The 57,671-nt window shown below is 73.2% G+C and carries 52 protein-coding genes (1 of these 52 running past the window's edge); 50 read left to right on the forward strand and 2 right to left on the reverse strand.

Going from position 1 to position 57,671, the window contains the following annotated elements; genetic code table 11:
• Window positions 1-340: 340 nt before the first annotated feature.
• From AB0D32_RS25280 to AB0D32_RS25375, 20 genes are all read left to right on the forward strand, one after another.
• A complete protein-coding gene (locus tag AB0D32_RS25280) occupies window positions 341-964 on the forward strand; it encodes a hypothetical protein (protein ID WP_357095283.1) in 624 nt (207 codons plus the stop codon).
• Window positions 965-1,115: 151 nt separating this feature from the next.
• Complete coding sequence (locus tag AB0D32_RS25285) at window positions 1,116-1,577, forward strand: DUF948 domain-containing protein (RefSeq protein WP_089000990.1); 462 nt, start codon at window positions 1,116-1,118, stop codon at window positions 1,575-1,577.
• Between the two features lie 26 nt (window positions 1,578-1,603).
• Window positions 1,604-1,909 (forward strand): hypothetical protein, encoded by a 306-nt coding sequence (locus AB0D32_RS25290; protein WP_357095059.1) that lies wholly within the window; start codon window positions 1,604-1,606, stop codon window positions 1,907-1,909.
• Window positions 1,906-4,584: an alanine--tRNA ligase gene (alaS, locus tag AB0D32_RS25295; protein WP_357095062.1), complete on the forward strand. Its 2,679-nt coding sequence runs from the start codon at window positions 1,906-1,908 to the stop codon at window positions 4,582-4,584. The genes AB0D32_RS25290 and alaS overlap by 4 nt, the downstream gene beginning before the upstream one ends.
• 73 nt (window positions 4,585-4,657) lie before the next feature.
• Window positions 4,658-5,119 (forward strand): Holliday junction resolvase RuvX, encoded by a 462-nt coding sequence (gene ruvX, locus AB0D32_RS25300; protein ID WP_357095065.1) that lies wholly within the window; start codon window positions 4,658-4,660, stop codon window positions 5,117-5,119.
• Window positions 5,116-6,318: an endolytic transglycosylase MltG gene (gene mltG / locus AB0D32_RS25305; RefSeq protein ID WP_357095068.1), complete on the forward strand. Its 1,203-nt coding sequence runs from the start codon at window positions 5,116-5,118 to the stop codon at window positions 6,316-6,318. The genes ruvX and mltG overlap by 4 nt, the downstream gene beginning before the upstream one ends.
• The gene (locus tag AB0D32_RS25310; protein WP_357095071.1) at window positions 6,318-7,142 is read left to right on the forward strand and encodes a shikimate dehydrogenase; all 825 of its coding nucleotides are present in this window, start codon (window positions 6,318-6,320) and stop codon (window positions 7,140-7,142) included. Before mltG ends, AB0D32_RS25310 begins: the two co-directional genes overlap by 1 nt.
• A gap of 152 nt (window positions 7,143-7,294) precedes the next feature.
• Window positions 7,295-8,989 (forward strand): glycosyl hydrolase, encoded by a 1,695-nt coding sequence (locus AB0D32_RS25315; protein ID WP_357095074.1) that lies wholly within the window; start codon window positions 7,295-7,297, stop codon window positions 8,987-8,989.
• A gap of 220 nt (window positions 8,990-9,209) precedes the next feature.
• Window positions 9,210-11,141 (forward strand): hypothetical protein, encoded by a 1,932-nt coding sequence (locus tag AB0D32_RS25320; protein ID WP_357095285.1) that lies wholly within the window; start codon window positions 9,210-9,212, stop codon window positions 11,139-11,141.
• Between the two features lie 153 nt (window positions 11,142-11,294).
• Window positions 11,295-12,911: a lipopolysaccharide biosynthesis protein gene (locus AB0D32_RS25325; protein ID WP_357095077.1), complete on the forward strand. Its 1,617-nt coding sequence runs from the start codon at window positions 11,295-11,297 to the stop codon at window positions 12,909-12,911.
• Complete coding sequence (locus tag AB0D32_RS25330) at window positions 12,908-14,278, forward strand: O-antigen ligase family protein (RefSeq protein WP_357095080.1); 1,371 nt, start codon at window positions 12,908-12,910, stop codon at window positions 14,276-14,278. The genes AB0D32_RS25325 and AB0D32_RS25330 overlap by 4 nt, the downstream gene beginning before the upstream one ends.
• Before the next feature lie 89 nt (window positions 14,279-14,367).
• Window positions 14,368-15,903: a lipopolysaccharide biosynthesis protein gene (locus AB0D32_RS25335; RefSeq protein WP_357095288.1), complete on the forward strand. Its 1,536-nt coding sequence runs from the start codon at window positions 14,368-14,370 to the stop codon at window positions 15,901-15,903.
• A gap of 8 nt (window positions 15,904-15,911) precedes the next feature.
• Window positions 15,912-16,814 (forward strand): sulfotransferase domain-containing protein, encoded by a 903-nt coding sequence (locus AB0D32_RS25340; RefSeq protein WP_357095291.1) that lies wholly within the window; start codon window positions 15,912-15,914, stop codon window positions 16,812-16,814.
• The gene (locus tag AB0D32_RS25345; protein ID WP_357095083.1) at window positions 16,811-18,073 is read left to right on the forward strand and encodes a hypothetical protein; all 1,263 of its coding nucleotides are present in this window, start codon (window positions 16,811-16,813) and stop codon (window positions 18,071-18,073) included. Before AB0D32_RS25340 ends, AB0D32_RS25345 begins: the two co-directional genes overlap by 4 nt.
• A gap of 224 nt (window positions 18,074-18,297) precedes the next feature.
• Complete coding sequence (locus AB0D32_RS25350; RefSeq protein ID WP_357095086.1) at window positions 18,298-18,780, forward strand: UDP-N-acetylglucosamine--LPS N-acetylglucosamine transferase; 483 nt, start codon at window positions 18,298-18,300, stop codon at window positions 18,778-18,780.
• A 116-nt stretch (window positions 18,781-18,896) separates the two neighbouring features.
• Window positions 18,897-19,469: a glycosyltransferase gene (locus AB0D32_RS25355; RefSeq protein ID WP_357095294.1), complete on the forward strand. Its 573-nt coding sequence runs from the start codon at window positions 18,897-18,899 to the stop codon at window positions 19,467-19,469.
• On the forward strand, window positions 19,466-20,386 hold the full coding sequence (locus AB0D32_RS25360; protein ID WP_357095089.1) for a glycosyltransferase family 2 protein: 921 nt from the start codon (window positions 19,466-19,468) through the stop codon (window positions 20,384-20,386). The genes AB0D32_RS25355 and AB0D32_RS25360 overlap by 4 nt, the downstream gene beginning before the upstream one ends.
• A 63-nt stretch (window positions 20,387-20,449) precedes the next feature.
• Complete coding sequence (locus AB0D32_RS25365) at window positions 20,450-21,106, forward strand: class I SAM-dependent methyltransferase (RefSeq protein WP_357095091.1); 657 nt, start codon at window positions 20,450-20,452, stop codon at window positions 21,104-21,106.
• 130 nt (window positions 21,107-21,236) lie between these two features.
• On the forward strand, window positions 21,237-22,415 hold the full coding sequence (gene aroC / locus AB0D32_RS25370; RefSeq protein WP_357095094.1) for a chorismate synthase: 1,179 nt from the start codon (window positions 21,237-21,239) through the stop codon (window positions 22,413-22,415).
• A gap of 34 nt (window positions 22,416-22,449) precedes the next feature.
• Window positions 22,450-22,953, forward strand: coding sequence for a shikimate kinase (locus AB0D32_RS25375; protein ID WP_357095097.1), 504 nt, complete (start codon window positions 22,450-22,452; stop codon window positions 22,951-22,953).
• 84 nt (window positions 22,954-23,037) lie between these two features.
• Here the strand turns inward: AB0D32_RS25375 and AB0D32_RS25380 are convergent, their stop codons facing one another.
• Window positions 23,038-23,766 (reverse strand): alpha/beta hydrolase, encoded by a 729-nt coding sequence (locus AB0D32_RS25380; protein WP_357095102.1) that lies wholly within the window; start codon window positions 23,764-23,766, stop codon window positions 23,038-23,040.
• Between the two features lie 80 nt (window positions 23,767-23,846).
• Here AB0D32_RS25380 and AB0D32_RS25385 point away from each other — a divergent pair, with 80 nt between their 5' ends.
• The 5 genes from AB0D32_RS25385 to nusB all read left to right on the forward strand — a co-directional run bounded on the left by AB0D32_RS25385 (window position 23,847) and on the right by nusB (window position 28,105).
• Window positions 23,847-24,812: a YafY family protein gene (locus AB0D32_RS25385; RefSeq protein WP_357095105.1), complete on the forward strand. Its 966-nt coding sequence runs from the start codon at window positions 23,847-23,849 to the stop codon at window positions 24,810-24,812.
• A gap of 128 nt (window positions 24,813-24,940) precedes the next feature.
• Window positions 24,941-26,017, forward strand: coding sequence for a 3-dehydroquinate synthase (gene aroB / locus AB0D32_RS25390; RefSeq protein ID WP_357095109.1), 1,077 nt, complete (start codon window positions 24,941-24,943; stop codon window positions 26,015-26,017).
• Window positions 26,014-26,445, forward strand: coding sequence for a type II 3-dehydroquinate dehydratase (aroQ, locus tag AB0D32_RS25395; RefSeq protein WP_357095112.1), 432 nt, complete (start codon window positions 26,014-26,016; stop codon window positions 26,443-26,445). Before aroB ends, aroQ begins: the two co-directional genes overlap by 4 nt.
• A 668-nt stretch (window positions 26,446-27,113) precedes the next feature.
• Window positions 27,114-27,671, forward strand: a complete 558-nt coding sequence (gene efp / locus AB0D32_RS25400; RefSeq protein ID WP_357095114.1) for an elongation factor P — start codon at window positions 27,114-27,116, stop codon at window positions 27,669-27,671.
• Between the two features lie 23 nt (window positions 27,672-27,694).
• Window positions 27,695-28,105 carry a transcription antitermination factor NusB gene (gene nusB / locus AB0D32_RS25405; protein WP_357095297.1) on the forward strand — a complete coding sequence of 137 codons (411 nt, stop codon included), beginning with the start codon at window positions 27,695-27,697 and terminating at the stop codon, window positions 28,103-28,105.
• A 121-nt stretch (window positions 28,106-28,226) separates the two neighbouring features.
• Here nusB and AB0D32_RS25410 read toward each other — a convergent pair whose 3' ends face one another.
• Complete coding sequence (locus AB0D32_RS25410) at window positions 28,227-28,715, reverse strand: transcriptional regulator (protein ID WP_091436620.1); 489 nt, start codon at window positions 28,713-28,715, stop codon at window positions 28,227-28,229.
• A 284-nt stretch (window positions 28,716-28,999) separates the two neighbouring features.
• On the opposite strand from AB0D32_RS25410, the gene pyrR reads away from it, so the two are divergent.
• The 25 genes from pyrR to AB0D32_RS25535 all read left to right on the forward strand — a co-directional run.
• Window positions 29,000-29,584: a bifunctional pyr operon transcriptional regulator/uracil phosphoribosyltransferase PyrR gene (gene pyrR / locus AB0D32_RS25415; protein ID WP_357095118.1), complete on the forward strand. Its 585-nt coding sequence runs from the start codon at window positions 29,000-29,002 to the stop codon at window positions 29,582-29,584.
• Complete coding sequence (locus AB0D32_RS25420) at window positions 29,581-30,507, forward strand: aspartate carbamoyltransferase catalytic subunit (RefSeq protein WP_121395245.1); 927 nt, start codon at window positions 29,581-29,583, stop codon at window positions 30,505-30,507. Before pyrR ends, AB0D32_RS25420 begins: the two co-directional genes overlap by 4 nt.
• On the forward strand, window positions 30,504-31,889 hold the full coding sequence (locus AB0D32_RS25425) for a dihydroorotase (RefSeq protein WP_357095122.1): 1,386 nt from the start codon (window positions 30,504-30,506) through the stop codon (window positions 31,887-31,889). Before AB0D32_RS25420 ends, AB0D32_RS25425 begins: the two co-directional genes overlap by 4 nt.
• Complete coding sequence (gene carA / locus AB0D32_RS25430) at window positions 31,886-33,052, forward strand: glutamine-hydrolyzing carbamoyl-phosphate synthase small subunit (RefSeq protein WP_357095125.1); 1,167 nt, start codon at window positions 31,886-31,888, stop codon at window positions 33,050-33,052. The genes AB0D32_RS25425 and carA overlap by 4 nt, the downstream gene beginning before the upstream one ends.
• Window positions 33,045-36,446: a carbamoyl-phosphate synthase large subunit gene (gene carB, locus AB0D32_RS25435; protein WP_357095128.1), complete on the forward strand. Its 3,402-nt coding sequence runs from the start codon at window positions 33,045-33,047 to the stop codon at window positions 36,444-36,446. Before carA ends, carB begins: the two co-directional genes overlap by 8 nt.
• Window positions 36,447-36,540: 94 nt before the next feature.
• Window positions 36,541-37,560: a quinone-dependent dihydroorotate dehydrogenase gene (locus tag AB0D32_RS25440; RefSeq protein ID WP_357095131.1), complete on the forward strand. Its 1,020-nt coding sequence runs from the start codon at window positions 36,541-36,543 to the stop codon at window positions 37,558-37,560.
• Window positions 37,561-37,699: 139 nt separating this feature from the next.
• Window positions 37,700-38,974, forward strand: coding sequence for an adenosylmethionine--8-amino-7-oxononanoate transaminase (locus tag AB0D32_RS25445; RefSeq protein ID WP_357095134.1), 1,275 nt, complete (start codon window positions 37,700-37,702; stop codon window positions 38,972-38,974).
• 130 nt (window positions 38,975-39,104) lie between these two features.
• Window positions 39,105-39,941, forward strand: coding sequence for an orotidine-5'-phosphate decarboxylase (gene pyrF / locus AB0D32_RS25450; protein ID WP_357095138.1), 837 nt, complete (start codon window positions 39,105-39,107; stop codon window positions 39,939-39,941).
• 178 nt (window positions 39,942-40,119) lie between these two features.
• Window positions 40,120-40,437 carry an integration host factor, actinobacterial type gene (gene mihF, locus AB0D32_RS25455; protein ID WP_350924709.1) on the forward strand — a complete coding sequence of 106 codons (318 nt, stop codon included), beginning with the start codon at window positions 40,120-40,122 and terminating at the stop codon, window positions 40,435-40,437.
• A gap of 25 nt (window positions 40,438-40,462) precedes the next feature.
• Window positions 40,463-40,996 carry a guanylate kinase gene (locus AB0D32_RS25460; protein ID WP_357095141.1) on the forward strand — a complete coding sequence of 178 codons (534 nt, stop codon included), beginning with the start codon at window positions 40,463-40,465 and terminating at the stop codon, window positions 40,994-40,996.
• A 46-nt stretch (window positions 40,997-41,042) separates the two neighbouring features.
• Window positions 41,043-41,306: a DNA-directed RNA polymerase subunit omega gene (gene rpoZ, locus AB0D32_RS25465; protein WP_101366725.1), complete on the forward strand. Its 264-nt coding sequence runs from the start codon at window positions 41,043-41,045 to the stop codon at window positions 41,304-41,306.
• A 14-nt stretch (window positions 41,307-41,320) separates the two neighbouring features.
• Window positions 41,321-42,529 carry a bifunctional phosphopantothenoylcysteine decarboxylase/phosphopantothenate--cysteine ligase CoaBC gene (gene coaBC, locus AB0D32_RS25470; protein WP_357095146.1) on the forward strand — a complete coding sequence of 403 codons (1,209 nt, stop codon included), beginning with the start codon at window positions 41,321-41,323 and terminating at the stop codon, window positions 42,527-42,529.
• An 88-nt stretch (window positions 42,530-42,617) separates the two neighbouring features.
• On the forward strand, window positions 42,618-43,811 hold the full coding sequence (gene metK / locus AB0D32_RS25475; protein ID WP_357095149.1) for a methionine adenosyltransferase: 1,194 nt from the start codon (window positions 42,618-42,620) through the stop codon (window positions 43,809-43,811).
• 65 nt (window positions 43,812-43,876) lie between these two features.
• Entirely contained in the window at window positions 43,877-45,901 is a 2,025-nt protein-coding gene (locus tag AB0D32_RS25480) for a primosomal protein N' (RefSeq protein WP_357095151.1), read from the forward strand.
• Between the two features lie 252 nt (window positions 45,902-46,153).
• Window positions 46,154-47,137 (forward strand): AAA family ATPase, encoded by a 984-nt coding sequence (locus AB0D32_RS25485; RefSeq protein ID WP_357095154.1) that lies wholly within the window; start codon window positions 46,154-46,156, stop codon window positions 47,135-47,137.
• A gap of 213 nt (window positions 47,138-47,350) precedes the next feature.
• On the forward strand, window positions 47,351-47,911 hold the full coding sequence (def, locus tag AB0D32_RS25490; protein ID WP_357095156.1) for a peptide deformylase: 561 nt from the start codon (window positions 47,351-47,353) through the stop codon (window positions 47,909-47,911).
• Window positions 47,912-47,915: 4 nt separating this feature from the next.
• Window positions 47,916-48,842, forward strand: a complete 927-nt coding sequence (gene fmt / locus AB0D32_RS25495; RefSeq protein ID WP_357095158.1) for a methionyl-tRNA formyltransferase — start codon at window positions 47,916-47,918, stop codon at window positions 48,840-48,842.
• Complete coding sequence (locus AB0D32_RS25500; RefSeq protein WP_357095161.1) at window positions 48,839-50,422, forward strand: transcription antitermination factor NusB; 1,584 nt, start codon at window positions 48,839-48,841, stop codon at window positions 50,420-50,422. The genes fmt and AB0D32_RS25500 overlap by 4 nt, the downstream gene beginning before the upstream one ends.
• A gap of 335 nt (window positions 50,423-50,757) precedes the next feature.
• On the forward strand, window positions 50,758-52,503 hold the full coding sequence (locus AB0D32_RS25505) for a M28 family peptidase (RefSeq protein WP_357095164.1): 1,746 nt from the start codon (window positions 50,758-50,760) through the stop codon (window positions 52,501-52,503).
• A gap of 253 nt (window positions 52,504-52,756) precedes the next feature.
• Window positions 52,757-53,437: a ribulose-phosphate 3-epimerase gene (rpe, locus tag AB0D32_RS25510; RefSeq protein ID WP_357095168.1), complete on the forward strand. Its 681-nt coding sequence runs from the start codon at window positions 52,757-52,759 to the stop codon at window positions 53,435-53,437.
• Window positions 53,388-54,395 (forward strand): response regulator, encoded by a 1,008-nt coding sequence (locus AB0D32_RS25515; protein ID WP_357095300.1) that lies wholly within the window; start codon window positions 53,388-53,390, stop codon window positions 54,393-54,395. Before rpe ends, AB0D32_RS25515 begins: the two co-directional genes overlap by 50 nt.
• A gap of 415 nt (window positions 54,396-54,810) precedes the next feature.
• Window positions 54,811-55,872, forward strand: coding sequence for a bifunctional diaminohydroxyphosphoribosylaminopyrimidine deaminase/5-amino-6-(5-phosphoribosylamino)uracil reductase RibD (gene ribD / locus AB0D32_RS25520; RefSeq protein WP_357095170.1), 1,062 nt, complete (start codon window positions 54,811-54,813; stop codon window positions 55,870-55,872).
• Window position 55,873: 1 nt separating this feature from the next.
• On the forward strand, window positions 55,874-56,557 hold the full coding sequence (locus tag AB0D32_RS25525; RefSeq protein WP_357095173.1) for a riboflavin synthase: 684 nt from the start codon (window positions 55,874-55,876) through the stop codon (window positions 56,555-56,557).
• A complete protein-coding gene (gene pnuC, locus AB0D32_RS25530; protein ID WP_357095175.1) occupies window positions 56,557-57,255 on the forward strand; it encodes a nicotinamide riboside transporter PnuC in 699 nt (232 codons plus the stop codon). The genes AB0D32_RS25525 and pnuC overlap by 1 nt, the downstream gene beginning before the upstream one ends.
• Window positions 57,256-57,372: 117 nt before the next feature.
• A protein-coding gene (locus tag AB0D32_RS25535) for a bifunctional 3,4-dihydroxy-2-butanone-4-phosphate synthase/GTP cyclohydrolase II (RefSeq protein WP_357095178.1) crosses the window boundary here: on the forward strand, window positions 57,373-57,671 show its start. It continues 967 nt past the right edge of the window; only the first 299 of its 1,266 coding nucleotides appear in the window; the start codon lies at window positions 57,373-57,375; its stop codon lies beyond the right edge, outside the window.

The following is a 57,671-nucleotide window of genomic DNA, read 5'->3' on the forward strand; positions in this document are numbered from 1 at the left end:
GACGTCCGGCGCGGGACCGCGACCCGGCCCCGTCGGGCAGCCCGGGGTGGCCCGGGTTGCCGCCCCGGCGCCCCGCCCCGGGCCCGAGGACCGCGCGGCCGGGCGGGCCTTCCCGCCGCACCGCGAGCCTGGGCGGCCGGAGCCGTCGGGTGTCCCGCCGGTGCCGCCGCCGGGAGTCGCGGGCGAGCCGGTGGTGGCGCGGGCCGCCGCAGCGGTCGTACCGGTCGACGGACCGTCCGACGGGCCGGCGCTGCGCCGGCCCGTGGAGCCGGCGGCACCGGACGACGACGCGTCCGGCCCGGGCGGGCTGCGCGGCGCGCGATCCGAGCTGCGCCGCAGGATGCGCGAGCAGCGCCGGCTGCGGATGGGCATCCTCGCCCTGGTCAGCGTGGTGCTGCTCGGCGCGATCCCGCTCTACTTCGGCATTCGTACGCTCAGCCGGGATCCGGTCTTCGACACCCTGGACGAGTTGGACGTGCCGGGCTGGGCGGCGGTGGGGACCGTCGACGACGTCAGCGGCAGCCGGTGGTGCCTGCTCGACTGCCGGCTGCGCGAACGCACGGCCACGTCCGAGCGGTCGCCGGAGGAGACGGCACAGGTCTACGAGCGGGCGCTGACCGGCGACGGCTGGCAGCCGTGGAAGGTGACCCGCTGCCCCGAGCAACCGACGACGGGGAGCTACACGTGCTGGCGCCGGGACGAGCTGACCCTCGACCTCTGGGTGCGCCCGCCCGCCTGCGTGCCGCCACCCGTGGACGGGGAGCCGGCCGTCGTGCCGTCGCCGGACCCGGCGACCGCTGCGGAGCAGTGCTCCGGATCGTTGGTGTCGGTGAAGGTCCGCAACTCGATCGACGACGAGCGGACCCGACCCCAGCCCACCACCGATCCGTCACTCACCGGCGAGGATCCCTTCCCGACGCTCAGCGAGGATCCGCTCGCGACCCCGACACCCTCACCGTCCTGAGCCGGTTTCCATCACGGACGGTAGGGTCTGGGGCTGGCGGATCCGCCAGTTCCCGCCGGCCCGTCGTGGGTCGCCGAGCGGCGGTGTGGGTAGGACGGTTGCGCGTTTCGGGGACGTCGGGTTCCCGGAACTCGGCATGAGGAGGACAGGCGTGGGCTTTTTCGAGGTCGCGGCGCTGATCGCGGCGATCGCGTTCGCGATGCTGGTGTTGATCCTGACGCTGCCCATCCTGCGGCTGCGGCACACCGTGGACGCCACCACTCGGATGATCAACGACCTCAACGACCGGACCGCGCCGCTGCTCGGCGACGTGAACACCACGGTGAAGAACGTCAACACCGCCCTGGAGCAGGTGCAGACCTCCCTGGACGGGGTCAACCTCCAGCTCGCCAAGGTCGACACCATGACCAGCCACGCGCAGAACGTCACCGCCAACGTCGCGAACCTGGCGACCGTCGTCTCCGCCGCCGCCGCCAACCCGTTGGTCAAGGTGGCGGCCTTCGGCTACGGCGTACGCAAGGCTGCCTCCGCCCGCCGGCACGCCGAGACGGAGCGCGAGGTGCGCGACACCATCAAGCAGCAGCGTCGGGCCGCCAAGCGCGGCAACCGCTGACCCGGTACGACCAGGAGGAACTCGGAATGAGGCGGTTGTTCTGGCTCGGCATCGGGCTGGCCGTCGGCGTGGTGGTGGTCCGCAAGGCCACCCGCACCGCGCAGGCGTACACCCCGGCCGGCGTCGCCAGTTCGTTGACCGAATCCGCTGGCGGACTGGCGGAGTCGCTGCGTAGCTTCGTGGAGGACGTCCGGGTCGCGATGGCCGAGCGCGAGCAGGAGATCCACGAGGCGTTCGCCCAGGGCGAGGCGTTCGACGACCAGTTCGCCGAGCTGCGGGAGGATCCGCGCATCGGCGACCGAGAGATCTTTCCGGAGGAACACCAGCGGTGAGGACGGCGGAGATCAAGCGGCGGTACCTCGCCCATTTCGAGGCGACCGGGCACGCCGTGGTGCCCTCCGCTCCGCTGCCCGCCATCAGTGACCCGAACCTGCTGTTCGTCAACGCCGGCATGGTGCAGTTCGTCCCCTACTTCTCGGGGCAGCAGACCCCGCCGTACCGGCGGGCGGTCAGCGTGCAGAAGTGCCTCCGCACGCCTGACATCGACGAGGTCGGCAAGACCAGCAGGCACGGCACGTTCTTCCAGATGAACGGCAACTTCTCCTTCGGTGACTACTTCAAGGACGGGGCGATCCCGCTCGCCTGGGACCTGGTCACCAAGTCGGTCGCCGAGGGCGGCTACGGGCTGGACCCGGAGCGAATCTGGCCGACGGTCTACCTCGACGACGACGAGGCGTTCGAGATCTGGCGTTCGGTGGGCGTGCCGACCGAACGGATCGTGCGCCGGGGCAAGGCGGACAACTTCTGGTCGATGGGCATCCCGGGCCCGTGCGGCCCGAGCTCCGAGCTGTTCTACGACCGGGGTCCGTCCTACGGCCGCGAGGGCGGCCCGGTGGTCGACGAGGACCGCTACATGGAGTTCTGGAACCTCGTCTTCATGCAGTTCGAGCGCGGTCCGGGCACCGGCAAGGAGGATTACCCGATCCTCGGTGAACTGCCGGCCAGGAACATCGACACCGGCATGGGCCTGGAGCGGATGGCGTCCATCCTCCAAGGGGTCGACAACCTCTACGAGATCGACGAGGTCCGGCCGATCCTCGACAAGGCCGCCGAGCTGACCGGCAAGCGCTACGGCGCCCACTCGGGCCAGGTCGCCAGCGAGTCGCACCCGGACGACGTGCGGCTGCGGGTGGTCGCCGACCACGTGCGTACCGCGTTGATGCTGATCGGCGACGGGGTCACCCCGGGCAACGAGGGGCGCGGCTACGTGCTGCGCCGGATCATGCGGCGGGCGATCCGGTCGGTGCGGCTGCTCGGCTGGCAGGAGCGGGCGCTGCCCGAGTTGCTGCCGGTGGCGCGGGACTGCATGTCCCCGTCGTACCCGGAGCTGGCCGCCGACTTCGACCGGATCGCCGACTACGCGTACGCGGAGGAGGACGCGTTCCTGTCGACGCTGCGGGCGGGGACCACGATCCTGGACACGGCGATCGCCGAGACCCGGACCGCCGGCAACAGGGCGCTCTCCGGTGAGAAGGCGTTCCAGCTGCACGACACGTACGGCTTCCCGATCGACCTGACCCTGGAGATCGCAGCCGAGCAGGGCCTGACGGTCGACGCGGAGGGCTTCCGCCGGCTGATGGCCGACCAGCGGGCCCGCGCCAAGGCCGACGCCCAGGCGCGCAAGACCGGGCACACCGACCTGTCGGCGTACCGGGCGGTGCTCGACTCGGGCGGCCCGGTGACGTTCACCGGCTACGGCGAGGTGTCCCGGGAGTCGACGGTGCGGGCGGTGCTCGGCGTCGACGGCCCCCGCCAGGCGGCGGTCGAGGGTGACACCGTCGAGCTGGTGCTCGACGCCACCCCCTTCTACGCCGAGGGCGGCGGGCAGCAGCCCGACCTCGGCATGATCACGGTGGGCGGCGGCCAGGTCGAGGTGCTCGACGTGCAGCAGCCGGTGCCCGGCCTGATCGTGCACCGCGCCCGGGTGCTCCGGGGCGAGGTGCGGGCGGGGGAGACCGGCTACGCCGAGATCGACACCACCCGCCGGCGGGCCATCTCCCGGTCGCACACAGCGACGCACCTGGTGCACCAGACGATGCGGAACTTCCTCGGCGAGTCCGCCACCCAGGCCGGTTCGCTGAACGCCCCGGGTCGGCTGCGGTTCGACTTCAACACCCCGACCGGGGTGGCGCCGAGCGTGCTGCGTGACGTCGAGCAGCAGGTCAACGAGGTGCTCCTCGCCGATCTGGAGGTGCACGCCTTCATCACCTCGCTGGAGGAGGCGCGGCGGATCGGCGCGATGGCGCTGTTCGGCGAGAAGTACGGCGAGGAGGTGCGGGTCGTCGAGGTCGGCGACTACGCCCGGGAGTTGTGCGGCGGCACGCACGTCGCCCGCTCCGGCCAGCTCGGCCTGGTGAAGATCCTCAACGAGTCGTCGATCGGCTCCGGGGTGCGCCGGGTCGAGGCCCTGGTCGGCATGGACGCCTTCAACTTCCTGGCCCGCGAGCACCTGCTGGTGTCCCGCCTCGCCGAGCTGTACCGGGTGCCCAACGATCAGGTCGCCGACCGGGTCGAGCAGACCGTGACGCAGCTGCGCGACGCCGAGAAGGAGTTGGAGAAGCTGCGGGCCCAGCTGGTGCTCGGCGGTGCGGCGGCGCTCGCCGCACGGGCGAAGGACGTGCACGGGGTCGCGTACGTGGGCACCGAGGCGCCGGAGGGCGCAGCCGGCAACGACGTGCGGACCCTCGCCCAGGAGATCCGTGGCAAGATCGACCCGGCGCGCCCGGCGGTCGTCGCGGTGGCGGCCCGGGCCAACGGCAAGGCGTCGCTGGTCGTCGCGGTGAACCCGGCCGCCCGCAGCCGGGGCCTGGCCGCGTCGGACCTGGTCAAGGCCGCCTTCTCCGGGCGCGGAGGGGGCAGTCCCGACCTGGCTCAGGGCGGCGGCCTGCCGGCGGCGGAGGCACCGAAGCTGCTCCTCACAGTCGAGAAGGCGATCGCCGAGGCGTGATGCGTGACCGCAGCGACCAGGGCGGACCCGCACGGTCCGCCCTGGTTCGCCGTTCCAGGGGGAGTTGTCAAGCGTGAGTGAGTTGTCCCGGGGCGTCCGGCTCGGGGTGGACGTCGGGCAGGTGCGGGTGGGAGTCTCCCGCTCGGACCCGCACGGTGTGCTGGCCACCCCGCTGGTGACCCTCGCCCGCGACCTCGGCGCGGCGCCGGACGCGGTGCCGGCCGACATCGCCGCGCTCAAGGCGCTGGTGGCCGAGCATGAGGCCGTGGAGGTCGTCGTCGGCCTTCCGGTCGATCTCGCCGGCAGGCACGGGCCCGCGGCCGTACACGTGAAGGCGTACGCTGGCCGACTGGCCGATGTAATAGCGCCCGTTCCGGTAGCGCTCACCGACGAGAGGATGTCCACGGTCGTGGCGTCTCGTAGGCTTGCCGAGCGTGGTGTCCGGGGGAGACGGCAACGGGCGGTGGTCGACCAGGCCGCCGCGGTGGAGATTCTGCAGAGCTGGCTGGAAGCGCAGCGGAGGCGGACGCGATGATCGACGATCTGGACCTCGGGTTCGACGAACAGGACCGGGGGGAGAAGGGCAAGCACCGGCGCGGCGCCGTGCGTAAGCGCAAGGGCGGCTCGGGCGGTGGTGGGCGGGGCAAGACGGTTCTCGCCCTGCTGCTCGCCCTGGTCCTGCTGGGCGGGATCGGTGGCGGCGCCTTCTACGGCTTCGACCGGATCCAGGGCTACTTCGTCACCCCCGACTACGACGGCGCGGGCAGCGGCGAGGTGACAGTCGAGATCAAGCAGGGTGCGCTGATCGTCGACATGGCCAACGCGCTGGTCGCCGTCGACGTGGTGAAGAGCGCCAAGGCGTTCGTCGAGGCCGCCGAGGCGAACGCCCGCAGCAAGAACATCCAGCCGGGCACCTACAAGCTGCGCAAGCAGATGAGCGGGGAGAGCGCGGTCACCGCGATGCTCGACCTGAAGAACCGGATCGTCAACGGGGTCACCATCCCGGAGGGCCGGACGGCGAAGAACGTCTACAAGCTGCTCTCCGACGAGACCAAGATCCCGGTGAAGGACTTCGAGGAGGCGGCGAAGGACCCGCTGGCGCGGGGCGTACCGGACTGGTGGTTCAAGCGCACCGACGGCAAGAAGGTCAAGCCGTCGATCGAGGGCTTCCTCTACCCGGACACCTACGAGATCCCGCCGAAGGCGACCGCCGAGACGATCATCGACCTGATGGTCGAGAACTTCCTCAGCGTGACGCAGGAGATGCAGTTCGCCGACCGGGTGCAGAAGGAGCGCGGCGGCATCAGCCCGTACGAGGCGCTGATCGTCGCGTCGCTGGCCCAGGCCGAGGCGGGTAACAAGGACGACCTGGGCAAGGTCGCCCGGGTCGCCTACAACCGGGTGTTCGGCGAGTTCCCGTGCAACTGCCTGGAGATGGACGTCACGGTCAACTACTACCTGGAGCTGACCGGGCAGAAGACCAAGACGTCCGGGCAGATGACCGAGGAGGAGTTGCTCGACACCAAGAACCCGTACAGCCGCAAGCTGCGCGGCCTGGTGCCCACGCCGATCAACAACCCGGGCAAGGAGGCCATGGAGGGCGCGATGGACCCGCCGCCCGGCAAGTGGCTCTTCTTCGTGGCGATCGACAAGGAGGGGCACTCCGCCTTCGCCGAGACGATCCAGCAGCACGAGCGGAACAAGGTCAAGGCACGGGAGGCCGGGGTCATCTGATGGCAGCCCTACGGCGGGCGGGAGTGCTCGGCAAGCCGATCGCGCACTCCCTCTCCCCGATGATCCACCACGCCGGCTACGCGGCGGCGGGGCTGACGGGGTGGTCGTACACCCGCATCGAGTGCGCGGCGGCGGAGCTGCCGGACGTGGTCGCCGGCCTCGGCCCGGAGTGGGCCGGGCTGTCGGTCACGATGCCCGGCAAGGAGGCGGCGCTCGCGGTGGCCGCCGAGGTCTCGCCGGTCGCCGCCGCCGTCGGCGCCGCCAACACGCTGGTACGCCGTCCGGACGGCTCCTGGTACGCCGACAACACCGACGTCGTCGGCATGGTCGAGGTGCTCACCGACGCCGGGGTGCGCCCCGGCGCGACGGTGACCGTGCTGGGCGCGGGCGGCACCGCCCGGGCGGCGGTGGCCGCCGCCGGCCAGCTCGGCGCCCGTGCGGTGACCGTGGTGGCCCGCCGAGCGGCGGCAGCCGAGGAGCTGCGCCCGGTGGCCCGCGCGGTCGACGTGCCGATGGGCGCGGCGGTGTGGGACGACGCGGCGACCCACCTCGCCGCCGACGTGGTGATCTCGACCGTGCCGAAGGGGGGCGCCGACCCGCTCGCCGCGACGGCCGCCTGGCGGCCCGGCTCGGTGCTCTTCGACGCGCTCTACGATCCGTGGCCGACGCCGCTCGCCGCGTCGGCCCAGGCCGCCGGCTGCCGGATCGTCTCCGGGCTCGACCTGCTCCTGGCCCAGGCGGTGGGCCAGTTCGAGCACTTCACCGGCGTCGCCGCGCCCCGGGCCGCGATGGCCGCCGCGCTGGCCGCCTCGCGCACCGCCTGAAACAGGCCGGGGACGGGAGCATCCCCTGTGGTCGTCCAGGGCATCCTTAGGCGACGGTTAAGACGCGCTTAGGTCCGGCTGTCGTCCCCACGTCACGCCGTGGCCGTGGTTACGCTGCTGACCGTCACCGCCCGACACACAGGGAGTGTTCCTTGAGTAGGCACGGACTGCATCGCCTCACCCGGAACCCCGGTCCACGCCGCAAGGCCGTCGTTCTCGGCGTGGCCGGCGCCACGGTGGTGGCCGGCATCGTGGCCACCACGATGCCGCTGCTGGCCGCCGACGACCTGTCGATCCGGGCGATCGCGGACACCACGGCGACCATGGTGGCGCAGGACGGGGACAACGGCGCGAAGACGACGCTGGCGACCTGCTCCGTCCGCTGCGACGGCAATCCCCGGGGCAACCGGGAGGCGGTCATCCGGTTCGCCGTGACCACCCTGCCGGCGACGGCGGTCAACGTGCGGGCCCGGCTGCGGGTGCACGCGTGGCAGAAGTTTCCGGCGACGGTGACCGCGCACGCCTCCCCGGTGGACGCCGACGCGGCACGGCCGACGCCGGCGCTGCCGGGGGCGGCCCTGGACAGCGTCTCCTCGGTGGCGCAGGGCTTCAACGAGTGGGACGTCTCGGCCCTGGTGAAGGGCAACGGCACCTGGACGGTCTCGCTGGCACAGACGGGCCTGGAGACCAGGGTCTACTGGGCGTCGACGGAGAACCGCAACCCCGACCTGCGTCCGCGCCTGGAGCTCAGCTACGACGTCGGCACCCGGCCGACGCCGGTGGTGACCAGCGCCGCGCCGTCGCCGAGCCGGACGCTCGCGCCGAGCCCCACGCCGAGACCGACGCCCAGCCCCACCCGTACCTCCCCGAGTCCGACGCCGAGCCCCTCCGACGGGAAGGGGCGGTGCGGCGAGGTGTCGGGCCGGCTCGTGCCCTCCTGCGGTGCCTGGTGGGGGATGTACACCCCGACCGGCCCCGGCGACGGGTGGGACCACGGCGCCGCGGTCGCCGAGGTGGAGGCGCAGGTCGGGCGGAAGTTCGACGTCGTGCACCGCTATCACGACTTCTCCAACGCCGGCAGCAACGGCGCCTTCCCGGACGCCTACCAGCGGCAGCAGATGAGCGAGGGGCGACTGATGTTCTTCGCCTGGGAGTCGCGGATCTTCTCCTCCGGCACGGTGCTGACCTGGCAGGACGTCTACAGTGGCCGGTACGACGCCACCATCGACGCGGTCGCCGGCCGGATCCGTGACACGGGTGTGCCGGTGTTCATGGGCTTCGACCACGAGCCGGAGGACGAGCCCGCCAAGGGCAGTGACGCCGACTTCGTCCGCGCCTGGCGGCACGTGCACGACCGGTTCGCCGCGGCGGGCGCCCACAACGCGGTCTGGGTCTGGACGATGATGGGCTGGTCCGGCCACTACGACCGGTACGCCGGCCTCTATCCCGGCGACCGGTACGTCGACTGGGTGGGCTACGACCCGTACAACTTCCACGTCTGCACCGGCAGCAAGGTCTGGAAGAGCCCGGCCGCCACGATCGGCGGTTTCTACCGGTGGCTGGACGAGCACCGCGTCGGGGCCGGCAAGCCGCGGATGCTCGCGGAGTTCGGCACCAACTTCGACGCGGCCGACCCGAACGCGAAGCGGCGCTGGTTCGAGGAGTTCCCGGCGGCGCTGAAGGCGCACCCGAAGATCAAGGCCGCCATCTACTTCAACTCGCCGGGAGTGACCCGTCGGTCCAGCACCTGTGACATGACCATGAACCATGACGCCGCGTCGGTGGCCGGGTTCGCCAAGGCTGGGCGCGACAGCTACCTGCGGCAACCCACCGGGGGCGCCCGCTGACACCCGGCGTTCACACTTGTACGCACCGTGACGGGTCGAGTCGGACATCCGACTCGCTGTGCGCACTGTCATGTTGCTGATGCAGTGACCGACCAATCGGTGGATATCGCCGAGCACGATCGACCGGGCACGCTACCCGGGTTCTCTCCCGACATGGAGGCGTAGCGTGCCCGACATCCCGCTCTCTCGGCGATCCGCCGGACTCCGCACCCGGGCGGGGGTGGTCGCACTCGTGACCGCCGCCGCCGTGCTGGTCGTTCCCACCAGGACTTCCGCCGCCGTGGTGCCGGCTCCCGAACCGGCGACCCTGGTCTCGGCCAACCCGGCCGACACCACCCCGCACGCCAGGGACGGTGAGACCCGCGCCTTCGCGCAGGTCGGCTCGATGGTGTTCGTCGGTGGCAGCTTCACCCAGATCCGGCAGACCGCCAGCGCGGCGTGGACCACCCAGCGCTACCTCTTCGCGTACGACCGCACCACCGGCACGATCTCGACCAGCTTCCTGCCGGTGCTGGACGGCGCGGTCAACTCGCTGGTCGCCGGGCCGGGCGGCACGCTGATCGTGGGCGGCACCTTCAAGAACGTCAACGGTGTCTCGCGCAAGAACCTGGTGGCGCTCGACCCCGCCACGGGCGCGATCGTCGACAGCTGGGTCGGCCGCTCCGACGGCGGCATGATCCGCGACATGGTGCTGCACGGCAACTGGCTCTACCTGGCCGGCGCGTTCAACTGGGTCAACGGCACCGCGCACTCCGGCCTCGCGCGGCTCAACGCGAGCACGGGCGCGATCGACCCGACCTTCAACGTCAACGCCACCGTCGGGCGGCACGACACCAGCTCGTACGCGTGGACCATCGACGTCGCCCCGGACGGGAACACCCTCGTCGCCGGTGGCAACTTCACCCAGGTCAACGGCCTGTCCCGCAACCAGATGGCGCTTGTCGACCTCACCGGCACCCCGAGCGTGATCGACTGGAGCAGCGAGAAGTTCGTCGCGCCGTGCGCGGCGCCGGCGACGTTCGTCCACTACGTGCAGGACGTCAAGTTCGGCGGCGACGGCAGCTGGTTCGTCGTCGGCACCAACGGCGGCGCCGGCTGGCCGGCCGCGTACTGCGACGCGCTCGTGCGGTTCGAGACGGCGGCCCGGGGCACCGGGCAGCTCGGGACCTGGGTCGACTACACCGGCAACGACACCATCACCTCCATCGAGGTCGCCGACAACGTCATCTACCTCGGCGGGCACTTCCGCTGGCTGAACAACCCCAACGCCAGCGACGCGGCCGGCCCCGGCGCGGTCGACCGGCTCGGCATCGCCGCCGTCACCCCGGCCACCGGTATGCCGGTGGCCTGGAACCCGGGTCGGCGGGGCAGCGCGTCCATGCCGCCCGGCACCAGCACGTGGGGCTCGCAGGTGCCGGTGCTGTGGCGGGGCAGCGACGGGCTCTACTTCGGGCACAACTCCGACGGGATGGGCAACGAGTACCACGGCCGTCTGGGCATGTTCCCGCTGGCCGGCGGGCGTACCTTCACTCCGAAGAACCCGCCGACGCAGACCACCGGCAACCTCTACCTCGGCACGGGGGAGGGCCAGTTGGCGAAGGTGCCGTTCGACGGCACGGGCGTCGGTGCTCCGACCACGGTCAGCCAGCCGAACTACACCGACGCCGGCGCGACCTGGCGGGTGAGCGACCGGATCTACTGGGCGCACACCGTCGCCGGCACCCCCACCGGCAGCCGGCTCGACATCTCGATGTTCAACGGCGGCGCCGTCGGCGTGCCCTGGGAGTCGTCCGGCTACAACGACTGGTTCAACGCCGCCGCCATGACCGGCGCGTTCTTCCTCGACGGCCGGCTCTACTACACCCGCAGCGGCGCCAACGCCCTCTACTACCGGTACTTCGAGATCGACGGCAACTACCTCGGCGCCACCGAGTTCACCCTGCCCACCACCGGCGTCACGTGGTCGACGGTGCGGGGCATGGCCTGGGTCGGCGGCAAGGTAGTGTACGGCGGCACCGACGGCACCCTGCGCAGCGTGCCCTTCGACCCGACGGCCGCCCCGGCGGTCGACGGTGCGGGGAGCACGGTGATCGCGCCCGCCAGTGCCGAGCTGGCCTGGTCGACGCCGCGCACGTTCTTCTCGGTGCAGTGACGGTTTACCGTTCGTAAGGGCAGTCGGTAGATTGTCCACGTCGGGCCGGTGGCGATTCTCGTCGCCGGCCCGCGACGTCGAAGAGGGGGCCGTCCGCGGTGTCCGGCGCCCGCGACACCCCGTAGCGATTGACCCGACAGACGGTGAATCTCCATGACTGATGCATCTCCCGGCTCCTGGCCCGCCGACGCGTCCGGTGGCGGGGGTGTGCCGGCCCGCACCGTCACCCTGACGGACCTGATGCGGGTGCCGTTGCACCGGATCCGGCTGGTGGCGGCGGTCGCCGCGGCCGGCATGGTTGCCGCGCTCGGGTACGTCCTCCTCGTCCCCGGCACGGTCACCGCGAGCGCCGTGGTGGCGGTCCGCCCGGTGGTCACCGACGCCTTCACGCCCAGCGGCGCCGCCGCTGACCGTGCCGTGAACATGAACGTGGAGAGCGGCATCGCCTCCGGCACCGACGTCGTGCAGCGGCTCGCCGAGGCCAACGGACAGGACCAACGCGACATCCGGGACGCCCTCGACGTGGAGGTGCCCGCAGGCGGGCAGATCCTTCGCTTCTCCTACACGGCGCGCTCCGCCGAGGAGGCGGTGAAGAGCGTCAACGCCGCTGCCCAGGCCTACCTCGACGTGCGCCGGGCGATGTACGAGAAGCAGCGCGAGGAGATGCTGCGCTCGTACGACGAGAGCATCACGAAGGTCGCCGAGCAGCGGACGGGGCTGCAGAAGCGGGTGGCCAACGCCCGGGAGGGCGCGCTCGACGCCGCGTTGGCCGAACTCGCCGGGGTCAACAACCAGCTGACGCAGCTGAACTCGGCGCGTACGGAGATCGCGGCGGTGGACGTCAACCCGGGCTGGGTCACCCAGACCGCGGAACGGGCGCTGGTCACCTCCGGCGGGCAGGGGCTGCTCTACGTGCTCGCCGGTCTGCTCGGCGGCGTCCTGCTCGGCGTGGTGCTGGCGTACGCGTGGGAGTCGATGGACCGGCGGGTCCGCTCGGTGAACGACGGCCGGGACGCCACCGGTCTTCCCCTGCTCGGCACGGTGCGGGGCCGGCGCTTCCGTGGCCGGGGCCAGGCCGTGGACGCCGACATCCGGTACGTGGCGATGGCGATCGCCGAGCGGGTGCGGGAGCCTGCCCGGGTGGCGCTGCTCACCACGCGGGAGGACCAGACCGCGATCACCGCCGGTCTGGCGGTGGCCCTCGCCGCGACGGGTCGGGACGTCTACGTCGCGGACGACAGCGGCCGCCTGGACCGGTTGCAGGCGGCGGTGCTGGCCGACCGGGGGCGGCTGCCGGCGGCGGCGAACCCGGCCCGCCCGGTCGTCCCGATGCCCAGGCCGGGTGGCGCCGCGCCCTCCGTCGACGACATCACCCAGCAGATCAACGTCCGCCGCCCCTCCCCGTACCCCGCCACGCCCCGCCCGCAGGCCGACGCGGACGCCACCCTGACCCTGCCGCGGTTGGGAGCGGACGCTCTCGCCAGCGGGAAGAGCACGGTCAAGGACACCAGCGACGAGGTCGTGGTGGGTGCCGGCGGGGTCCGCTTCGGCACCTGGCGGCAGCGGGCGGCGAAGGGACTCGTGCTGTTCAACGCCCCGCCGGCCGAGGCGGACGAGCGCGGTGTCGCGGCGGCCCGCCAGGGCACCGCCGTCGTCGTGGTCGAACAGGACCGCACCGGACAGGACGACCTGCGCCGCCTCGCGGAGCGCCTGCGCGCCGCAGGGGTGACCACGCTGGGCTTCGTCCTGACCCGCAGTGGGCGGGGGTGACGGTGCCCCTCACCCGGGCCCCGTCCGTCAACGACCCGGCCGACGAAGTCCCCGCGGCGGTCGGGCCACCGCCGCCCCCGTCCCCGCCACCTCCCCTGCTGCCGGTCTGGCCGCTGGCCGTGATGTTCGGGCTGGTGCCGCTCTGGTGGGCGGCTGGCGCGTTCTACCTGGGCTGGTCGCTGCTGGGGGCGGTGCTGCTGGCGCTGCTGCTCGTGCGGGGCCGGGTTCCGTTGCCGCCGGGCGCCGGCGTGTGGCTGCTCTTCCTGGCCCTGGTCATGCTCAGCGCCACCCAGTTGCCCGATGCGGGCGCGCTGGTCATGTTCGGCCTGCGGCTGGGCTTCTACGTGACCGCCCTGGTGGTCGGGGTCTACGTGTACGTCGTCACGCGGGAACGCGGCGATCTGGCCACCGTGCTGGTGCCGCTCTGCCTGTTCTGGTTCGGGCTGGTCGCGTTGGGCTGGCTGGGTGTGCTGGCGCCGAAGTTCGCGCTGACGACCCCGGTGGAGATACTGCTCCCCGGCGGGATCGCGGGCAACTCCTACATCCAGGACCTGGTGCACGTCACCGCTGCCGAGTTCAGCGCCCGGTCGCTCAACCCGATCTACCGACCGGCGGCGCCCTTCCCGTACACCAACAACTACGGCAGCGCCTACGCGATGACCCTGCCGTGTGTGGTCGCGTTCACCATGTTGCGCCGCAGCGGGGTGCTGCGCTGGGCGCTGCTGGTGTCGCTGCCGCTGTCGCTGGCACCGGCGTTCCTCACCCTGAACCGGGTGATGTTCGCGAGCCTCGGGGCCGGCCTGGTGGTGCTGGGGCTGCGGGCCGCCCGGCGGGGCAACGTCCGGGTGGGCGCCTCGGTCGTCGGAGTGCTGCTCATCGGTGGCATCGCCACCTTCTTCATCCCGATCGCCGAACTCATCGGCAACCGTGTCGAGGCCAGTGACACGAACAGCGACCGGCTCTCGCTCTACGCGGAGGTCATCCGGCGGATCAGCGAGTCGCCGTGGCTCGGCTACGGTGCTCCGGTCAGCGCGGACACCCTCACGGCGCAGGCGCCCGTCGGCACCCAGGGGCAGCTGTGGATGGTCCTGTTCAGCCACGGCGTGCCCGCCCTGGTGTTCTTCCTCGCCTGGTTCGGGATCGCGGCCGTGGTGTGCGCGCGGGCACGGTCGGCGGCGGGGCAGTGGCTCGCGGTGGTGCCGGTGGTGTGCTTCGTGCAGATTCCGTTCTACGGCATGGCCAGCCCGAACCTCGCCGTCGCGTTCTTCGCGGTCGCCTTCACGATGGCGCTCGTGGAGCGGGAGACCGCCCCGCCACCGCCCACCGGCCCCCGCCGGACCGCGGACCCCGAGGCGGTGGCCGGGTGAGCGCCACCACCCGCCACCCGACGGGTGCGCCGGGGAGCCCGCCGTCCCCTGCCGGGGCGAGCCCCGGCACCGAGGCCACCACCGCGGCGGTGGAATCCCGCCGCGGCGTCCGTAGCGGGATCGCGGGGCTGCTCGGTGCGGCTGTCAACGGGCTGTTCGGCTTCCTGCTGGTGGTCGTGATCACCCGCAGCTACGGCACCGAGGGCTCCGGCGCGTTCTTCGCGGTGATCGGCGTGGTCACGGTCGCCGCTGCCATCTGCGTGCTGGGGGCCGAGACGGGACTGATCTGGGCACTGCCCCGGCGCCGCCTCGGGCCCGACGGGGACGCCGCCCGGATCCTCCCGGTGGCCATGCTTCCTCCGATGGCCGCCGCGCTCGCCGTCGCCGCCGGTGGCATGGCCGCCGCCGGCGCGCTCGCGCCTCGACTGCTGGACGGGCCGGAGACCGACGCCAGGGCCCTGCTGACGGTCAGCTTCGCCGCGGTACCGGTCGTCGTGGCGATGACGCTGCTGCTCGCGGCCCTGCGCTGCGTACGGTCGATCCGGGCGTACGTGGCGGTGCAGTCCGTCCTGCTGCCCGTGGCGCGGCCGGTGCTGGTCGGCGCCGCGGTGCTGGCCGGTGGGGGGCTGCTGGCCGGCCTGACGGGCTGGTTCGTGCCGGCGCTGGTGGCCGTGCTGCTCACCCTGGTGCTGGTCGCCGGCCCGCTCGGTCTCGGCCGGCAGGCGACGCTGCGTACGCGGCGGGCCGACTGGTCGACCTTCTGGCGGTTCGCGTTGCCGCGTGCCGCGTCGGCGGCGATCGACGCGGGCGCCGTGTGGGTCGGGGTGCTGCTCACCTCGTTGCTCGCCGGGCAGGCCGAGGCCGGTGTGTTCGGCGCCGTCGGCCGGTACGTCCTCGCCGGCCAACTCGCCGTGCAGGGGTTGCGCGTGGCGGTGTCGCCCCAACTGTCCCGGCTGCTCGGGCAGGGCCGGCCGGACGCGGCGGCTGCCGTGCACAGGCAGTTGGCCAGCTGGGGGCTCGCGCTGTCCTGGCCGGTGTACCTGCTGCTCGCTGTCTTCGGGCTGGCCTTCCTCGAGCTGTTCGGGTCCGGCTTCACGGCCGGCGCCACCGCGATGACCGTGCTCGCCCTGGCCATGCTCGTGAGCACCGGGGTGGGCAACGTGCAGAGCCTGCTGCTGATGGGCGGGCGCAGCGGGCTGCACCTGGTCGCCGCGCTCGCCGGGCTGCTGGTCACCGTCTCCCTCGGGTTGGTGCTGATTCCCGGTCACGGGGCCACGGGCGCGGCGGTGGCCTGGTCCGCCGGGATCGTCACGGAGAACCTGCTGGCCGTGGCGTTCGCGCGTCTCGTGGTGGGCCATCCGATGGTCGACGCGGCGATGCTGCGGGTCGCGGTCGCCACCGTCGCGGGTGTGGGCACCGCCGCCGGGGTCGGCGTGCTGGTGGGTGGCCGGGGCATCCCCGGGTTGCTGGTGGCGGTGGCCGTACTGGCCGCCGGCTGCGTCGGCTTGTTGACGTTGCCTCGGGTACGACGCCGCATCCGGGTGAACATGAAGCAGATCCGTGCGCGGGGGGAGGCGGTCCCGGCTCCCACCGGGTCCGTTCCGCCGCAGGAGAAGGGCAGGTGAGGTCCGTCGTGTCGGCGTTGCGTGATCGGGTGAAGCAGCTCGTACCGACCCAGGTGACAGACCGGGTGCGGGAGTCACTCGTCGGCTACGGGGTGCGGACCAGCGACCGGCGACCGCTGCCGGACTTCCTCATCATCGGCACCAAGCGGGGCGGCACCACCTCGCTGTGGAACTACCTCATCCAGCATCCGCTGGTGCCCCGGCTCTTCCCGGCCTGGAACACCAAGTCCTCGCACTACTTCGAGGAGCACTGGCGGCATGGCGAGGCCTGGTACCGGTCGCACTTTCCGACGCAGCGCCAGCGGGAGGCGCTGGAGAAGCGGCACGGCGGGCCGGTACGGGTCGGCGAGGCGGCGCCGCTGTACATGTTCCACCCCCTCGCGGCGCAGCGGGTCGCCGGGCTGATGCCCTCGGTGCGGCTGATCGTGCTGCTGCGCGACCCGGTGGAGCGGGCGTACTCGCACTGGAAGGAGCGGCGGACGCACGGCATCGAGCCGCTCGACTTCGCCGCCGCGCTGGCCGCCGAGCCGGAGCGGACGGCGGGGGAGCGGGAACGGCTGATCGCCGAGCCGGAGCACTTCAGCGAGCCGTACGACTGGTACACCTACCGGGCCCGGGGCCGCTACCTGGAGCACCTGGAGCCGTGGCTGGAGCGGTTCGACCGGGAGCAGATCCTCTTCCTGCCCAGCGAGGACCTCTACCGCGACGCCCGGTCGACCTATCGCCGCACGCTGGACTTCCTCGGCCTGCCCCCGCACGACCTGCCCGACTTCAAGGTCTACAACGACCGCCGTTCGGCACCGCTGGAGCCGGCCGTGCGTGCCGAGTTGACCGAGTACTACCGCCCGTACAACGAGGCGTTGCGGCAGCGGCTGGGGTTGGAGCTCGACTGGCCGGACCAGGCCCCGTGACGGCGGGGGCCGTCGTCGCCGCCGACCCCCGGTCGCGGACCGACGGGCTGGGCTGGGTCACCCGGGCCGTGTTCGGCGACGAGCGGATCGTGCTGACCGTCGGCGGTCCGCCGCCGCCCGGGCACCACGCCGTCGCCCGGTACGCGGTCGTTCCGTCGCTCGACCGGGCACGGTTCCTGCTGCCGCTGGGCGCGCCCCGGGCCACGGCCGCCTCGCTGCTGGCGTACAACGCGTTGCGCCCGCCGAAGGTGCGGGCGGTGCGGGCCGTGCTCGGCGTGCTGGCGCGGGTCGGCGCGGTCGACCTGACTCCGTTCCCCCGGCTGACCGTGTCGCTGCCCGAGGGCGTCGCGGCCGACGAGGCGCTGCTGGCCGGGCGGCTGGGCGCCGCGCTCGGCGAGGCGTCGGTCCACGCGGCCTGCGGGGTCCGACCGCCGGACCCGAACCACAAGCCCACCCTGCAACTGTTCGCCCCGGACGGTCGGGCCCTCGGCTACGCGAAGATCGGCTGGAACGCGGCCACCCGGGCGTTGGTGACCACCGAGGCGGCGGCCCTGCGCGAGCTGCCCACGGTGGCCGGCACGCCCGACCACCCGGCGGCGCCCCGACTGCTCGCCGAGACGACCGCCGACGGGCAGGCGGTCGCGCTGGTCGAGCCGCTGCCGCCGACCGTGCGTGGGGTGCCGGTCGGCGAACCGCCCCGCATCGCGGCGCTGCTGGCGGTGGCCCGCCGGGGGCGCCCGCCGGCGTCCCCGCGGCCCCTGGCCGCCTCGGGGTTCCTGGCCCGGCTCGCCGCCGAGGCCGGCCGTGCCGCCGCCGGAGTGCCGGACGGGGCCCGGGCGGTCGCCGCCGTGGCCGCCCTTACCGGCCGGCACGGCGACACGGCCGTCGAGTTCGGGCACTGGCACGGCGACTGGGTGCCCTGGAACCTCGGCGTGCACGCCGGCCGCCTCGTCGCCTGGGACTGGGAGCACAGCGGGCCGGACGTGCCGCTCGGCTTCGATCTGGCGCACGACGCGTTCCAGCGGGCCCTGGTGCTACGGGGCGAGCCGGCTCCGGCGGCGGCGCGGGCGGTCGACGCCCACCTCGACCGGTACGGCGCCGAGCTGGGGCTCGGGCCGGCGGCCCGGCGGCTGGTGGCCGACGCGTACCTGCTGGAGATGTGGCTGCGCACCTGGCGGCTCGCCGCCGCCGGCGCGGGCTGGAACGGCGCGCTGCATCCCGCCCTGCTGGACGTCATCGAGAAACGACATAGCGGCTGATCCACCGAAACCACCGGAGCCGACGGTCCACCGTCGACTCCGGAGGGTGACGCGGAAGCTCCAGGTCGTGACGATCGTCGGTGACGATGGTCGACACGGCGTGCCCGATCCGCCACCTACGGAGATCGGCTGTCGTCCGGTCGCCCTATTTCAGGGCCGGAGGACGTGTGATCTGCTGTCGGGTGGCGGCCACCGAACATCCAAGCGGACTTGTGGGGAGTCGCGTGGGAAAGACGACCGAGGACGCCGGGGAGCCCGGGGTCCTGCTCCTGGTGGGCTCCAGCGGCGGCCACCTGGCCCAACTGCTCGCCCTTCGCCCGTGGTACGAACGCTGGCGGCGGTGCTGGGTCACCTTCGACACACCCGAGGCACTCTCGCTGCTCGCGGGCGAGGAACTGGTCCCGGCGCACCACCCGACCACCCGTAACGTGCCGAACCTGCTGCGTAACGCCGTCCTCGCCTGGCGGGTGCTGCGGTCGCGCCGGGTCGCCGCGGTGGTGACCACCGGCGCCGGGGTGGCCGTCCCGTTCGTGGTGCTGGCCCGGCTGCGGCGCGTACCGACCGTCTACATCGAGGTGTACGACCGCATCGACACCCCGACCCTGACCGCCCGGCTCTGCCGGCCGTTCCTCTCCGCGATGCTCGTGCAGTGGGACGAGCAGCGCCGGCAGTACCCGGAGGCCACCGTCGTGGGGACCCTGTTGTGAGCGCCGAGAGCACCGGAACCGCCCCCGCGCACCGGGTCGCCCCCGGCCGCCCCCGCCCGGCGCCCGCCAACCGGGCGCCCCGCCCGCGCGACCCCGGCGACCTCGCCCGGGCCCGGCTGCTGGTCGCCGTCGGCACCGACAAGCACCCGTTCGACCGCCTGGTCGGCTGGCTGGAGGAGTGGCACCCCGCCCTCGCCGAGGGCGTCGGGCTGACCGTCCAGCACGGACACACCCGGGCCCCCGGGGTGCCCGGGGCGGTGGCCTTCCTCGGCCACGACGAGCTCCAGACCGCGATGGCCGAGGCCGACCTGGTGGTCTGCCACGGCGGCCCGGCCACCATCCTGGAGGCCCGCCGGCACGGTCACCTGCCGATCGTCGTCCCCCGGGACCCGGCCCGGGGCGAGCACGTCGACGACCACCAGCAGTTGTTCGCCCGCCGCCTGGGCGCGGCCGGCATGGTGGCGTTGGCCGAGACCCGGGAGGCGCTGTTCGCGGCGCTCGCCGCCGGCCTCGCCGACCCGTCCCGGTTCGCCGTCGCGGCCGACCCGGAGGCGTCCGAGGCGCGCCGCGCGGCGGTCGAGCAGGTGGGGCGGATCGTGGAGGACCTGGTGGCCGCGTCGACCGGACGGCGGCAGCGGACGAGGTGGCGGCCGTGGGCACGGCCGGACCGGAACGGAGAGCGGCGATGACCGAACACCCGAGCGTGAGTGTGGTGGTGCCCACCCGGGACCGTCCGGAGCTGCTCCGGGCCGCCGTGCGCGCCATCCTCGACCAGGACCACCCCGGCACGATCGAGGTGGTGGTGGTGTACGACCAGTCCGAGCCGGACGCTTCGCTGGCCGAGCTGTCCCGCCCGGACCGGCTGGTCCGGGTGATCCGCAACGAGCGCGCACCCGGCCTGGCCGGCGCCCGTAACTGCGGTGTCCTGGCCGCCACCGGCGAGCTCGTCGCGTTCTGCGACGACGACGACGAGTGGCTGCCCGGCAAGCTGCGGGCCCAGGTCGAGGCGCTCGCCGCCCACCCCGACGCGGAGTTCGTCAGCTGCGGCATCCGGGTCAGCTACGACGGGCACACCGTCGACCGGGTGCTGTCGAAGGACTCGGTCACCCTGGCCGACCTGCTGCGGGACCGGATGACGGAGCTGCACCCGTCGACCTTCCTGATCCGCGCCGCCGCGCTGCGCGACGGGTTCGGGCTGGTCGACGAGGAGATCCCGGGCAGCTACGCGGAGGACTACGAGTTCCTGCTCCGGGCCGCCCGCAGCGCGCCGCTGGTCAACCTGCGCACGCCGTACGTGCTGGTGCGCTGGCACAAGCGGTCCTACTTCGCGCAGCGCTGGGACACGATCTCCGAGGCGTTGCAGTGGCTGTTGAAGCGCTACCCCGAGTTCGGCACCCAGCCCGCCGGTGAGGCGCGGGTCACCGGGCAGATCGCCTTCGCCCGGGCCGCGTCCGGCGACCGGCGGGGCGCGATGCGCTGGGCCCGGCACACCATCCGGCGCAACCCGCGCGAGCCGCGGGCGTACCTGGCCATCGCCGTGGCCGGGCGGGTGGTCCGCGCCGACGCGGTGCTGCGCACCCTGCACAAGCGCGGCCGGGGCATCTGACCCTGCCGGAGACGACGTACCGCCCCTGCGACGACACCATCAACGATCGAAGGATTCCATTCCATGGCGCTCCACTCGCTCAGGTTCCGTCTCGTCGACTCGCCGACCTCGCTCGGCGCGAAAAGGCGGGCGCAGCGTGCGGCCTGGCTGTCGGACACGTTCCCGGACCTGGCTGACATGAGTGTCCTCGACCTGGGCGGACGGGTGGAGAGCTGGGCCCGGGTGCCCGTCCGGCCGGCGCACGTGCACGTGGTCAACCTGGAGCCGTTGCCCACGGAGCTGCCGGACTGGGCCGAGGCCGACCACGCCGACGCCTGCGAACTTCCGAAGAGCATCCTGAGCCGTCGCTATGACCTCGTCTTCAGCAACAGCGTCCTGGAGCATGTGGGCGGCCACGAGCGTCGTCAGCGGATGGCGGAGGCGGTCCGCGAGTTGGGGCGCGCGTACTGGGTGCAGACGCCGTACCGGTACTTCCCGATCGAGCCGCACTGGGTGGCCCCGGGAATGCAGTTCCTGCCGGTGTCGGCGCGGGTGGTGGTGGCCCGCAAGTGGCCGCTCGCCTACACCCCGGGCAAGTCCTACGAGGCGGCCATGAGGCAGGTCCTGACGACCGAACTCATCGGTCGCGCCGAGCTCCGGTACCTCTTCCCGGACGCCACCATCCGTAGCGAGCGTCTGCTGGGCCTGACCAAATCGATCATCGCGATCCGCAAACCCTGAACGGGCATGCCGGATCGGATCCGCCCCGACTCTCCGGCGAGCGGTCCCGCGGAGTCGTGCGGGCGTCCGCAGGGCGGGACGCGGCGGGCACCGTACGGCGGCGGACACCGGGCGTGACAGACTGACCGCTGTGTTGCGCTGGTTGACTGCAGGGGAATCGCACGGTCCCGCCCTCGTCGCGATGCTGGAGGGCGTGCCCGCCGGCGTCGAGGTGACCACCGGGGAGATCGCCGGTGAGCTGGCCCGGCGCCGGCTCGGCTACGGCCGGGGCGCGCGGATGTCGTTCGAGCAGGACGAGGTCGAGATCATCGGCGGGCTCCGGCACGGGGTGACGCTCGGCAGCCCGGTCGCGATCCGCGTCGGCAACTCCGAGTGGCCCAAGTGGCGCACCGTCATGGCCGCCGACCCGGTCGACGAGGAGGAGCTGGCCCGCCAGGCCCGCAACGCGCCGCTCACCCGCCCCCGTCCCGGCCACGCCGACCTGGCCGGCATGCAGAAGTACGGCCACACCGACGCCCGGCCGATCCTGGAACGGGCCAGCGCGCGGGAGACCGCCGCCCGGGTCGCCGTCGGCACGGTCGCCAAGGCGCTGGTCCGGCAGGCCCTCGGCATCGAGATCGTCTCCCACGTGGTGGAGTTGGGCCCGGTCGCCGCCAAGCCCGGGCTGCGCCCGACGCCCGAGGACGCCGCGCGTATCGACGCCGACCCGCTGCGCTGCCTCGACCCCGAGGCCAGCGCCCGGATGGTCGCCGAGGTCGACGCCGCGAAGAAGGCCGCCGACACCCTGGGTGGCGTGGTCGAGGTGCTGGCGTACGGGGTGCCCCCGGGCCTGGGCAGCCACGTGCAGTGGGACCGCAAGCTCGACGCCCGGCTCGCCACCGCGCTGATGTCGATCCAGGCCATCAAGGGGGTGGAGATCGGGGACGGCTGGCAGCAGGCGCGCTCCCGAGGCTCCGAGGCGCACGACGAGATCATCCCCACCGCCACCGGCGTGCGTCGGGTCACCGACCGGGCCGGCGGGCTGGAGGGCGGCATCACCACCGGCGAGCCGCTGCGGGTGAAGGCCGCGATGAAGCCGATCTCGTCGCTGAACCGGGCCCTGGCGACGGTGGACGTCACCACCGGCGAGCCGGCCACCGCGATCAACCAGCGCTCGGACGTCTGCGCCGTACCCGCCGCCGCCGTCGTCGCCGAGGCGATGGTGGCGCTGGTGCTGGCCGAGGCCGCCACCGAGAAGTTCGGCGGCGACTCGGTCGCCGAGATCCGCCGCAACCTGGCGGGCTACCTCGACGCGCTGGTGATCCGGTGAACGCGGGACGCGCGGCCGGTCGGCGGTGCCGCTGATGGCGCCGGTCTGCGTGCTGGTCGGGGCGCCCGGCTCCGGCAAGACCACGGTCGGGCTCGCGCTGGCGGAGCTGCTCGGCGTGGAGTTCCGCGACACCGACCTGGACATCGTGCGGCAGGCGGGCAAGCCGATCCCCGAGATCTTCATCGACGAGGGCGAGGAGCACTTCCGTACCCTCGAACGGGCGGCGGTGGCGGCGGGGCTGGCCTCGTGCGGGGGCGTGCTCGCCCTCGGCGGCGGCGCGATCCTCGCCGAGGAGAACCGCGCCGCCCTGGTCGGGCACCGCGTGGTGTACCTCTCCGTCGAGTTGCCCGACGCGGTGAAGCGGGTCGGGCTCGGGGCGGGCCGTCCGCTGCTGGCGATCAACCCCCGGGCGACGCTGAAGCATCTGCTGGACCAGCGCCGTCCGCTCTACACCGAGGTGGCGACCGCGACGGTCGTCACCGACGGACGGTCACCGGCCGAGATCGTCGCCGAGGTCGCCTCGCTGCTGAAGCGCTGAGCCGCCCGCCCGCCCGCGCCGCTGAAGCGTTGAGCCGGGGGTGGGACGCGGCGCTGGGCGGGCACGCCCCACCCCCGCCGGCCGTCAGCTCCGGGCGATGCGGTCGAGCACGTCGGTGAGGCCCTTCGGCTCGCTGAGCATCGGCCAGTGCCCGGCGGGCAGCGTGTGGAGCTGGCCGCCGGCCAGCCCGGCGAAGAACGGGTGGCCCTGCGCGATCATGCCCTCGATCACCTCGAGCGGGAAGGTGCTGGCCACCAGCGCCGTCGGCACCGCGCGCCCACCGGTGCGGCGCACCGGGTCGGTGGCGGCGCGCAGCGGGTGGGCGGTGGCGCGCCGCCGCAGCAGCGCGAGCGCGGCGGGATCCAGCCCGGCCAGGTTCTCCGGGTCCGCCACCGGGTCGAACGCGGGCGGCGGCAGCAGGTGTCCGTCGCCGATCGCGACGCGCAGCCGCTCCTGCTCCTGCGGCGGGTTGCTGTCGAACTGCGACATGCCGTCCGGCAGCGGCCCGCTCTCCACGTAGACCACCCGGGCGATCCGGTCCGGGACACGGTCCGCCGCCTGGGTCACCGGCAGTCCGCCGCCGGAGTGCCCCACCAGCACCACGTCGTGCAGGTCCTCCACCTCGATCAACCGGACGATGTCGGTGGTGTGCGTCTCCAGGCCCACCTCGGGGCCGGCGAGGTGGGCGCGCTCGGCCACGCCGGTCAACGTCACCGGGTGGACCTCGTGACCCTGCCCGCGCAGCGCCGCGGTCACCTCACGCCATGCCCAGCTGCCCAGCCAGAAGCCCGGTACCAGCACGAACGTCGCCATCTGCGACCTCCCTCTCTTGTCGTCCGGGCTACCGTACGATCGAATCAGGACGCTTTCCGCCCGCTTTTCAGGAGTGCTCCGTGTCACATCCCGCTGCCCGGGTGCTCGGCATGCTCGAACTGCTCCAGAGCCACCACCGGCTCACCGGGGCGGAGCTGGCGCAGCGGCTCGGGGTCGACGGGCGCACCGTGCGCCGCTACGCGGCGACCCTGGCGGAGCTGGGCATTCCGGTGACTGCCGAGCGTGGCCGCCACGGCGGCTACCGGCTGCGTCCCGGCTACAAGCTGCCGCCGCTGATGCTCACCGACGACGAGGCAGTCGCCGTGCTGCTCGGTCTGGTCGCCGCCGAGCGGCTCGGGCTGGGCACCGAGGAACCGGCGACCGCGACCGCGCTGGCCAAGATCCGCCGGGTGCTCCCGCCCACGTTGGGTGACCGCCTCGCCGCAGTGCAGGAGCACCTTGGTTTCACCCTGCGCCCGTCCGCGTCGCAGGCCCGGCCGGCGACCGGGACGCTGCTGACCCTCGGCGCCGCCACCCGGCACCGGCGCCGGGTGCGCCTGGAGCACCGTTCCTTCTCCGGCGCGGTGACCCGCCGCGAGCTCGACCCGTACGGGCTGGTCTTCCACGCCGGCCGGTGGTACGTCACCGGCCACGACCACCTGCGTGGGGAGCTGCGCACGTTTCGGCTGGACCGGATCGGGCAGGTGCAGCCAAGGGAGGAGACCTTCACCGTGCCCGACGGCTTCGACCCGGTGGCCCAGGTGGCCCGGTCGCTGGCCCGCGCCCCGTACGCCCACGACGTCGAGGTGCTGCTGGAGACGGACCTGGTCGCCGCCCGCCGCCGCGTCCCGCCGAGCATGGCCGAGCTGACCGCGACCGCCGACGGCGTGCTGCTGCGCGCCCGCGCGGAGAACCTGGACGGAATGGCCCAGCTGCTCGCCGGGCTGGGCTGGCCGTTCACCGTCCTGCGCCCGGACGCCCTGCGCCACGAAGTCGCCGAGCATGCCCGCCGGCTGGCCGGCTGGGCCACGCGGACATCCGGATGATCCTGTTGCCTGAGCCGTGAGCCCGTGCCGTACGGGGATCGCCGAGGTGTAGGCCTTCGACATAGCCGGCCGGCCACGGAGTGGACAGTTCCCGCCCGGGATCGGGCGGCTGGGCTAGGCTGCCGGCGATGGACGAGGTGACCCGGATCCCGGTCGGCGGCGAGCGCCCGTACGACGTGCTGGTGGGACGCGACCTGCTCGACGCGCTGCCCGGGCTGCTGCCGGACGCGACCCGGGTGGCGGTGCTGCACGCGCGCCCACTCAGGGAACTGGCCGACGCGATCGGCGGCCGGCTGCGCGCGGCAGGTGTCGCGCCGCTGCTGATCGAGGTGCCGGACGCCGAGGCGGGCAAGCACGTCGACGTCGCGGCGACCTGCTGGGATCGGCTGGGCGAGGCCGGTTTCACCCGTACCGACGCGGTGGTGGGTGTCGGCGGCGGCGCGGTGACCGACCTGGCCGGCTTCGTCGCGGCCTGCTGGCTGCGCGGGGTGCGCTGGGTGCCGGTGGCGACCTCGCTGCTGGGCATGGTCGACGCGGCCGTGGGTGGCAAGACCGGGATCAACACCGCCACCGGCAAGAACCTGGTCGGGGCGTTCCACCCGCCGACCGGCGTCCTCGCCGACCTGGCCACGCTGGACAGCCTTCCGCAGGCGGACCTCGCCGCGGGCCTGGCCGAGGTGGTCAAGTGCGGCTTCATCGCCGACCCGGTGATCCTCGACCTGGTGGAACGGGACCCGGCCGCGGCCACCGACCCGACCGGCCCCGTGACCCGCGAGCTGATCGAGCGGGCGATCCGGGTGAAGGCGGACGTGGTCTCGGGCGACCTGCGGGAGTCGGGTGTGCGGGAGGTGCTCAACTACGGCCACACCCTGGCCCACGCCATCGAGAAGGCGGAGGGCTACCGCTGGCGGCACGGCCACGCGGTTGCGGTCGGTGTCGTCTACGCAGGTGAGCTGGCCCGGCTGGCCGGCCGGCTGGACGTCTCCACCGCCGAGCGGCACCGTACGACCATGTCGGCGCTCGGCCTGCCCACCAGCTACCCGGCCGAGGCCTGGCCGGGACTGCTCGCCACGATGCGGGTGGACAAGAAGGCCCGGGGCAGCCAGCTGCGTTTCGTGGTGCTGGACGGGCTCGCCCGGCCGGCGATCCTCGAGGGCCCGGACGACGCGTTGCTGGAGGCGGCCTACCGCGAGGTGGCCGCATGAGGGTATACGTGCTCAACGGTCCGAACCTCGGCCGGCTCGGCACCCGACAGCCGGACGTCTACGGCGCGACCAGCTACGCGGACCTGGTGACGCTCTGCGAGTCGACCGGGCGGGAACTCGGCCTGGACGTGACGGTCCGACAGACCGATGCCGAGCACGAGCTGCTGGGCTGGCTGCACACCGCCGCCGACGAGGGCGCGGCCGTGGTGCTCAACCCCGCCGCCTGGTCGCACTACTCCTACGCGGTCCGCGACGCCTGCGCCATGCTGCGCGGGCCGCTGGTCGAGGTGCACATCTCCAACATCCACGCCCGCGAGGAGTTCCGGCACCACTCCGTGGTGTCGGCGGTGGCGACCGGGGTGATCTGCGGCCTCGGCGTCGACGGCTACCGCCTGGCCCTGCACCATCTGGCCGCCCAAAGCCGCTGACGGGCCGCCCCCGCCCCCCTGCCGTCGGCGGCGTATCCGCTTACCGTGACACTGAGTGATATTCGATTCCGTTACTGCCCGTCACTGGCCTTCCGGCTTTCGCTCCCTGCCTCTCGGACGCTTTGCTCTGCATCCATATCCGCACCAGCGGCCTGACCTGGGCCTTCCCTGTCGGCGACCGGCCGCCGACGATGCGGAGACGTGACCCTGGGTAAGTGGTGCGTCCGCGGCTGCAGAGCAAAGGGGACGTGGGGGTTCCTGTCGGGGGAAGGTGGCTGTTGCGGAGAGTGAAGTGCGACTGTGGTGCTGCCACGGAACTGGCGATGTTGCTGGACCATCCGGTGGCCCGGTGGCCCGGTGGCCCGGTGGCCCGGTGGCCCGGTGGCCCGGTGGCCCGGTGGCCCGGTGCCCGGTGCCCGGTGGCCCGGTGCCCGGTGCCCGGTGCCCGGTGCCCGGTGCCCGGTGCCCGGTGCCCGGTGCCCGGTGCCCGGTGAACCGGTGGCCTTGGGCCGCCGGAACTCCGGTGGCAGCGGTGAGGGATGGTGGGAGCCGCGGTGGGGAACGTCGGGAGCGGTGGTGGGAACGTCGCGGGAAGCGGCGGACAGCGGCGCTCGACGCAACTAGTAGACTTGCCAGGTCTGTCCGCCAATTGATGATCAAGGCAGGAAATGGCCACCACCAACGACCTGAAGAACGGCCTGGTACTCAACCTCGACGGCGAGCTCTGGGCCGTCGTTGAGTTCCAGCACGTCAAGCCCGGAAAGGGTGGTGCGTTCGTGCGTACCACGCTGAAGAACGTGCTGTCCGGCAAGGTGGTCGACAAGACCTTCAACGCGGGCACCAAGGTCGAGACCGCGACCGTGGACAAGCGCACGATGCAGTACCTCTACGCCGACGGCGAGGACTACGTCTTCATGGATCTGGAGACGTTCGACCAGATCACCGTGCCGGACGCCACCGTCGGCGAGGCGGCGAACTACCTGCTGCCCGAGGCCGAGGCGACCGTGGCCACCCACGAGGGTCTCCCGCTCTACATCGAGCTGCCGACCAGCGTCGTGCTGGAGATCACCTACACCGAGCCGGGCCTGCAGGGCGACCGGTCGACCGGCGGCAACAAGCCGGCCACTGTCGAGACCGGCGCGACCGTGCAGGTGCCGCTCTTCATCACCACCGGCGAGAAGATCAAGGTCGACACCCGCGACGGCCGTTACCTCGGCCGCGCCTGATGGCTGAGGGCCCCAAGCAGCAGATGCCGGCACGCCGCAAGGCGCGCAAGCGGGCGCTGGACGTGCTCTTCGAGGCCGACCTGCGGGATCGTCCGCCGGTCGACGTGCTCGCCGGTTACATCGAGCGGATCGAGAAGCCCCGACCCGAGCACCTGGGATACGCGGTGAGCCTCGTCGAGGGTGTCGCCGCCCACCTCGACCGGATCGACGAGGTGATCGCCAGCTACGCCGAGGGCTGGACGCTGGACCGGATGCCGACCGTCGATCGCAACCTCGCCCGGATCGCGGTCTACGAGCTGCTCTACGTCGACGAGATCGACGACGCGGTGGCCATCAGCGAGGCCGTCGAACTGGCCCGGCAGATGTCGACCGACGACTCGCCGCGCTTCCTCAACGGTATCCTCGGCCGCATCGCCGAGTACGCCACCCGCTGACGCGGCGCACGTCACACCTGACGTGCGTCACACCCGGCGAGGTGACGGCGGTTGTGGTGGCGACGCGAACGACGACGAAAGGGCCCGTGCCGGACGGCACGGGCCCTTCGCGTAATCGAGGTCAGCTGGCGAAGAACGCCCGCGGGTCGGCGACCAGCACACCGTGCTCGGTGAGCCGCTCGATCAGGCCGGACGGCGAGGCGTCGTAGACGATGGCGAGCGCGCGCAGGTCGTCGGCGCGGATGGAGAGCACGCGACCGTTGTAGTCACCACGCTGCTGCTGGATGGCGCGCGCGTACCGGGCGACGTAGGCCAACTCCTCGGAGGCCTCGTCGTACAGCCGCTCCAGGTCGAGGACGATCTTGCTGGTGGGCTCGTGGCGAACACCGCTGCCGTCGGGCAGCAGCTCCGAGACGGGTACGCGGTAGAAGTCGGCCAGCTCAGCCAGGCGCGACACCGTGACGGCGCGGTCGCCGCGCTCGTAGGAGCCGACCACCACCGCCTTCCATCGCCCGTTCGACTTCTCCTCCACGCCCTGCAGGGACAGGCCCTGCTGCTGGCGGATGGAGCGCAGGCGGGCGCCCAGAGACTTGGCGTATTCAGAGGGCATTAAACACTCCCAGTGCTGCTCGGGGTTCTCCCAGCGATCGCTACGGAGCGTGACGGTACGGGGATTGGCAGAACTGGTCAAGTGCTCGTGACCTTACCGTTGGGATCACCGGGGGAGTTGTCCCCATTTCGCCGGGCTGACCAGGGGGTCAGTGGCCGGCGGCGGTTCGTGCGGTGACCACTGGTAACGTGGCGTGAAGCCCCGGTCCAGGCCGTTCGCGGTCCGGTGCCGGCATCCGACGTCCTTTAACGACCCGTCCCGTGAGGCGGGGAAGGAGGTCCGCCGTGGCCTACCCACCGACTGACCAGTCGCCTCCGCCGCGACAACCCTCGGTGAAGGTGATCCTCGCCAGCGCCGACGTCCAGCGCGTGGTCGACCGCATCGCCCACCAGATCCTGGAGAAGACCCAGGGCGCCGCGGACACCGTGCTGCTCGGCATCCCCACCCGGGGCGCCCCGCTCGCGAAGCGGCTGGCCGCCCGGATCAGCACCTTCGAGGACGTGACCGTCCCGGCCGGCGTGCTCGACATCACCCTCTACCGCGACGACCTGCGCCGGCACGCCACCCGCGCGGTCGGGCCGACACAGGTGCCGCCGGGCGGCATCGACGGCAGGCGCGTCATCCTCGTCGACGACGTGCTCTTCTCCGGCCGTACGGTGCGGGCCGCGCTCGACGCCCTCAACGACGTCGGGCGGCCGGCCTCCGTACAGCTCGCCGTCCTGGTCGACCGCGGTCACCGTGAGCTGCCGATCCGCGCCGACTACGTCGGCAAGAACATCCCGACCTCCCTGGCGGAGAGCGTGAAGGTCACCCTCGCGGAGACCGACGGCACCGACGAGGTCAGGTTGTACGGGGGTGCCCTCTCGTGATCAGGCACCTGCTCTCCGGAGCCGACCTGGACGCCGCCACCGCCACCGAGATCCTCGACACCGCCGCCGAGATGGCCACCGTCGCCGGCCGGGAGGTCAAGAAGCTTCCCGCGCTGCGCGGGCGCACCGTGGTCAACCTCTTCTACGAGGACTCCACCCGCACCCGGATCTCGTTCGAGGCGGCGGCGAAGCGGCTCAGCGCCGACGTGATCAACTTTTCGGCCAAGGGCTCCAGCGTGACCAAGGGTGAGAGCCTGAAGGACACCGCACTGACCCTCCAGGCGATGGGGGCCGACGCGGTGGTCGTCCGGCACCCCGCCTCCGGCGCCCCGCACCGGCTCGCCGACTGGGTCGACGGCTCGGTGGTCAACGCCGGAGACGGCACCCACGAGCATCCGACCCAGGCGCTGCTCGACGCGTACACGATGCGCTCCCGGCTGGGGCGACTGGCCGGCCTCTCGGTCGCCGTGGTCGGGGACGTCCTGCACAGCCGGGTGGCCCGCTCCAACGTGCTGCTGCTGTCCACGCTCGGCGCCAAGGTGACTCTGGTCGGGCCGCCGACACTGATCCCCGTCCACATCGCGCAGGCGCTCGCGCCCGGCACCGACGTCTCCTACGACCTCGACGCGGTGCTGCCGCAGTCGGACGTGGTGATGATGCTGCGGGTGCAACGGGAGCGGATGAACGCCTCCTACTTCCCGTCCGCCCGCGAGTACGCCCGCCGCTACGGGCTGGACGGCCCGCGGATGCGCCGGCTGCCCGAGCACGCGATCGTCATGCACCCCGGCCCGATGAACCGGGGCATGGAGATCACGCCCGAGGTCGCCGACTCGCCTCGCTCCACCATCGTCGAACAGGTCGCCAACGGGGTCTCCGTGCGGATGGCCGTCCTCTACCTGCTGCTCGGGGGGAACAACCGGTGAGCTCGTACCTGATCTCCAATGTCAGCGTCGTCGGCGCCGCGCCGACCGACGTGCTGATCCGCGACGGTGTCGTCGCCGCAGTCGGCGCCGGGCTGACCGCGCCGGACGCGACCGTCGTCGACGGCACCGGCCTGGTCGCCCTGCCCGGCCTCGTCGACCTGCACACCCACCTGCGCGAACCGGGCCGGGAGGACGCCGAGACCGTCGAGTCGGGGTCCCGGGCGGCGGCGCTCGGTGGCTACACAGCGGTCTGCGCGATGGCCAACACCTCGCCGGTGGCCGACACCGCCGGCGTGGTCGAGCAGGTCTGGCGGCTGGGCCGGGAGGCCGGGCTGGTGGACGTGCAGCCGATCGGGGCGGTCACCGTCGGCCTGGCCGGCGAGCGCCTCGCCGAGCTGGGCGCGATGGCCGACTCGGCGGCCCGGGTGCGGATCTTCTCCGACGACGGGCACTGCGTCGCCGACCCGATGCTGATGCGCCGGGCGCTGGAGTACGTGAAGGCGTTCGACGGGATCATCGCCCAGCACGCCGAGGAGCCCCGGCTCACCGAGGGCGCGCAGATGCACGAGGGCGAGGTGTCGACCCGGCTCGGCCTGACCGGCTGGCCGGCGGTCGCCGAGGAGGCGATCATCGCCCGCGACGTGCTGCTCGCCGAGCACGTCGGCAGCCGGCTGCACGTGTGTCACGTCTCCACCGCCGGCAGCGTCGAGGTGCTGCGCCAGGCCAAGGCGCGGGGCGTCCGGGTCACCGCCGAGGTCACTCCGCACCACCTGCTGCTCACCGACGAGGTCGTGAGCGGGAGGAGTGAGCTTGCGAGCCCCGCACTCGCGAACAACGGAGACTCGGTGAGCGGGAGGGGCGAGCTTGCGAGCCCCGCGATCGCGGACAACTGGAGTCCCGCCGGAGCGTACGACCCGGTTTTCAAGGTCAACCCGCCGCTGCGCACCGCGACCGACATCGCCGCGCTGCGGGCGGCCCTGGTCGAGGGCGTGATCGACATCGTCGCCACCGACCATGCCCCGCACGCGGTGGAGGACAAGGAGTGCGAGTGGGCGTACGCCCGGCCGGGCATGCTCGGCCTGGAGACGGCGCTCTCCGTCGCCCTCGACGTGCTCGGTCCGCAGTGGGACCTGATCGCCGAGCGGATGTCGCGTGCCCCGGCCCGGATCGCCGGGCTGGAGGGACACGGTCTCGACCCCGCGCCCGGCGTGCCGGCCAACCTGGTCCTGGTCGATCCGGCCGCCCGCCGCACCATCGAGCCGGCGGAGCTGGCCAGTCGTAGCAGCAACACCCCGTACGCCCGCATGACGCTGCCGGGTCGCATCGTGGCGACCTTCCTGCGCGGCGAGCCGACGGTCCTGGACGGAAAGGCTGTCAAGTGAGCACCAAGCGCAGAAGCGCGATCCTCGTACTCGAGGATGGGCGCACGTTCCACGGCGAGGCGTACGGCAGCGTCGGGGAGACCTTCGGCGAGGCGGTCTTCAACACCGGCATGACCGGTTACCAGGAGACGCTGACCGACCCCTCCTACCACCGTCAGGTGGTGGTGCAGACCGCCCCGCACATCGGCAACACCGGCGTCAACGGCGAGGACGACGAGTCGGACCGGATCTGGGTCGCCGGTTACGTGGTCCGTGACCCGGCCCGGATCAGCTCGAACTGGCGGGCCAGCGGCGGGCTGGAGGAGCGGCTGGCCGCCGAGGGCGTCGTCGGCATCAGCGGCGTGGACACCCGGGCGCTGACCCGGCACCTGCGCGAGCGCGGCGCGAAGCGGGTCGGCATCTCCAGCGTCGAGACCGACCCCCGGGCGCTGCTGGCCCGGGTGCGGCAGTCCCCGGAGATGGCCGGCGCGGACCTCTCCGCCGAGGTGACCACCGCGAAGCCGTACGTGGTGCAGGCCGTCGGTGAGCACCGGTTCACGGTCGCCGCGCTGGACCTGGGCATCAAGCGCAACGTCCCGCGCCGGCTCGCCGCCCGGGGCGTCACCACCCATGTGCTCCCGGCCCACTCCACCATCGACGACCTGCTCGCCACCGGGGCGGACGCGGTCTTCCTCTCGCCCGGCCCGGGCGACCCGGCCACCGCCGACGGGCCGGTGGCCCTGGCGCGGGAGGCGCTGCGCCGGAAGGTGCCGCTGTTCGGCATCTGCTTCGGCAGCCAGATCCTCGGCCGGGCGCTGGGCTTCGGCACGTACAAGCTCGGTTACGGCCACCGGGGGACCAACCAGCCGGTGCTCGACCGGGCCACCGGCAAGGTCGAGGTGACCAGCCACAACCACGGCTTCGCGGTCGAGGTCCCGGGCGCGCGCCACGGCGCGGTCGTACCCGATGAGGTGATCGAGACCGAGTTCGGTGGTGTCGAGGTCACTCACGTCTGCCTCAATGACAACGTCGTCGAGGGGCTGCGGGCGAGGGACGTGCCCGCCTTCACCGTCCAGTACCACCCGGAGGCGGCAGCCGGTCCGCACGACGCGGACTACCTCTTCGACCGCTTCGCGGAGCTGATCGAGGGCCGGACCCAGAGCGAGGGGCGCACAGATGCCTAAGCGGACCGATCTCAAACACATCCTGGTGATCGGCTCCGGGCCGATCGTGATCGGGCAGGCCTGCGAGTTCGACTACTCCGGCACGCAGGCCTGCCGGGTGCTGCGCAGCGAGGGGATCCGGGTCAGCCTGGTCAACTCGAACCCGGCGACGATCATGACGGACCCCGAGTTCGCCGACGCCACGTACGTCGAGCCCATCACCCCGGAGTTCGTCGAGCTGGTGATCGCCAAGGAGCGCCCCGACGCGGTGCTGCCCACTCTCGGCGGGCAGACGGCGCTGAACACCGCGGTCGCCCTGCACGAGGCCGGCGTGCTCGACAAGTACGGCGTGGAGCTGATCGGCGCCAACATCGAGGCGATCCGGCGCGGCGAGGACCGGCAGCTGTTCAAGGACATCGTCGCCAAGGCCGGCGTACGCCTGGGTCTCGACGACCCGTCGAGCCTGGTGCCCCGCTCCCGGGTCTGCCACTCGATGGCGGAGGTCGAGGAAACGGTCACCGAGCTGGGCCTGCCGGTGGTGATCCGGCCGTCGTTCACCATGGGCGGCCTCGGCTCCGGCATGGCGCACACCCCGGAGGACCTGGCCCGCATCGCCGGCGACGGGCTGGCCGCCAGCCCCGTGCACGAGGTCCTCATCGAGGAGAGCGTGCTCGGCTGGAAGGAGTACGAGCTCGAGCTGATGCGCGACCGGCACGACAACGTCGTGGTGGTCTGTTCGATCGAGAACGTCGACCCGATGGGCGTGCACACCGGCGACAGCGTCACCGTGGCCCCCGCCATGACGCTCACCGACCGCGAGTTCCAGCAGCTGCGTGACCTGGGCATCGCGGTGCTGCGCGAGGTCGGGGTGGACACCGGCGGCTGCAACATCCAGTTCGCCGTCAACCCGGCCGACGGCCGGATCGTCGTGATCGAGATGAATCCGCGGGTGTCCCGGTCGTCGGCGCTGGCCTCCAAGGCCACCGGCTTCCCGATCGCGAAGATCGCCGCGAAGCTGGCCATCGGCTACACCCTCGACGAGATCCCCAACGACATCACCCTGAAGACCCCGGCGGCGTTCGAGCCGACCCTGGACTACGTGGTGGTGAAGATCCCCCGGTTCGCGTTCGAGAAGTTCCCGGGCGCCGACCCGGAGCTGACCACGACGATGAAGTCCGTCGGCGAGGCGATGAGCCTGGGCCGCAACTTCAGCGAGGCGCTGAACAAGGCCATGCGCTCGCTGGAGACGAAGGCAGCCGGATTCTGGACCGTGCCGGATCCGGTCGTCGCCGCCGCGACGGGCGTCGACCCGGCCGGCGTGACGAAGGAGGACACCCTCGCCGCGCTGCGGATGCCGCACGACGGCCGGCTCTACACCGTCGAGCGAGCGCTGCGCCTCGGCGCGTCGATCGCCGAGGTCAGCGCCGCGTCCGGCGGGATCGACCCCTGGTTCCTGGACCAGATCGCCGCCCTCGTCGAGCTGCGCGCCGAGATCGTGGACGCCCCGGTGCTCGACGCCGACCTGCTGCGCCGGGCCAAGCGGGCCGGCCTGTCGGACCGGCAGCTGGCCGCGCTGCGCCCGGAGCTGGCCGCCGAGGACGGCGTACGGACGCTGCGGCACCGCCTCGACGTCCGCCCGGTCTACAAGACGGTGGACACCTGCGCCGCCGAGTTCGAGGCGACCACGCCCTACCACTACTCGACGTACGACCAGGAGACCGAGGTCGTGCCGTCGGCCCGGCCGAAGGTGATGATCCTGGGTTCCGGGCCGAACCGGATCGGCCAGGGCATCGAGTTCGACTACTCCTGCGTGCACGCCGTCCAGGCGCTGCGCAGCGCGCCCGACAGCACCGCCGCGGGCACCGGCTTCGAGACCGTGATGGTCAACTGCAACCCGGAGACGGTCTCCACCGACTACGACACGGCCGACCGGCTCTACTTCGAGCCGCTCACCTTCGAGGACGTGCTGGAGGTCTGGCACGCCGAGGACTCCTCCGGCAAGGCGGCCGGCGGGCCGGGCGTGGTCGGGGTGATCGTCCAGCTCGGCGGCCAGACCCCGCTGGGCCTGGCGCAGCGGCTGAAGGACGCGGGCGTGCCGGTCGTCGGCACCTCCCCGGAGTCGATCCACCTGGCCGAGGAGCGGGGCGCGTTCGGCGCGGTGCTGGCCCGGGCCGGGCTGCGCGCCCCGGCGCACGGCATGGCGACCTCGTACGACGAGGCGAAGGCCATCGCCGACGAGATCGGCTACCCGGTGCTGGTCCGGCCGTCGTACGTGCTGGGCGGGCGGGGCATGGAGATCGTCTACGACGACGCCACGCTGCGCGGCTACATCGGGCGGGCCACCGAGATCTCCCCGGACCATCCGGTGCTGGTGGACCGGTTCCTCGACGACGCCATCGAGATCGACGTGGACGCGCTCTGCGACGCCGACGGCGAGGTCTACCTGGGCGGCGTGATGGAGCACATCGAGGAGGCCGGGATCCACTCCGGCGACTCGTCCTGCGCGCTGCCGCCGATCACGCTGGCCGGCTCGCACGTGGCCCAGGTACGCCGCTACACCGAGGCGATCGCCCGGGGCATCGGCGTGCGTGGCCTGCTCAACGTGCAGTACGCGCTGAAGGACGACATGCTCTACGTGCTGGAGGCGAACCCCCGCGCGTCCCGGACGGTGCCGTTCGTCTCCAAGGCGACGGCCGTGCCGCTGGCGAAGGCGGCGGCCCGGATCGCGCTGGGCGCCACCATCGCCGAGTTGCGCGCCGAGGGGCTGCTCCCGGCCACGGGGGACGGCGGCTCGCTGCCGGCCGGCGCCCCGATCGCGGTCAAGGAGGCGGTGCTGCCGTTCAAGCGGTTCCGCACCCCCACCGGCAAGGGCGTGGACTCGCTGCTCGGCCCCGAGATGAAGTCCACCGGCGAGGTGATGGGCATCGACACCGCCTTCGGGCACGCCTTCGCCAAGTCGCAGTCGGCCGCGTACGGCTCGCTGCCGACCGGCGGGAAGATCTTCGTCTCGGTCGCCAACCGGGACAAGCGCGGCATGATCTTCCCGGTGAAGCGGCTGGCCGATCTCGGGTTCGAGATCGTCGCCACCACCGGCACGGCGGAGGTGCTGCGCCGGCACGGCATCGCCTGCGAGCAGATCCGCAAGCACTACGAGTCCGGCGGGGGCGAGGACGCGGTGTCGCTGATCCTCGGCGGCGCCGTGGCGCTGGTGATCAACACTCCGCAGGGCTCGGGTGCGAGCGCCCGCTCGGACGGCTACGAGATCCGCAGCGCCGCCGTCACGGCGGACATCCCGTGCATCACGACGGTGCCGGGCGCGGCGGCGGCGGTGATGGGCATCGAGGCGCGGATCCGGGGCGACATGCAGGTGCGCCCGCTCCAGGAGCTGCACGCCGCCCTGCGGGCCGCCGAGTGACCAGCCCTCACCTTGGCGATCATGAAGTTGTTGTGGTGACACGCCGGCCCGGCGGGCGACAACTTCCTGGTCGACGGGGGCAGGAGGGTCGGGCGTGATCTTCGAGCGGGTCGTACGACCGGGCCTGTTCCGGATCGGGGGCGGGGACGCGGAGGCCGCGCACGAGTGGACGCTGCGCCGGCTGGCGGGGCTCTCCCGCCGGCCGGCGGCCCTGGCCGCGCTGCGGGCCCGGTACGCCGTCCGCGCGCCGCGCACGGTGTTCGGCGTCGAGTTCCCCAACCCGGTCGGGCTCGCCGCCGGGATGGACAAGGACGGCGTGGCACTGCCGGCCTGGCCGGCGCTGGGCTTCGGCTTCGTCGAGGTCGGTACGGTCACCGCGTTTCCGCAGCCGGGCAACCCCCGGCCCCGGCTGTTCCGGCTGCCGGCCAGCGAGGCGGTGGTCAACCGGATGGGCTTCAACAACGCCGGCGCCGAGGCCCTCGCGGCCCGGCTCGCGGCGCTGCCCCGCCCGATCGGGGTGCCGCTGGGCATCTCGCTGGGCAAGTCGAAGGTGACCCCGCTGGACGAGGCGGTGGAGGACTACCTCGCCTCGTACCGTGCGTTGCGCGAGCACGGTGACTACTTCGCGGTCAACGTCTCCTCGCCGAACACCCCGGGTCTGCGTTCCCTGCAGGACCGGGCGCACCTGGACGCCATCCTGGCGGCGCTGGTGGGGGAGAAGCCGGTGCTGGTGAAGATCGCCCCGGACCTCACCGAGCCGGCGATCGCGGAGCTGCTGGAGGTCTGCCTGGCGCGGGGCGCGGCCGGGGTGATCGCCACCAACACCACGCTGGCGCGCGACGGGCTCGCCCCGGCCGACCGGGCCCGTGGCGCGGAGACCGGCGGTCTCTCCGGTCGTCCGCTCGCCGACCGCGCCCGCGAGGTGGTCGCCTTCGTGCACCGGGAGGCCGGCGGCCGGCTGCCGGTGATCGGCGTCGGCGGCATCGTGGACCGGGACTCCGCCGCGAGGATGTTCGATGCCGGTGCCGCCCTGGTCCAGCTCTACACCGGCTTCATCTACGGCGGCCCGGCCCTGGTCCGCGCCGCCACCCGCTCCACACCCCCCACCCCCTGACCATCCTCTCCCCCCGCGATCTTGCAGTTTCCGCCCCGACATATCGCCCTCACCGGTCGTATCGCGGGCCACAAGTGCAAGATCGCGGGGGAGAGGGGGGAGGGGTGGGCGGGTGGGGAGAGGGAGGGAGGGAGGGGCGGTGACGCCTGAGGAGATTCTGGGTGCGGATCGGGCGCATGTGTGGCATCCGTACGGGGCGCTGCCGCCGGCCAGCCCGCCGTACGTGGTGGACGGCGCGGAGGGCGTACGGCTGCGGCTGGCCGACGGCCGGGAGCTGGTCGACGGGATGTCGTCGTGGTGGGCGGCGATCCACGGCTACCGGCACCCGGTGCTCGACGCGGCGGTGACCGACCAACTCGGCCGGATGAGCCACGTGATGTTCGGCGGGCTCACGCACGAGCCCGCGGTGCGCCTGGCGACCACCCTGGTCGAGCTGGCCCCGGACGGGCTGGAGCACGTCTTCCTGGCCGACTCCGGCTCGGTCGGCGTCGAGGTCGCGATCAAGATGTGCCTGCAGTACCAGCGGGCCACCGGCCGGCCGGAACGCCGCCGGCTGGGCACCTGGCGGGGCGGCTACCACGGCGACACGTTCCATCCGATGAGCGTCTGCGACCCGGAGGGCGGGATGCACCACCTCTGGGGCGACGTGCTGCCCCGGCAGGTCTTCGCCCCCGTGCCGCCCGGTGGCTTCGACACCCTGCCCGACCCGGCCTACGAGGCGGCCCTGGTCGAGGCGGTCGAGCGGCACGCCCACGAGTTGGCCGCGGTCATCGTGGAACCGGTGGTCCAGGGCGCCGGCGGGATGCGCTTCCACCACCCGCACTACCTGCGGGTGTTGCGCGAGGTGACCCGGGCGCACGGCGTGCTGCTGATCTTCGACGAGATCGCCACCGGTTTCGGGCGTACGGGCGCCATGTTCGCCGCCGAGCACGCCGGGGTGGCGCCCGACGTGATGTGCGTGGGTAAGGCCCTCACCGGCGGGTACCTGACGCTGGCCGCCACGCTCTGCACGGCGGAGGTCGCCCGCGGCATCTCGGCCGACGGGGTGCTGGCGCACGGACCGACGTTCATGGGCAATCCGCTGGCCTGTGCGGTCGCCAACGCCTCCCTCGGCCTGCTGCGGGCCGGGGACTGGGTGGGGCAGGTCGAGAGGGTGCAGGCGGGCCTGCGGGCCGGCCTGGAGCCGTTGCGCGGCGCGCCGGGGGTGACCGACGTGCGGGTGCTCGGCGCGATCGGCGTGGTCCAGCTCGACCGCGCGGTGGACCTGCCCGCCGCGACCGCCGCGGCGGTCGCCGAGGGGGTCTGGCTGCGGCCGTTCCGCGACCTCGTCTACACCATGCCGCCGTACGTCGCCGACGACGCCGACCTGGCGCGGATCGCCGCCGGGGTCGCCGCCGCGGTGCGGGCCGGCTGAGCCGCCGGCCATCCGTCGGTCATTCGCCGGTCATCCACCGGCGGGAGTACGCGGGCGGCACGTGCCGCCCGCGGGGACATGCCCGCCCCGGCGGTGACGCCCGGGGCGCGCAGGAGAGGAAGAGAACCGGATGGACAGCTTCGGCGCCCGCCTGCACCGGGCCGTCACCGAGCGGGGACCGCTCTGCGTCGGCATCGACCCGCACCCTGAGCTGCTGACTCGCTGGGGGCTTGACGACGACATCCGGGGGCTTGACCGGTTCGCCCGGACGGTCACGGAAGCCCTTGGTGACCGGGTCGCGGTGGTCAAGCCCCAGTCGGCCTTTTTCGAGCGTTTCGGCTCGAAAGGTATGGCGATTCTAGAGTCAACTATCCGACAGTTACGCGAAGCGGGCTCGCTCGTTCTCCTGGACGTCAAGCGCGGCGACATCGGCTCGACGGTCGCCGCGTACGCCTCCGCGTACCTCGACCCATCCAGCTCGGTCCATGTGGACGCGGTGACCGCGAGCCCGTACCTCGGTGTCGGCGCGCTCGCGCCGATGTTCGAACTGGCCGCCGAGCACGGCGGCGGGGTGTTCGTGCTGGCGCTCACCTCCAACCCCGAGGGCGCCGCCGTGCAGCGCGCCCGCACCGCCGACGGACGCACCGTGGCGCAGGCCGTGATCGACGAGATTTCCCAGCTCAACGCGGGTGCGCAACCGCTCGGCAGCTTCGGGCTGGTGGTCGGTGCGACCATCGGTGACACCGGTCACGACCTGTCCGCCGTGAACGGTCCGCTACTCGCTCCGGGCCTCGGGGCGCAGGGCGCCACCGCGGCGGATCTGCGCGTCGTCTTCGGCTCCGCGCTGCCCGCGGTGCTGCCCTCGTACTCCCGCGAGGTGTTGGGCGCGGGCCCGGATCCGGACGCCCTGCGGGCCGCCGCCGAGCGCGCACTGACCGACTGTCGGGCCGCTCTCGCCGCCCGGTGACTGACTGACGGCTCGGTCACTTTGCGATGATCATCGCGCGTCCACGTTGCCGAATGCGTCCTCGACCGCTAGTTTTCCCCGCGCTGGGAACCACGGACCCCTTGGTTCACAGCGACACCACGTTTCACAGATGCGGCGGTGCGTCCCGCCCGTCGCGATAGGGACCTGAGGAGAACTGGTGCCGCTCCCGTCACTGACCCCGGAACAGCGCGCTGCCGCGCTGGAGAAGGCCGCGGAGATCCGCAAGGCCCGTGCTGAGCTGAAGGAGCAGCTCAAGCAGGGCAAGACCACCCTCGGAGCCGTCCTCGAGCGTGCCGAGTCCGACGATGTCGTCGGCAAGCTCAAGGTCTCCGCCGTGCTGCAGGCGATGCCGGGTATCGGCAAGATCCGGGCCACCCAGATCATGGAGAGGCTCAAGATCGCCGACAGCCGTCGCCTGCGTGGCCTCGGCGAGCAGCAGCGCAAGGCACTGCTTGGAGAGTTCGCCGCCAACTGATGCTGGCTGCGTGTAGAAACAAGCAGTGAACACGGATGACGAGGCGCGCCCGGCGGCTCGGCTCACTGTCCTGGCGGGGCCTTCGGGCTCCGGCACGGAGAGTGTCGTCGAGCGCGTCCGGGCGCGTTCTCCGTCCGTGTGGGTTCCGGTGCCGGCCACCACGCGACCCCGCCGGGAGCGCGAGCTGGACGGCGTCGACCGGTTCTTCCTGACCCCGGCCGAGTTCGACCGGATGGTGGCCGCCGGTGAGCTGCTGGAGTGGAGCCGGGCCGGGCCCCACCGGCGCGGCACCCCGTACGAACCGCTGCGGTCCCGGCTCGCCGCCGGCCAGCCGGTGCTGGTCGGCCTCGACCTCGCCGGCGCGCTGCTGGTCCGGGCCGCGTTGCCCGACGCCCGGCTGGTGCTGCTGCACCCGCCGGGGAACGTCCCCCCGCAGGCCACGCTGGTCGCCTTCGAACACACCCTCGCGCACGACCGCACCGGGCGGGTCGTCGACGAGCTGTTAGGCTTGTCCGGTTCTTCCTTCCTGGCTCCGGCGCCACCGCACGTTCGCGGTTGACCGCCAGCACCGCCGAGCGCGGTGCGATAGACGCAGAGGTTAATTCGTGGGATCCATCGCAAGCCCCGAAGGCATCACCAACCCGCCGATCGACGAGCTCCTCGAGAAGACGACCTCGAAGTACGCGCTGGTGATCTTCGCCGCCAAGCGCGCGCGCCAGGTCAACGCCTACTACAGCCAGCTCGGTGAGGGTCTGCTGGAGTACGTCGGCCCGCTGGTCGAGACCACGCCGCAGGAGAAGCCGCTCTCCATCGCCATGCGCGAGATCAACGCGGGCCTGCTCACCGCCGAGCCGACCGACCAGCCGTAATTCGCCCCGCGTCGATGTCTCCCCGGATCGTCCTCGGGGTCGGCGGTGGCATCGCCGCCTACAAGGCGTGCGAGCTGCTGCGGCTCTTCACCGAGTCGGGCCACCAGGTCCGGGTCGTGCCGACCGCGTCGGCGTTGCGCTTCGTCGGGGCCCCGACCTGGGCCGCGCTCTCCGGCCAGCCCGTCGCCGACGACGTCTGGTCCGCCGTGCACGAGGTGCCGCACGTCCGGCTCGGTCAGCAGGCCGACCTGGTGGTGGTCGCACCGGCCACCGCCGACCTGCTGGCCAAGGCCGCCCACGGCCTCGCCGACGACCTGCTCACCAACACGCTGCTGACCGCCCGCTGTCCGGTCGTGCTGGCCCCGGCCATGCACACCGAGATGTGGGAGCACCCGGCCACCGTCGCCAACGTCGCGACGCTGCGCTCCCGTGGCGTGCGGGTCGTCGAGCCCGCCGTCGGCCGGCTCACCGGAGCCGACACCGGCAAGGGCCGCCTGCCGGACCCGGCGGAGATCTTCGCGGTCGCCCGTCGGGCCCTCGCCCGGGGCGTCGGGGCCCCCGCCGACCTGGCGGGGCGGCACGTGGTGGTGACCGCCGGCGGCACCCGCGAGCCCCTCGACCCGGTCCGTTTCCTGGGCAACCGCTCCTCGGGCAAGCAGGGCTACGCCTTCGCCCGCTGCGCGGTGGCCCGGGGCGCCCGGGTCACCCTGATCGCGGCCAACGTGTCGCTGCCCGATCCCGCCGGTGTCGACCTGATCCGGGTCGGCACCACGGGCGAGCTGCACGACGCCACGCTGGCGGCGGCCGCCGACGCCGAGGTGGTGGTGATGGCGGCGGCTCCGGCCGATTTCCGCCCCGCGACCTACGCGCCTGGCAAAATCAAGAAGTCGGACGACGGCAGCGCGCCCACCATCGAGCTCGTCACCAATCCGGACATCGCGGCCGAGCTGGGCCGGCGCCGTCGCCCGGAGCAGGTGCTGGTGGTGTTCGCCGCGGAGACGGGCGACGCCGAGGCCAACGGCCGGGCCAAGCTCGCCCGCAAGCGGGCGGACCTCATCGTCATCAACGAGGTCGGGCACGACAAGGTCTTCGGCGCCGACACCAACGCGGCGACCGTCATCGGCGTGGACGGCTCGGTCAGCCGGATGCCCGAACGGTCCAAGGAGGACCTCGCCGACGGCGTCTGGGATCTCGTGGTGGCCCGGTTGCCCGGCCGTTCTTGACGGCTGGAACCGGGCACGGCCGAAGGGGCCAGACTCTAACGCGGATGATTACACTGCCGCGGAACGACTTCCACAATTTAGGAGTGCCGTGACACGCCGCCTCTTCACTTCCGAATCGGTCACGGAAGGCCACCCGGACAAGATCGCCGACCAGATCAGCGACGGCATCCTCGACGCCCTGCTCGCCCAGGACCCGCGCAGCCGCGTGGCGGTGGAGACCCTGATCACCACCGGCCAGGTGCACATCGCGGGTGAGGTGACCACCAAGGCGTACGCCGACATCCCGACCATCGTCCGCCGGACCATCCTCGACATCGGCTACGACTCGTCGAAGAAGGGCTTCGACGGCGCCTCGTGCGGCGTCAACGTCTCCATCGGCGCCCAGTCGGAGGACATCGCGCAGGGCGTCGACAACGCGTTCGAGCTGCGTACCGGGGCGTCGGAGAGCGCGCTGGACGCACAGGGCGCCGGCGACCAGGGCATGATGTTCGGCTTCGCCTGCTCCGAGACGCCGGAGCTGATGCCGCTGCCGATCGCCCTGGCGCACCGGCTGGCCCGGCGACTCTCCCAGGTCCGCAAGGACGGCACCATCCCGTACCTGCGCCCTGACGGCAAGACCCAGGTCACCATCGAGTACGAGGGGCTGCGCCCCGTCCGGCTCAACACGGTGGTCGTCTCCAGCCAGCACGCCGCGGACATCTCGCTGGACTCGCTGCTCACCCCCGACGTGCGCGAGCACGTCATCGCCCCGGAGCTGGAGAGCCTCGGTCTGGAAACCGAGGGCTACCGGCTGCTGGTCAACCCGACCGGCCGGTTCGAGATCGGCGGGCCGATGGGCGACGCCGGCCTGACCGGTCGCAAGATCATCGTCGACACCTACGGCGGCTACGCCCGGCACGGCGGCGGCGCGTTCTCCGGCAAGGACCCGTCGAAGGTGGACCGCTCGGCGGCGTACGCGACGCGTTGGGTGGCCAAGAACGTGGTCGCCGCCGGCCTGGCCGAGCGGTGCGAGGTCCAGGTCGCGTACGCGATCGGCAAGGCCCACCCGGTCAGCCTCTTCGTCGAGACGTTCGGCACCGAGACCGTGCCGGTCGCCTCGATCGAGAAGGCCGTCTCCGAGGTCTTCGACCTGCGCCCGGCCGCCATCATCCGGGACCTCAACCTGCTCCGCCCGATCTACCAGCAGACCGCCGCCTACGGCCACTTCGGCCGGGAGCTGCCGGACCTGACCTGGGAGAGCACCGACCGGGCCGCCGACCTCAAGTCGGCCGCAGGAGCCTGACCGGCACCAGGCGCAGCGACCGGCGACCCGCACAGGGGTCGCCGGTCGCTCGTGTCTGCGTCGACGTGCCGCTGGCCCACCTGGACCGCCCGTTCGACTACCTCGTCCCGGCCGAGCTGGACGCCGACGCCGTCCCCGGCGTACGGGTGAAGGTCCGCTTCGCGGGGCAGCTCGTGGACGGCTGGCTGCTGGAGCGGGCCGACGACTCGGGGCACACCGGCCGGCTGGCGTACCTGGAGAAGGTCGTCTCACCGGAGCCGGTGCTCGCGCCGGAGGTCGCCCGGCTGGCCCGGGCGGTCGCGGACCGCTACGCCGGCAGCCTCGCCGACGTGCTCCGCCTCGCCGTGCCGCCCCGGCACGCCCGGGTGGAGAAGGAGGTCCGCGCCCGCGCCACCGCCCCCGCCGAAGACCCCGCCCGCACCGCATCCCCCGTGGGAGACCCCGTCCCCGCCGGAGACCCCGTCCCAGCTGGAGACCCCGCCCCCGTCGGCGATCTCGCCCAGCCGGGCCGGAGCTCCGTGGCGCCGGACAACGACCCCGGTCCCGACGCCTGGCGGGACTATCCGGCCGGCCCGGCCCTGCTCCGGGCGCTCGCCGACGGGCGGGCCCCCCGTGCGGTCTGGTCGGCGTTGCCGGGAGAGGACTGGCCGGCCCGGTACGCCGAGGCCGTCGCCGCCACCGTGGCCGGCGGCCGGGGCGCGGTGCTGGTCGTCGCCGACAACCGCGACCTGGACCGCCTCGACGCCGCCCTACGTGCCGCGCTGGGGCCGGGGCGGCACGTCTGCCTCTCCGCCGCGCTCGGCCCCGCCCGGCGCTACCGGGCGTTCCTCGCCGCCCGGCGCGGTGACGTGGCGGTGGTGGTCGGCACCAGGGCCGCGATGTTCGCCCCGGTCGCCCGCCTCGGGCTGGTGGCGATCTGGGACGACGGCGACGACCTGCACGCCGAGCCCCGGGCCCCCTACCCGCACGCCCGGGACGTGCTGCTCACCCGCGCCCAGCTCGGCGACGCCGCCGCCCTGGTGGGCGGGTACACGCGTACCGCCGAGGCGCAGCTGTTGGTGGAGACCGGTTGGGCCCGCGAGGTGGTGGCCGACCGGGCGACCGTGCGGGCCCGGATGCCGGCGATCGCGCCCACCGGCGACGACCCACAGCTGGCCCGGGACCCCGGGGCGGCCACCGCCCGGCTGCCCAGCCTGGCCTGGACCACCGCCCGGGAGGCGCTCCGCGCCGACCTGCCGGTGCTGGTCCAGGTGCCCCGCCGCGGCTACCTGCCGTCGGTGGCCTGCGCCGAGTGCCGCACCCCGGCCCGCTGCCCGCACTGCGCCGGGCCGCTCGCGCTGCCGTCGGCCGAGGGCACCCCGGCCTGCCGCTGGTGCGGGCGGGTCGCCGCCGCGTACGCCTGCCCGGAGTGCGGCGGACGGCGGCTGCGCGCCTCCGTCACCGGTGCCCGGCGCACCGCCGAGGAACTGGGCCGGGCCTTCCCCGGCGTGCCGGTGCGCACCTCGGGCCGCGAGGAGGTGCTGGCCACGGTCCCGGGCGGCGCCGGCCTGGTCATCGCCACCCCCGGCGCCGAGCCGGTCGCCGAGGGCGGCTTCGGCGCGGTGCTGCTGCTCGACTCGTGGGCCCTGCTCACCCGGGCCGACCTGCGGGCGGGGGAGGAGGCGCTACGCCGTTGGCTGACGGCCGCCGCGCTGGCCCGCCCCGCCTCGACCGGCGGCCGGGTGGTGGTGGTCGCCGACGGCGCCCTCGCCCCCGTGCAGGCGCTGCTGCGCTGGGACGCCGGCTGGTTCGCCGCCCGGGAGCTGGCCGAGCGGCGGGAACTGGGCTTCCCGCCGGCGGTGCGGATGGCCAGCGTGACCGGCCTGCCGGCCGCGGTGGCCGACCTGCTGGCCGAGGCGCGGCTGCCGGCGGAGGCCGAGCTGCTCGGGCCGGTGCCGGCCGACGGGGAGCGGGAGCGGATGCTGGTCCGGGTGCCCCGGGCCCGGGCCGTGGCGCTGGCCGGCGCGCTGCACTCGGCGGCCGGGGTACGCACCGCCCGCAAGGCCGCCGACCCGGTCCGGCTCCAGGTCGACCCGCTGGCGCTCTTCTGAGCGGCGGACCCGTCCGCACGGGCCCGCCCCCGGCCCGACCTGGCCCGTCGTCGTACGCCGTGTCCGGCGGCGGGCCGTCGGGCGGGTGATAGCATCGCCCGTCATGCCCGGGCGTACGACGGCTTCAGGTCGCGGCGCGGCGCCAGACGCGCCAAGCTGGAGTTGTCGCAGGATCGCGACGACGGCGGGAGCGCGTCGGTTCGGCGCGATGTCGATGATGTCAAACAGCCGGTGATCAGGGGTGGACCAGTCGTGACCGTTCGTCAGTCGATCGTCTTCAATGGTGACCTCGGCAGCGGCAAGAGCACCGTCTCCGTGGAGATCGCCGAGCGGCTCGGCCTGCGCCGGGTCAGCGTCGGCGACCTCTACCGCCAGATGGCGCAGGAGCGGCAGATGACCGCGCTCCAGCTCAACCTGCACGCGGAGCTGGACCAGGCCGTCGACGGCTACGTCGACCAGCTCCAGCGGGACATCGCCGCCTCCGGCGAGCGGCTGGTCATGGACTCCCGGCTGGCCTGGCACTTCTTCACCGACGCGCTCAAGGTGCACATGATCACCGAGCCGGGCGAGGCGGCCCGGCGGGTGCTCGCCCGCCCCTCCGGCCCGGCCGAGAGCTACGCCTCCCAGGAGGAGGCCAAGGCCAAGCTGCTGGAACGCAGCGAGAGCGAGCGGGGCCGGTTCATCGTCCGCTACGGCGTGGACAAGGCCCGGCTGCGCAACTACGACCTGATCTGCGACACCACCCGCGCCCCGGCGACCGAGGTCATCGAGCACATCATCGACGCGTACGAGGGCCGGCTGGGCGCGGACGTGCTGCGCGACGCCCCGCCGCTGCTGCTGCTCGACCCGGCCCGGGTCTACCCGACCGAGGACATCGCCCACCTGCGCGAGCTGTGGGACTCGGAGTTCGTCGGCGAGGTCGCCGCCGCGGGTGGCGAGGCGCTGGAGCCGCTGCGGATCGGCTACACCGGGGAGTACTTCTTCGTCGTCGACGGGCACCGCCGGCTCAGCGCCGCCCTGCAGAGCGGTTTCCGCCTGGTGCCGGCCCGGCTCGTCGCCGAGGTGGACGAGCCGGTGGTCGGTGGGATGAGCGCGGTGGACTACTTCGCCGCCCAGGCGCGGCCCGACCTGATCCACGACTGGGAGGCCGCCCACGGCATCAGGCTGCCGCTGCCCGAGCACGCCCTGCTCGGCGGCGACGCGGTGCTGGCCGGGGAGCCGGGCACCGCCGGCTGAGCCGCCCTCCCACTGCTGCGTCGGCTGCCCGGGCCGGCCCTGCGCGGCTCGGCCGTCACGCCGGCACGGCGTGCCCCGCGCAGCCACGAGATCCTCCCGGTGACCATCGACACGCAACGCCCCGTGCCGGATCGCGGTCCGCCGGCCGGGGCAGCCGGCGGTACTCCGTAGACTGGTACGGCACCAGCCCGCCCGCCGAAGGAGCCATGCCGAGTGACCGTCCAGCCCATCCGTCTGTTCGGGGATCCGGTGCTGCGCACGCCGGCCGATCCGGTGGTCGACTTCGACGTCGAGCTGCGCAAGCTCATCGCCGACCTGACCGACACGATGCGTGAGCAGAACGGCGCCGGCCTCGCCGCGCCGCAGCTCGGTGTGGGCCTGCGGGTGTTCACCTTCGACGTCGACGACGTGGTCGGCCACCTGGTCAACCCGGTGCTGGAGTTCCCCGACGCCGAGGAGCAGGACGGTCCCGAGGGCTGCCTCTCCATTCCCGGCCTCTACTTCGACACCAAGCGTCGGCAGAACGTGATCGCCAAGGGCTTCAACGGCTACGGCGACCCGATGCAGATCGTCGGCACCGGCCTGATGGCGCGTTGCGTGCAGCACGAGACCGACCACCTCGACGGGGTGCTCTTCCTGGACCGGCTGGACGCGGCCGGGCGCAAGGAGGCGATGAAGGCGATCCGCCAGGCCGAGTGGTACGACCCGGCCACCCCGCCGACGGTGAAGGTCAATCCGCACGCCTCCGGCAGCCTCTTCGGCCTGGGTCGGTGAGCCCGTGCGCGTGATCTTCGCCGGTACGCCGGCCGTCGCCGTTCCCGCCCTTGCCGCCGTGGCGGCCTCCCGTCACGAGCTGGTCGCCGTGGTCACCCGGCCGGACGCCCCCGCCGGGCGCGGTCGTGGTCTGCTCCGCTCCCCGGTGGGGGCGTGGGCCGACGAGCACGGGGTCGAGGTGCTCACCCCCGCCCGGCCGCGTGAGCCCGAGTTCCTGGACCGGCTACGCGAGCTGGCCCCCGACTGCGTCCCCGTGGTCGCCTACGGCGCGCTGGTGCCGCCGGTGGCCCTGGAGATCCCCCGCCACGGCTGGATCAACCTGCACTTCTCGCTGCTGCCCGCCTGGCGCGGCGCGGCACCCGTGCAGCACGCCGTGCTGCACGGCGACGAGGTGACCGGGGCGAGCGTGTTCCAGTTGGAGGAAGGGCTGGACACCGGCCCGGTCTACGGCACGCTGACCGACGAGATCCGTCCGGCCGACACGTCCGGCGACCTGCTGGAGCGGCTGGCCCACTCCGGCGCCGGCCTGCTGGTGGCCGTCCTCGACGCGATCGACGACGGCACCGCCCGGGCCGAGCCGCAGCCCGCCGACGGGGTGTCGCTGGCGCCGAAGCTGACCGTGGAGGACGCCCGGGTGCGCTGGTCCGATCCCGCCTTCGCGGTGGACCGACGGATCCGGGCCTGCACCCCGGCGCCCGGTCCGTGGACGACGTTGCGGGGCGAACGCGTCAAGCTGGGCCCGGTCACCGTGGTGCCCGACGGCCCGGAGTTGAAACCGGGTGAGCTGCTGGTGGAGAAGTCCCGGGTGCTGGCCGGTACGGCCACGACCCCGGTGCGCCTCGGCGAGGTCCGGGCGGCGGGCAAGCGGGCGATGCCGGCGACCGACTGGGCGCGGGGCGTCCGGGTCGCGGCCGGGGAGGAACTCGCGTGACGGATCCTTCGGAACGGCCCTCGGGCGACCGCACCGCCGAGCGGCGCGACGAGCGACCCGGTGGTGAGCGGTTCGGTGGCGAGCGGTCCAGTGGTGAGCGGTCCGGTGGGCGCGGCGAGCGTCCCTCGGGCGGCCAGCGCGGCGAGCGGCCGGCGCGGGGCGGTCAGTGGGGCGCCCGGGCCGGCGGTGACCGTCGCGACGGTGCCCGGCGCCCGGCCCGTCCGGCGGTGGACCTGCCGCGCCAGGTGGCCTACGAGGCAGTCGCGGCGGTGCACCGGGACGACGCGTACGCGAACCTGGTGCTTCCGTCGTTCCTGCGGGACGCCGGGCTGACCGGCCGGGACGCCGCCTTCGCCACCGAGCTGACCTACGGCACGCTGCGGCACCTCGGCACCCTCGACGCGATCCTCAGCGACGCCGCCGGGCGCGACGTGCAGCGCATCGACCCGCCGGTGCGCGACGCGCTGCGGCTCGGGGCCTACCAGCTCCTGCACACCCGGGTGCCGGCGCACGCCGCGGTCTCCTCGACCGTCGACCTGGTCCGGTCGGTCGGCCCCGGCGCGACCGGCTTCGCCAACGCGGTGCTGCGTGAGGTCGCCGGCCGGGACGCCGACGCCTGGGTGGCCAAGCTGGCCCCGTCGGCGGAGAGCGACCCGATCGGGCACCTCGCCCTGGCGTACAGCCATCCGCAGTGGATCGTGCGGGCCTTCGCCGAGGCCCTCGGCGGCGATCTCGGCGAGACCACCCGGCTGCTCATCGAGAACAACGAGCGCCCGCCGGTGCATCTCTGCGCCCGGCCGGGGCTGGCCGACGCGGCGGAACTGGCCGACGAGGCGGGCGGCGCGCCGGGGGCCTTCTCCCCGTACGCGGTCTATCTCTCCGGCGGTGCGCCCGGCGACCTGCCGGCGCTCGCGCAGGGCCGCGCCCACGTGCAGGACGAGGGCTCCCAGTTGGTGGCCAACGCCCTGGCGGTGGCCCCGCTCGACGGCCCGGACGGGCGCTGGCTGGACCTGTGTGCCGGCCCGGGCGGCAAGTCCGGCCTGCTCGGCGCCCTCGCCGCCCAGCGCGACGCGCGGCTGACCGCGGTCGAGGTCTCCGAGCACCGGGCCCGGCTGGTCAGCCAGGCCACCCGCGGCCTGCCGGTGACCGTGCTGAACGTCGACGGCCGGACCGTCGGCGCGGATCCGAAGCTGCCGGAGGGGCACTTCGACCGGGTGCTGGTCGACGCGCCCTGCACCGGGCTGGGGTCGCTGCGCCGCCGGCCGGAGTCGCGCTGGCGGCGTCAGCCGTCGGATCTGCCGCCGCTGACCCGGCTACAGCGTGAGCTGCTGGCCGCGGCGCTGCGCGCGACCCGCCCGGGCGGGCTGGTGGCCTACGTGACGTGCTCCCCGCACACCGTGGAGACGCACGTGACGGTGACCGAGGCGGCCCGCCGCTCCGGCGTGCCCGTCGACTTCGTCGACGCCCGGCCGCTGCTGCCGGCGGGGATGCCCGGTCTCGGCGACGGGCCGACGGTGCAGCTGTGGCCGCACCGGCACGGCACCGACGCGATGTTCCTCGCGATGCTCCGCCGCACCTGAGCGATGCTCCGCCGCACCTGAGCGGCGCTCCGGGCACGCGTCGCCCGTCCCGACCGGGGTCCCGGTCGGGCGCCGACCGCGAGCCGCGGTCGACGCCGCACGACGAGACCCTGGTACGGAACGGCTCCAGAGGGGCCGTTCCGTACCAGGATCGCCCTACCTGGCCTCGCCGCGCCTCGCGTGGGCCCGCCTTGTCCCGTGTCGGCCCGATCCGTCCCGCGTGGACGAGTTCGCAATCCGTGCAGGCCCGGCGGTGTCTCTCGGCTCAGTTCGTGCTCGCCCATTCGCGTTCCTGGATGGCATCATCAGGCGTCCCCCTTTATCGAGGAGCGTCCATGAAGCGAAGAGTCCTGACCGCTGGCGTCGCGCTCGCCGTGCTCGGCGGCGCGGCGACGCTGGCCGGCGTGCCGGCATCGGCGTCCCCGGCACCGCCCGCCGGCGTGCTCGCGCCCGCCGCGCAGTCCCTGGCCGCGCCGAACATCGCGGTGGCCAACGTCCAGGGTCACCTCACGCAGTTCCAGACCATCGCCACCCAGAACGGCGGCAACCGGCGGGCCGGCACCGCCGGCTACACGGCCTCCCTCACGTACGTCAAGACGAAGCTCCAGGCCGCCGGCTACACGGTGAGCGAGCAGGTCTGCACCGACTGCACGTACCGGTCGAACAACCTGATCGCCGAGTGGCCGGGCGGCCCCGCCGACCAGGTCGTCATGTTCGGCGCCCACCTCGACGGCGTGTCCGCCGGCCCCGGCATCAACGACAACGCCTCGGGCTCGTCGGCGCTGCTGGAGAACGCGCTGGTGCTGGCCCAGCAGAACCCGGCCATGACCAAGCGGGTCCGGTTTGCCTGGTGGACCGACGAGGAGCAGGGTCTCAACGGCTCGGACTTCTACGTCCGTTCCCTCACCGCCGCCCAGAAGGGCTACATCAAGGGCTACTACAACTTCGACATGGTGGGCTCCGTCAACGGCGGCTACTTCATCAACCGGATCACCTCCGCCACGGCGGCGCCGCTGAAGGCGTACTGGGACTCGCTGAACATCCAGCCGGAGGAGAACGTCGAGGGTCAGGGACGCTCCGACGACTACTCGTTCCAGCAGGCCGGCATCCAGACATCCGGGTACGCCGCGGGCGCCAGCGCCCGCAAGACCTCGGCCCAGGCCGCCAAGTGGGGCGGCACGTCCGGCTCGGCGTACGACCCGTGCTACCACCGGTCCTGCGACACCACCTCGAACATCAGCGCCACGGTGCTCGACCGCAGCGCCGACGGGATCGCGTACGCCATCTGGCAGACCTCCGTGGGCACGGTGACCAACGACTTCTCGGTCGCGGTGAGCCCGACGTCGGGCTCGGTGCAGCCGGGCGCGTCGACCACGGCGACGGTGAGCACGGCCACCACCAGCGGCACCGCCCAGACGGTCGGCCTGTCGGCGACCGGCGCCCCGGCCGGGGTCTCCGTGTCGTTCAGCCCGTCGTCGGTCACCTCCGGCGGCTCCGCCACCATGACGGTCAGCGCGTCGGCCTCGGCCCCGGCGGGCACGTACACCGTCACGGTCACCGGCGCGGGCTCCGGCGGGGTCTCCCGCTCCGCCAGCTACACCCTGACCGTCGGCGGCGGTGGTGGTTGCACCGGTGGACAGGTGATCGCCAACGGTGGGTTCGAGAACGGGACGTCGCCCTGGACGGCGTCGTCGGGCGTGATCACGAACGACAGCGCCCAGCCGGCGCGGTCGGGCTCGTACAAGGCGTGGCTGGCGGGCTCCGGGGCGACGCGGACGGAGACGTTGTCGCAGTCGGTGACGATCCCGGCGGGGTGCGCCAGCTACACGCTGTCGTTCTGGCTGCACATCGACACGGCGGAGACGACGTCGAGCACGGCGTACGACCGGCTGGTGGTGCAGGTGGGGTCGGCGACGCTGGCGACGTACTCGAACCTGAACGCGGCGGCGGGCTACGTGCAGCGCTCGTTCAACGTGGCGGCGTACGCGGGGCAGACGGTGACGTTGAAGTTCACCGGCACGGAGGACTACTCGTTGCAGACCAGCTTCGTCGTCGACGACGTCACCCTCCAGGCAAGCTAGGCGCGGCCCGGGTCGGGGCGGCCATCCGCGGTGGCCGCCCCGCTCAGGTGGCCGGCGGGCCCTCGTGCCGGCGCCGAGCAAGGAGCGGGCCAGCTCCGGGTCGTCGCTCCACAGGAAACGCCCGGTGGCATTTCGTCCGGTTTCGCCGCGCCGGGAACGCCGGTTCCGCACTGCTGGTCACCGTCGGGTCACCGGGTGCCCCGGTCGGTGGCGCGCTGTGAGTGGTCGTCGGCCGCGTTCGTACACTGGCCCCGTGACCGTACCGCCGCCCATCGTCGCGCCCAGCATTCTCGCCGCCGATTTCGCCCGCCTCGCCGAGGAGGTCCGCGCCGTCGAGAACGCCGCGGACTGGCTGCACGTGGATGTCATGGACAACCACTTCGTGCCCAACCTGACCATCGGGCTGCCCGTGGTGCAGAGCCTGCGGGCCGCCACCGAGCTGCCCTTCGACGTGCACCTGATGATCGAGGACCCGCGCCGGTGGGCGCCCGGGTACGCCGACGCCGGGGCGTACAACGTCACCTTCCACGCCGAGGCGTGCGACGACCCGGTGGCCCTGGCGAAGGACCTGCGCTCGGCGGGGGCCAAGGCCGGGCTGGCGATCGACCGGGACACCCCGATCGAGCCGTACCTGGAGCTGCTGCCGAGCTTCGACACGCTGCTGATCATGACGATCAAGGCCGGCTTCGGCGGGCAGCGGTTCGTCCCGCAGCTGCTCGACAAGGTGCGTACGGCCCGCCGGCACGTCGACGCCGGCCACCTCGAACTGCGCATCGAGGTCGACGGCGGCATCGCCGCCGACACCATCGCCCAGGCGGCCGAGGCGGGGGCCGACGCGTTCGTCGCCGGCACCGCCGTCTACGGCGCCGACGACCCGGCCGAGGCTGTGCGCAGGCTGCGGGCACTCGCGGAGCGCGCCGCTTCCGGGGCCTGACGTGGAACCGGCCGGCGACCACAAGGACATCATCCTCGTCGTCGACGACGACGAGGACATCGCGCGTTTCGTCGAGTTCAACCTCCGGCTGCACGGCTTCGAGGTGGTCCACGCCAGCGACGGGCAGGAGGCGCTCGAGGTGATCGAGCGCCAGCGCCCCGACCTGGCGGTGGTCGACCTGATGATGCCGCGGATCGACGGGCTGGAGCTGACCCGGCGGCTGCGCGCCGACCCGATGACCTCGGCCCTGCCGGTGATCATGCTGACCGCCAAGGGCATGACGGTGGACAAGGTGCACGGGCTCAGCGCCGGCGCCGACGACTACCTGGTCAAGCCCTTCGACACCGCGGAACTGGTCGCCCGGGTCAGCTCCACGCTGCGGCGCAACAAGGAGTTCCGCGAGGTCTCCCCGCTGACCGGGCTGCCCGGCAACAGCCGGATCCGCCGGGAGATCTCCGACCGGGTCCGCAGCGGCGTCGACTACGCCGTCGGCTACATCGACATCGACCGGTTCAAGAGCGTCAACGACCGGTACGGCTTCGTGCGCGGCGACGACTTCATCACGGCCCTGGCCCGCAGCCTGCACCGGGCGGTGGTCTCGGTCGGGCTGCCGCCGGCGTTCCTGGGCCATGTCGGCGGGGACGACTTCGTCATCGTCTGCGCCCCGGAGCAGGTCCGGCCGCTCACCTCCCGGGTCTCCGCCGACTTCGAGAAGGCCGCCGACTCGCTCTACGACCCGATCGACGCCGCGCGCGGCTACGTGGAGCTGAAGGACCGCCGGGGCAACATCCGGCGGGCCGCCCTGGTCACCCTCTCGATCGGCGTCTCCCTGTCCGACTCGGGCAAGCGGTTCACCGACCCGCTGGAGGCGATCGCGGTCGCCTCCGAGATGAAGACGGTGGCCAAGAGCCAACCCGGCTCGTACGTGGCCGTGGACCGGCGGCGCGGAGTTACCTGAATCGTGCGCTGTTGCTGTGAAGTACCTCGCCCGGGTGGCGCCACCCCCCGTGTGGCGTGTAAGACTGCCCGTGTACCCACCACGCGCTGGCGGGACTCGGTGTAATTCCGAACCGGCGGTGATCCACGGCGTGACCGTGGTAAGCCCGCGACCCGGTCGGCCTCGTGCCGCCCGGTGGACCTGGTGAGAATCCGGGGCCGACGGTTGGGAGCGGGAAACCCCCGCCCCCAGACAGTCCGGATGGGAGACAGCGCGCGGGACGGATGGGCCCTGCCCGGCCGCTGACTCAGCATGCCGTGCGTGCCCCCCGGGGCGGCTGTGCCGTACCCGGACCTCCGCCGCCGCACGCTCGCGGCCCCATGCCGTTGCCTCCCGTGACCGCCCGCGCGTCGACCGGCGAGTGAGAGGGCAGGGCATGACCGGCGTCTCCGTCGACGAGGCGATGCGTCGCGCGGTGGAACTCGCCGCGCGCGGTCTCGGCACGACCAGCCCCAACCCGGTGGTCGGCTGCGTGCTGCTCGACGCCGACGGGAAGGTGGCCGGCGAGGGGTTCCACGCCTACGCCGGCGGGCCGCACGCCGAGATCGTCGCGCTCGCCCAGGCGGGGGAGCGGGCCCGCGGCGGCACCGCGGTGGTCACCCTGGAACCCTGCGACCACACCGGCCGCACCGGCCCCTGCAGCACCGCGCTGGTCCAGGCCGGCGTCGCGCGGGTGGTCATCGCCGTGCCCGACCCCAACCCGCTCGCCACCGGCGGCGCCGCCACGCTGCGCGCCGCCGGGATCCAGGTGGACACGGGGGTACGCGCGCACGAGGCGGAGGCCGGCAACATCGCCTGGCTCACCTCGATGCGCCGGGGCTGGCCGTACGTGATCTGGAAGTTCGCCGCGACGCTGGACGGCCGGTCGGCGGCGGCCGACGGCACCAGCATGTGGATCACCTCCGAGGGCGCCCGGATGGACGTGCACGCGCTGCGCGGCACCGTCGACGCGGTGCTGGCCGGGGTGGACACGGTGCTCGCCGACGACCCCCGGCTCACCGCCCGCAACCTGCGCGACGGCACGCTCGCCATCCGGCAGCCGCTGCGGGTGGTGGTGGACTCGACGGGGCGTACGCCGGCCGACGCCCGGGTCCGCGACGGCGCGGCCCGCACGTGGATCGCCACCGTGGCGGAGGTCGGCGCCGGGCCCGACGGCCGGGTCGACCTGCCGGCGCTGCTCGCCGCGCTACACCGGCGCGGCGTCCGCGCCGCGCTGCTGGAGGGCGGCCCGAAGCTGGCCGGCGCCTTCCTGGCCGCCGGCCTCGTCGACAAGATCGTCGGCTACGTCGCGCCCCGGCTGCTCGGCGCCGGCCCGACCGCCCTGGTCGACGCCGGTGTGAGCACCATCGCCGAGGCCATCGACCTGGAGTTCGTCGACGTTACGCAGATCGGACCCGACCTGCGGATCACCGCGCTGCCCCGGAAGAGGGAGGGCTGACATGTTCACCGGCATCGTCGAGGAGTTGGGTGAGGTCGTCCGGATCACCGAGACGGCGGGTGACTCGGCGCTGGTCGCGGTCCGCGGCCCGCTGGTCACCTCGGACGCGCGCCACGGCGACTCGATCGCGGTCAACGGCGTCTGCCTGACCGTGGTCGACGTCTCCGACGGGACCTTCACCGCGGACGTCATGGGGGAGACGCTGCGCCGCTCCGCGCTGGGCGCCCTGCGGGCCGGCGACCCGGTCAACCTGGAACGGGCCGCCGCGCTGAACAGCCGCCTCGGCGGGCACCTCGTGCAGGGGCACGTCGACGGCGTCGGCGAGGTGATCGCCCGGGAGCCCGCCGCACAGTGGGAGACGGTCCGGTTCCGGCTGCCGGCCGCCCTGGCCCGGTACGTGGTGGAGAAGGGCTCGATCACCGTCGACGGCGTCTCGCTGACCGTCGCCGACGTCGGCCCGGACTGGTTCTCGGTCGGGCTGATCCCGACCACGCTGAAGCTGACCACGCTCGGGGCCCGCCGGGTCGGCGACCCGGTCAACCTCGAGGTCGACGTGCTCGCCAAGTACGTCGAGCGGCTGCTGGGCGCCCGGCTGGCCGATCCCGCCGTCCCGGGCACCGGCCTGCCCGGCGGGCTGCCGGCCGTCACCCCGCCGGCTGCCCCCACCTTGGACGGCGTGGCCTGATGGGCCCGCTCGGGTGGCTGCTCGACGCCCAGGTCAGCATCGCCGGCTCGCCGGTGCTGGTCCGGGAGATCGTCGGCAACGGCTTCGGGCTGGCCTCCGCCCTGCTCGGCCTGCGCCGCCTGGTCTGGGCCTGGCCCGTCGGAATGATCGGCAACGCGCTGCTGCTCACCGTCTTCCTCGGCGGTGTCTTCGCCACCCCGCAGGCGCACGACCTCTACGGGCAGGCCGGCCGCCAGGTCTTCTTCTTCTCGGTCAGCGTCTACGGCTGGTGGCGCTGGTCACGCAACCGCCGCCACGGCGGGGACGGCGACGGGGTTGCCGTGGCGCCCCGCTGGGCCACCGGCCGGGAGCGCCTCGGCCTGCTGGCCGCCGCCGTGCTCGGCACCGCCGCGGCGTACCCGGTGCTCGGCGCGCTCGGCTCCTGGGGACCGCTGCCGGACGCCTGGATCCTCACCGGCAGCCTGCTCGCCACCTACGGCATGGCCCGCGGCTGGGTGGACTTCTGGCTGATCTGGATCGCCGTCGACGCGGTCGGCGTGCCGCTGCTGCTGCGCGGCGGCTTCTACCCGTCGGCCGCCATGTACCTCGTCTACGGCGGCTTCTGCGCCTGGGGCCTGGTCGCCTGGTGGCACACCTCGCGGGTCGCCCGTCCGGCACCCGCCCCGATCCCGTCGACCTACTCGGAGGCCGTGGCATGAGTGAGCGTAGCGAGCGAATCAGAAGGCACAGTGTGGTGGTGTCTCATGGCGGCACGGAGCGAAGCGGAGTGCCGGCATGAGTGAGCGATTTAGAAGGTGCCGTCTGGTGATGCCGTCATGACCATCTTCGGGAGCATCGAGCAGGCGGTGGCGGAGATCGCCGCCGGCCGCCCCGTCGTCGTCGTCGACGACGCGGACCGGGAGAACGAGGGCGACCTGATCTTCGCCGCCGAACTGGCGACGCCGGAACTGCTCGCGTTCATGGTCCGCCACACGTCCGGCTACATCTGCGCGCCGCTGACCGAGGGCGAGTGCGACCGGCTGGACCTGCCCCCGCAGCACCACACCAACCAGGACCGGCGCGGCACCGCCTACACGGTGACCGTGGACGCCCGGGAGGGCGTCAGCACCGGCAT

The sequence above is a fragment of the Micromonospora sp. NPDC048170 genome (assembly GCF_040652795.1).
Classification (GTDB): domain Bacteria; phylum Actinomycetota; class Actinomycetes; order Mycobacteriales; family Micromonosporaceae; genus Micromonospora.

Coding starts and splice junctions, on each gene's coding strand:
- AB0D32_RS25280 (WP_357095283.1), top strand. CDS start 341: ATGCGCGAGCAGCGCCGGCTGCGGATGGGCATCCTCGCCCTGGTCAGC.
- AB0D32_RS25290 (WP_357095059.1), top strand. CDS start 1,604: ATGAGGCGGTTGTTCTGGCTCGGCATCGGGCTGGCCGTCGGCGTGGTG.
- mltG (WP_357095068.1), top strand. CDS start 5,116: ATGATCGACGATCTGGACCTCGGGTTCGACGAACAGGACCGGGGGGAG.
- AB0D32_RS25310 (WP_357095071.1), top strand. CDS start 6,318: ATGGCAGCCCTACGGCGGGCGGGAGTGCTCGGCAAGCCGATCGCGCAC.
- AB0D32_RS25325 (WP_357095077.1), top strand. CDS start 11,295: ATGACTGATGCATCTCCCGGCTCCTGGCCCGCCGACGCGTCCGGTGGC.
- AB0D32_RS25360 (WP_357095089.1), top strand. CDS start 19,466: ATGACCGAACACCCGAGCGTGAGTGTGGTGGTGCCCACCCGGGACCGT.
- AB0D32_RS25365 (WP_357095091.1), top strand. CDS start 20,450: ATGGCGCTCCACTCGCTCAGGTTCCGTCTCGTCGACTCGCCGACCTCG.
- AB0D32_RS25375 (WP_357095097.1), top strand. CDS start 22,450: ATGGCGCCGGTCTGCGTGCTGGTCGGGGCGCCCGGCTCCGGCAAGACC.
- AB0D32_RS25380 (WP_357095102.1), bottom strand. CDS start 23,766: ATGGCGACGTTCGTGCTGGTACCGGGCTTCTGGCTGGGCAGCTGGGCA.
- aroB (WP_357095109.1), top strand. CDS start 24,941: ATGGACGAGGTGACCCGGATCCCGGTCGGCGGCGAGCGCCCGTACGAC.
- aroQ (WP_357095112.1), top strand. CDS start 26,014: ATGAGGGTATACGTGCTCAACGGTCCGAACCTCGGCCGGCTCGGCACC.
- efp (WP_357095114.1), top strand. CDS start 27,114: ATGGCCACCACCAACGACCTGAAGAACGGCCTGGTACTCAACCTCGAC.
- nusB (WP_357095297.1), top strand. CDS start 27,695: ATGCCGGCACGCCGCAAGGCGCGCAAGCGGGCGCTGGACGTGCTCTTC.
- AB0D32_RS25410 (WP_091436620.1), bottom strand. CDS start 28,715: ATGCCCTCTGAATACGCCAAGTCTCTGGGCGCCCGCCTGCGCTCCATC.
- carB (WP_357095128.1), top strand. CDS start 33,045: ATGCCTAAGCGGACCGATCTCAAACACATCCTGGTGATCGGCTCCGGG.
- pyrF (WP_357095138.1), top strand. CDS start 39,105: ATGGACAGCTTCGGCGCCCGCCTGCACCGGGCCGTCACCGAGCGGGGA.
- coaBC (WP_357095146.1), top strand. CDS start 41,321: ATGTCTCCCCGGATCGTCCTCGGGGTCGGCGGTGGCATCGCCGCCTAC.
- AB0D32_RS25505 (WP_357095164.1), top strand. CDS start 50,758: ATGAAGCGAAGAGTCCTGACCGCTGGCGTCGCGCTCGCCGTGCTCGGC.
- ribD (WP_357095170.1), top strand. CDS start 54,811: ATGACCGGCGTCTCCGTCGACGAGGCGATGCGTCGCGCGGTGGAACTC.
- AB0D32_RS25525 (WP_357095173.1), top strand. CDS start 55,874: ATGTTCACCGGCATCGTCGAGGAGTTGGGTGAGGTCGTCCGGATCACC.
- pnuC (WP_357095175.1), top strand. CDS start 56,557: ATGGGCCCGCTCGGGTGGCTGCTCGACGCCCAGGTCAGCATCGCCGGC.